This window comes from Streptomyces sp. 4F14, assembly GCF_048159485.1.
Classification (GTDB): Bacteria; Actinomycetota; Actinomycetes; order Streptomycetales; family Streptomycetaceae; genus Streptomyces.
This window is the reverse complement of record NZ_JBLRVY010000007.1, coordinates 396,255-446,197: the sequence shown is the minus strand read 5'-3', so window position 1 is coordinate 446,197 and position 49,943 is coordinate 396,255. Positions and strand designations below refer to the sequence as shown.

The 49,943-nt window shown below is 68.7% G+C and carries 24 protein-coding genes (1 of these 24 only partly in view); 14 read left to right on the top strand and 10 right to left on the bottom strand.

Annotated elements, in window-relative coordinates:
* The first annotated feature begins 149 nt into the window (after positions 1-149).
* The 10 genes from ACLZOT_RS15345 to ACLZOT_RS15300 all read left to right on the top strand — a co-directional run bounded on the left by ACLZOT_RS15345 (position 150) and on the right by ACLZOT_RS15300 (position 8,075).
* Positions 150-1,019: a hypothetical protein gene (locus ACLZOT_RS15345; protein ID WP_416969420.1), complete on the top strand. Its 870-nt coding sequence runs from the start codon at positions 150-152 to the stop codon at positions 1,017-1,019.
* Positions 1,020-1,171: 152 nt separating this feature from the next.
* On the top strand, positions 1,172-1,549 hold the full coding sequence (locus tag ACLZOT_RS15340) for a hypothetical protein (RefSeq protein WP_416969419.1): 378 nt from the start codon (positions 1,172-1,174) through the stop codon (positions 1,547-1,549).
* A gap of 231 nt (positions 1,550-1,780) precedes the next feature.
* On the top strand, positions 1,781-2,704 hold the full coding sequence (locus ACLZOT_RS15335) for a hypothetical protein (protein WP_416969418.1): 924 nt from the start codon (positions 1,781-1,783) through the stop codon (positions 2,702-2,704).
* Positions 2,705-2,829: 125 nt separating this feature from the next.
* Positions 2,830-3,258, top strand: coding sequence for a hypothetical protein (locus tag ACLZOT_RS15330; protein WP_416969417.1), 429 nt, complete (start codon positions 2,830-2,832; stop codon positions 3,256-3,258).
* Between the two features lie 156 nt (positions 3,259-3,414).
* Positions 3,415-4,305, top strand: a complete 891-nt coding sequence (locus tag ACLZOT_RS15325; protein WP_416969416.1) for a hypothetical protein — start codon at positions 3,415-3,417, stop codon at positions 4,303-4,305.
* A 398-nt stretch (positions 4,306-4,703) separates the two neighbouring features.
* Positions 4,704-4,964 carry a hypothetical protein gene (locus ACLZOT_RS15320; RefSeq protein WP_416969415.1) on the top strand — a complete coding sequence of 87 codons (261 nt, stop codon included), beginning with the start codon at positions 4,704-4,706 and terminating at the stop codon, positions 4,962-4,964.
* 69 nt (positions 4,965-5,033) lie between these two features.
* Positions 5,034-5,651 carry a hypothetical protein gene (locus tag ACLZOT_RS15315; RefSeq protein ID WP_416969414.1) on the top strand — a complete coding sequence of 206 codons (618 nt, stop codon included), beginning with the start codon at positions 5,034-5,036 and terminating at the stop codon, positions 5,649-5,651.
* 100 nt (positions 5,652-5,751) lie between these two features.
* Positions 5,752-6,840 (top strand): hypothetical protein, encoded by a 1,089-nt coding sequence (locus ACLZOT_RS15310; protein WP_416969413.1) that lies wholly within the window; start codon positions 5,752-5,754, stop codon positions 6,838-6,840.
* Positions 6,841-7,021: 181 nt separating this feature from the next.
* Complete coding sequence (locus ACLZOT_RS15305; protein WP_416969412.1) at positions 7,022-7,516, top strand: hypothetical protein; 495 nt, start codon at positions 7,022-7,024, stop codon at positions 7,514-7,516.
* Between the two features lie 37 nt (positions 7,517-7,553).
* Positions 7,554-8,075, top strand: coding sequence for a hypothetical protein (locus tag ACLZOT_RS15300; protein ID WP_416969411.1), 522 nt, complete (start codon positions 7,554-7,556; stop codon positions 8,073-8,075).
* A gap of 208 nt (positions 8,076-8,283) precedes the next feature.
* Here ACLZOT_RS15300 and ACLZOT_RS15295 read toward each other — a convergent pair whose 3' ends face one another.
* Together ACLZOT_RS15295 and ACLZOT_RS15290 are read right to left on the bottom strand one after the other, a co-directional pair.
* On the bottom strand, positions 8,284-8,661 hold the full coding sequence (locus ACLZOT_RS15295; RefSeq protein ID WP_416969410.1) for a hypothetical protein: 378 nt from the start codon (positions 8,659-8,661) through the stop codon (positions 8,284-8,286).
* Complete coding sequence (locus ACLZOT_RS15290) at positions 8,658-9,200, bottom strand: hypothetical protein (protein ID WP_416969409.1); 543 nt, start codon at positions 9,198-9,200, stop codon at positions 8,658-8,660. The genes ACLZOT_RS15295 and ACLZOT_RS15290 overlap by 4 nt, the downstream gene beginning before the upstream one ends.
* Before the next feature lie 351 nt (positions 9,201-9,551).
* Here ACLZOT_RS15290 and mobF point away from each other — a divergent pair, with 351 nt between their 5' ends.
* Both mobF and ACLZOT_RS15280 read left to right on the top strand, forming a co-directional pair.
* Positions 9,552-14,381, top strand: a complete 4,830-nt coding sequence (gene mobF, locus ACLZOT_RS15285; protein ID WP_416969408.1) for a MobF family relaxase — start codon at positions 9,552-9,554, stop codon at positions 14,379-14,381.
* A 14-nt stretch (positions 14,382-14,395) separates the two neighbouring features.
* Positions 14,396-14,692, top strand: a complete 297-nt coding sequence (locus ACLZOT_RS15280) for a hypothetical protein (RefSeq protein WP_416969407.1) — start codon at positions 14,396-14,398, stop codon at positions 14,690-14,692.
* Between the two features lie 566 nt (positions 14,693-15,258).
* On the opposite strand, the gene ACLZOT_RS15275 is transcribed toward ACLZOT_RS15280, so the two are convergent.
* The 3 genes from ACLZOT_RS15275 to ACLZOT_RS15265 form a co-directional block, all read right to left on the bottom strand.
* Positions 15,259-17,763, bottom strand: coding sequence for a DEAD/DEAH box helicase (locus ACLZOT_RS15275; protein ID WP_416969438.1), 2,505 nt, complete (start codon positions 17,761-17,763; stop codon positions 15,259-15,261).
* Positions 17,764-18,430: 667 nt separating this feature from the next.
* The gene (locus ACLZOT_RS15270) at positions 18,431-19,327 is read right to left on the bottom strand and encodes a hypothetical protein (protein WP_416969406.1); all 897 of its coding nucleotides are present in this window, start codon (positions 19,325-19,327) and stop codon (positions 18,431-18,433) included.
* Positions 19,324-23,655, bottom strand: coding sequence for a DEAD/DEAH box helicase (locus ACLZOT_RS15265; RefSeq protein ID WP_416969405.1), 4,332 nt, complete (start codon positions 23,653-23,655; stop codon positions 19,324-19,326). Before ACLZOT_RS15265 ends, ACLZOT_RS15270 begins: the two co-directional genes overlap by 4 nt.
* A gap of 516 nt (positions 23,656-24,171) precedes the next feature.
* Here ACLZOT_RS15265 and ACLZOT_RS15260 point away from each other — a divergent pair.
* Complete coding sequence (locus ACLZOT_RS15260; protein WP_416969404.1) at positions 24,172-24,909, top strand: hypothetical protein; 738 nt, start codon at positions 24,172-24,174, stop codon at positions 24,907-24,909.
* A gap of 378 nt (positions 24,910-25,287) precedes the next feature.
* Here the strand turns inward: ACLZOT_RS15260 and ACLZOT_RS15255 are convergent, their stop codons facing one another.
* Genes ACLZOT_RS15255 through ACLZOT_RS15245 form a run of 3 tightly spaced genes read right to left on the bottom strand, consistent with a single transcriptional unit; the run spans position 25,288 to position 28,222 of the window.
* Positions 25,288-26,586, bottom strand: a complete 1,299-nt coding sequence (locus ACLZOT_RS15255; protein ID WP_416969403.1) for a DUF1173 family protein — start codon at positions 26,584-26,586, stop codon at positions 25,288-25,290.
* The gene (locus ACLZOT_RS15250; RefSeq protein WP_416969402.1) at positions 26,583-27,785 is read right to left on the bottom strand and encodes a hypothetical protein; all 1,203 of its coding nucleotides are present in this window, start codon (positions 27,783-27,785) and stop codon (positions 26,583-26,585) included. Before ACLZOT_RS15250 ends, ACLZOT_RS15255 begins: the two co-directional genes overlap by 4 nt.
* Positions 27,782-28,222 (bottom strand): hypothetical protein, encoded by a 441-nt coding sequence (locus tag ACLZOT_RS15245; RefSeq protein WP_416969401.1) that lies wholly within the window; start codon positions 28,220-28,222, stop codon positions 27,782-27,784. The genes ACLZOT_RS15250 and ACLZOT_RS15245 overlap by 4 nt, the downstream gene beginning before the upstream one ends.
* 561 nt (positions 28,223-28,783) lie before the next feature.
* On the opposite strand from ACLZOT_RS15245, the gene ACLZOT_RS15240 reads away from it, so the two are divergent.
* The gene (locus ACLZOT_RS15240) at positions 28,784-29,965 is read left to right on the top strand and encodes a hypothetical protein (RefSeq protein ID WP_416969400.1); all 1,182 of its coding nucleotides are present in this window, start codon (positions 28,784-28,786) and stop codon (positions 29,963-29,965) included.
* 36 nt (positions 29,966-30,001) lie between these two features.
* On the opposite strand, the gene ACLZOT_RS15235 is transcribed toward ACLZOT_RS15240, so the two are convergent.
* A complete protein-coding gene (locus ACLZOT_RS15235) occupies positions 30,002-49,423 on the bottom strand; it encodes an AAA family ATPase (protein WP_416969399.1) in 19,422 nt (6,473 codons plus the stop codon).
* 53 nt (positions 49,424-49,476) lie between these two features.
* Positions 49,477-49,943 carry the 3' portion of a hypothetical protein gene (locus ACLZOT_RS15230; protein ID WP_416969398.1) on the bottom strand. 55 nt of this gene lie beyond the right edge of the window, so the window shows 467 of its 522 coding nt (coding positions 56-522); the start codon falls outside the window, past its right edge — the gene reads right to left on this strand; its stop codon occupies positions 49,477-49,479.

Sequence of the window (49,943 nt, the reverse complement as noted above, 5' to 3'; positions counted from 1 at the left end):
CCCCCCCCCCCCCCCCCCCCCCCCCCCCCCCCCCCCCCCCCCCCCCCCCCCCCCCCCCCCCCCCCCCCCCCCCCCCGGCGGCCTCTTCGACCGCCCCCTGCTGCCCGGGAATCCGGGCAGCCCGTACGAACGCCTTCGGAAAGGCACCCATGCCGACGAACCTCAGCCCGACCCCGCCGTGCGCAAGCGCATGCGGCGGCCAGCAACTCGAACTCTTCACCCCGCCGCCGGTGCCCGCTCTCTCCGCCGAGTTCGACTGGGAGCGCAACGACGTCGTGATCATAGGCGACAGCGGAGGGAAGGATTCCGGTGTCCTGGTGCACGAGGTGTGCGCGCAAGCCGACGCAGCGGGCCAGCTCCACAAGGTCAGGATCCTGCACTGCGACCTCGGCAGGACGCCGAACGGGCACCTGATCGAGTGGCCCGGCGCCCTCGAAGTAGCCCGCAGTCATGCCGCTCTCTACGACGTGCCGTTCACCGTCCGCCGCAGCCGACGGTGGCCGTCGCTGTGGGACCGGATCATGAGCCACGGCAACTGGCCCGGCTTTTTCGCGCGGTTCTGCACTTCCGACCTCAAGACGGCCGTGGGCCGTGACTACGTCGACGAGGTCGGCGCCGGCCTGAGGCTCGGCCGCCCCGTCCGGGCCGGATACGCGTTGGGCATGCGGGCCGAGGAGTCCCGGGCGCGCTCGAAGAAACCGGTCATCGAGCAGCACCGTATGACCGCGGTGTCCCTCCGCGACGTCACCACGTGGCTCCCCGTCCACCGCCTCACGACGGACGACGTCTGGAAAGCTCACCGCGACTACTCCATCCCCTGGCATCCAGCCTACGAGCACGTCGGACGGCTCAGCTGCCGGGCCTGCCCGCTGGCCAAGCGGGAGGACCTGATCGCGTCCGCTCGCCTCAACCCCGGGATCTTCGCGGAAATGGCCGGAGCCGAGGAACACCTCGGTGAACCGTTCAAGAAGAACCTCACTCTGAAACAGATCATCGAACTCGCCCACGACCGGCAGTGAGGATCGGCCGTGGCATCGCTGCGGCCAGCTGACCGACCGCGCCGTCCTCCCCTCCCGGCGGGCGGCGGGTCCTACCTGTTCGGCAGAACCCCCGGTGCCGACACCGGGCACACCGCCACAACGTACTCACACAGCAGCGGAAGGACCCCGTCGTGACTCCCGACTCCGCCCCCGCCTACCGCGTCCGACTCGACAAGGACGTGTCGACGTTTCTCCTGGTCGTCGACGACGAAGGCGACTACAGCCAGCTCGGCGATGACACCTACATCCCTGAGAGGCGCGTCCTGCACGTCGAACGCGTCGCAGCCCACCCCGTTGAAGCCGACCTGCAACGCGCCGCCCTGGACGACGCCGTGTTCGAGTCGCGGTACAAAATCCTCACGTACACCGCGCGCAGCGAGGCGCAGGCCGCCGGGCTCGCCGTACGCGACCACCACGACGAGTGGGCGCTGCTCATGCTCGAAGATGTTCTCCACGCCGACGAGAACGCGTTCCCCGGCATCGCCGACCGCTTCCACAACGACAACTGACACCGCACACCGGCGGAAGAAGGCGCCCGTCGACAACGCTCCGGACCGACGGAGCACCGTCGACCCCACCCCCCAAATGAGATAGATTTACCTATGTCAATTCGGGGCAAGTAATCCTGTCGGCGGCCCCTCGCGACCGGGCCGCCGACGGCAGGACCAGCCCCCCTGTCGGGGCGCCGAGGCCCCTCAGCCGCGAACCCACGCGAAAGAAAACCCATGCAGAAATCCGTCATGCACAGGTCAATCAAGGGCCTGGTTGCGACCGCACAGCAGGAGCTGGACACGACCCGGGCCGTACTGGAGCTCCACCGGAGAGCTGCGGCCAGGCACCAGCAGGAGCTGGACCGGACGGAGAGCCGCCTCGCCCGTTTCCGCTCCGAACAGCATCTCCTACCCCACCTCTTCAGCACGCGGCGGATCGGCACAGCCGACGAGCACCGGTCGGTCCGCGAACAGGTGTTCCTGGAGGAAGCCGCCCATGTGGCCGCCTACGAGGTCGTCGCCGACGTCCACCGGCTGGCCCTGGGCGCGGCCCACCGCACGGTGTACCCCGTGCCCGAGCAGGGCACGGAGATCGCTCCGGCCCATCCCGTCGCCCACGCTGTGCACTACACGGCGGCATACACCCGTTCGCACGACAGCGGGAGGACCCGCCACCCGGAGATCCTGTCAGCGGACCTGGTCGAATTCGCCCTCAGCCGCTGGCGGAGGGAAGGGTCCGCACGGATTCTCATCGACAGCTCCTGCACCTACACCGTGGCCCTGCCCGGCCGCTACATCGAACTGCGTCCCGTCGAGGAACCCGCTCCGACCGAGGGGGACGTCCTGAACGCCGCCCTCGGCGTGTACGGCGTGCCGTCGTACCCGATGGCGGAGAGCGGCATCACCTACCGGGTGATCCCGCTCGACACCGCCGCCACGGGCCAGGACGTCCACACCGGCGCCCGCCTGTTCGCGCGGTCCGGCGAGAGCGCCGACCGGGGGGTCGAGGCCCACGGCGAACCGTGGACGATCACCCTGCACGACACCGACGGCGACGAGATCCGTCCCCTGTACAGCGGTTCCCCCGCACCCGGGGGTATCGCCGAGGAGTCCGTCGACTGCGCAAAGTTCGCCGCATCGTGGATACGCGACCACGCGCACGCCTGGCTTTGACGCCCCCGCGCCGGGGCCGGTATGCGGCGCCGCGCACAGGCGCCCGCGTTCCGGCCCCGGCCCCACTCCAGAACACAGAGCTGCGGCTCTCATCGACGACATCGACACCGAGAGGCATCCTCCCCATGACCGACGCCACCTCCGTACCCGTCACCGCGGTCCTACTGCACGCCCTGGCAGTCCTTGAAATCCCTGGTTTCCTGGACATCGACGAGGACTTCGTCGCCGCCCACCCGCCGCACATTCCCCAGGACAAAGCGCTGGACAGCGAGCACATCGTGCTCACCGCCGACGGCTATCAGGGCTCCGTTGCCGACTACACGGGCGGCGTGAGCGCCTGGGCTTACGGGGCCAGCGACGGAGGAGACTTCGACACCATCGAACGGGTCTATCAGGCACCGCCCGGACTCAACCTCATGGCGCACGCCGCCGCGTGCGCGAAGGCCGTAGCCGAGTGGTTCGCCTCCCGCCAGGAAACGACCGATGCCTCCGGGGGCGCAAGCGGGGCCGACGGCACGGACGACGTCCGTACCAGCACCACCGAAGTGTGCTGACTCGGGCAAAGCCGCCGACCCCTTCCACACCGCCAGAAGGAGAACCCCCTTCGGCAGTACGCAGTCGCGAGTGTAGGTGAGCCGGGTGGTCCCGGGGGGGATTCCCCCGGGACCACCCGGCTCCGCCATCCCCTGCATGAGACAGGATGAGTCACGATGACCACGACCAGAGAACAGTTCGATCAACGCCTGGCACAGGTGCGGAGTACCATCCAGGAGCTCACCCGCAAGGACTTCGCGCACCTCGCCGGCGTCTCCGAGAAGACGGTCCGCAACTGGCTGGACGCGGACCCCGAGTTCGCGTCCACCGCCCGGACCGGGCCCCGGCGGGTACAGCTCTTCCCCCTCGATGAAGGCGCGCTGTGGGTGCGCATACAGCTCTTCGGCCCCGACGAACGAACGCCTGAGGTGGCGTCGGGTCCCCGGCTCTCGGCGGAGCCCCGTCGCATGCCCTGCACGCCCGGCGAGCGGTGGCGCTGGACCGACATCGCGCGTCTTCGCGGCGTGACGCCAGGCGCCGTGAAGAATCTCGCAGACAGCTACCGGGACCACCCCGAGCACCCGTTCCCTCCACGTGACGAATGGGACCGGATGCGCGACGCCGGCGAGGTGTCCGACTGGTTCCTGTGGTACGACACCACACGCCCCGGATACACCGGCCCCCGGCCCGCCGGGATCGCCGCAGTGTCCGGGATACAGAAGACCCGCCGCGCAGACGTGGCCGAGCGCCTGCGCACCGCGATCAGCGAGGGCGAGGACCTGCCCACCCGCATAGTGGCCCGGGATCTGGGCATCAGTGCCGACCTCGCGGGCCACTATCTGCGCCAGGCGGCCCAGGACGTTCTCCCCGGGCTCGGTCTGGTCTCCCGCAGCCAGATCGCCGAGCACCTCCCCGAGACCGCCGCCCCCCTCACACTCGAACAGCGCCGGGACCGGGTGAAGACCCTCCTCAAGCGCAAGTTCGCCCCCGCACCCGTCATCCGCGTCGCCGATACGCCGTACTACGACGCGACGGCCGTCGCCGACTTCCTCCCTCCCCCCTCCTGACCCCGCCGGCCACCTTCCCCTCCCCCCGCGGCACCCTCAGTCGGTACTCACTCCTTCGCATCCCGGCGACCGAGCGTGGGGCCCGGGCGGGAGGTGCGCAAGGCCAGGCTTCGCCGCAGCCTTGCGCACCTCCCGCCCGGGCCCCGTTATTTTTCTGCCGGGACGGCAGGGGGGGCATCCACCGGCACCACACCAGGGCACACCAGCCGCCGCGGCCGGGAGCGGCGCCACGGGCTGCCGCCTTCCTCCACTCCCGGACGCAGGGCGGAAACCGCGCGAACCCACCTCCGCCGGACGCCTGTTCAGCGTTGACCCCTCCACCCCAAAAAGATAGATTTACCTATGTTGAAACGGGGCACTTCGAGGGCCTCGAACCCCCACACACCAGGGAGTACTTCTTGTCCGAGGACGCCGATCAGACCGAGTTCTGGCTCGTGCGCGAGGACGGCGACATCGAGTCGTTCGACTCCTACGACGCCGCCTTCGAGAAGCTCACGGCCGCCGTCAAGCGTGACATCGCGGAGCACGGCGAGGAGGACGCCCGCGAATCGGGCGTGCTCCACGCCTACGGCTACTCGATCACCGTCATGCGCGGCGGCACGGACGTCACGCAGGACTGGCGGAACAACGAGCCCTGCAAGCCCCTGTCCATGGACTGAGCAGCTTCCTAGCACCGCACGGCTTCAGACCGGAATCAACCCACCAACAACGTAAGGACTTCCACCATCATGCTTACCGTCTCCGCCCCGCACGCCGCCGAAGCGCTCAGCGCGCACAGGTCCTACACCGCCTTCCCCATACGTGTCGCCCCTCTGCTCACCACGCATCTCACCGCGATGCGGGAGTACGCGGAACGCCAGAGTCACATCGCGCTCTGGGCCGACACCGCCTGCCAGGTCCACTACGCGATCTGCGCCGTCTGCTTCTCCCAGTCGGAGCTTCGGCCCAAGTACCGCCGGATCGCGGGCCGTGTCGTGCTGAACGCCATCGTGGCGTACGAGGAGGCGTACGTCGGCTCTCTCGCTCGTGACGAGGCTGGCGAGTACCACCCCGCCCCGGGAACCGAGTACACCTTCTCCATCTCCGACATCGCCCGCGCCGCCGCCGATCTCCTCGGTGAGAAGTGGTGCGCGGATTCCGGCGCGTGGGGCGTGCGCGGCTACCTCCAGGCGGACGGCGAGAGCCACGGCTACACCCTCGGTGTGGCCCTCAGCGGAGTCCTGCACGTCGAGACGTCCCCCGAGGGGGACGGCAGGGACCTCTTCGATGTGTGCTCCGCCGACCGCCTCAGCAGCCTCGCCGTCCGCGTCGCCGACGCCATCCGCGAACTACGCAAGGCCGACTGACCGACAGGTCTGACCACCGTGCCGGGGCGTGCCAGCCGCGCCCCGGCACCCCCCGCTCGCAGACAGCGGGCACCCCTCCGACGAGAGAGGACACCCTGTCATGACCACCACGGCCCGCAGCATCGTCCGAGAGACCGTCAGGCCGCACTACACCCGCTACACCCCCACCAACGGCAAGCGGCCCCAGGGCAGCGGGTACGGCGTCGACGGATGGCTGTTCACACTCCCCGGTGAGACCATCAACCGGCGGCAGTTCCCCCAGAGCACCTACGCCGCGTTCCAGGTTCCCGCGTACGGGACACTGTTCTGGATCGTGCGCGAAGTCGACGCAGAGCGACGGGAACTCGGCGAGCACAGCACCAGCCGCAAGCAGGCCGTCACTCTGGCGATCAACGCGGTCGCCACCGACCGGGAGCACGGGACGGACGCCTCGCAGGAGAGCCGGACGGACACGCACCAGGTCCCTGGCGGCCGGGCCGGAGAGCCGCCCCAGGCACGCTCGGCCGAGGCCGACACCTTTGACCGTATCCGCAAGAGCGAGGAGACCATGCGGCCCGTCACGGCTGAGATCCGGCTGGCGTACCCGGCCGCCGCGGGCGGCGCATCGCTGCGTCTGTACGACGCACGCGGCAACCAGATCGACCGCGAGCCGCTGACCGAGCGCGGCGCCGCCGGTCGGCAGAACAACCCGGAAGGCATCTACCTCGGATCGCTCACGTCCGGCGCGATGACAGCCGGTCTGCTCCTGGCCGCCCGATGGCACCTGACGCAGTACGGATTCACCTGCGCGCGCGGCGCACGGTGGACGGCCTGCCCCCTGCGGGAGAGCGAAGCTGAGCAGTGGGCGCCGTGGGCGCGGCTGCTGCCCGACGGACACGCCGCCACCCCCCTCGCCCGAGTCGCCATCGTCCCCACTCCCGAGTACCTGGCTCTGCAAGAACGCCGGTTCGGGCCGATGCCGCAGATCCCGGCCATCGTCGGGCTGACGTTCAAGCAGACCGGACGCGGCTGGTGGCGCTCCACCACCCCGGGACGGATCCTCGAACTGGTGTGGACTCCGCAGCTCGGTGGGGACCGCTGGTACGTGTGGGACGAGACCCACCGGCCCCACATCGTCGGCATCGCGCGAGGCAACGGCGCGCTGGGCGCGGCAGCGGCCCTCACGGCGGCCGGCCTGTCCCTCTCCTAACGGGACGCGCAGACGCGCCGCCCCCGGGGCAGTGCAGTGCCCCGGGGGCGGCGTTGCCCTTCGAGAACCAACCCGCCTACGACGTAAGGACCTCATGTCTTCCCCTGAGAACGAGACCGTATCCATCGCACTGCCCAGCACCGCCGTACACCGACCGCTCCGGCACGGCCAGGGATGGCGCGTGAAACTGGCTTCGCTGGTGGGGCGCGGCGCCACCGAGGCCGAGGCGAAGAAGCACTTCGCCGAGCAGATCGTGCGGATGGCCCAGGTTGCCTCCACCCCTCCCGCGTTCGCCTGGGACGACGACGGCGCCGTGATCGTGGCCCTCGAACGGCCGTGGGGCAACGCACGGTTCCGCGCCACCGACACCCACGCCCGGCAGATCGCGCGCGGCCCCCTGCACCCGGAGGGGCCCGCCGCCGGCCTGGCCCGCGCCGACCGCTACACACCACTGCCCGCGTACGCCCCCGGCGCGGGCGACGGTCAGCCCCGCCGCACCCTCTTCACCCTCTTCACCCTCGCCCAGATCGAGCATGCCCTGAGTACCGCGTACGACCGGTCACTCGGCTTCACCGCCGACCCCGCTTCTCTGTACCTATTTCGGGAGGCCGTCAAGGCGCTGCTGATCAACCCTCGCTCCGAGTACCCGAACCCCGACGACCAGGCCGACGCCTGAGACCCGGCCAGCAAGCCGGCCGCCGAACGGACCCCCCGTGCGCCTTCCCCGTTTCCATCCCCTCTCCGCCGTGCCGCTGTTCGAGTCGCAGCGGCAACTGCGCGGCCACGACTTCTACCCGCCCGCGAACCTGCTCCGTGCCCTCGCTCCCCACGACCCCCGACCCGCCCCCGGGGAAGCCGCAGAGTACGTCATCTACCACTCCCCGTGGGGCCACCTCGTCGTCACCGAGATCGATCCCGCCGACCTGAACGGCTACGGGTGGATGTGCCAGCGGAACGCCCCGCAGAGCTCCGGGTGGGGGAACCTCGGCTACCTCGGCGCCTTCGAGCGACAGCACGGCAAGCCCTGGGAGTTCTGGGAGCGCGACCTGTACGCCGACGACGCGAACGCCGCCGCCGCTGCCTCCCGCATCCTTCCCCACTACATCACTCCCGTACGGCATGCCCCGCGCAGCGAGCCGGAACCCGAAAAGCCCTCCGCCGTCACGCCCGTACCGGCGTCCACGCCCGCTGCCCGCGTTCCCCGCCGCTCCCGGGGCATCCTGGGCCACCGCTGACATCAGCCCGTACGACGCCGTCCGGCTCCGGACACCGCCCCGACTCCCTCACCAGCACAAGACCGACGAGATCATCCACGCGGCCGTCCGATCCCTGCCGCGCCCGTCCGGCGGATCACCGCCACCATGCCGCGGCCTTTGTACCGACGTCCTTCACGTCGGCACAAAGGCCGCGGCATCGCCATGTCGACGTCGGCGCTGCCGGCTCCTACGGATGCGGGTGGGGAGGCTGGGTCACCCAGGACTGGGGGCTGCGGACTGCGGGGCCTGACGGAGCCGATGCCGGGTACTGGGGTGCTGGGTGGACGGCCGGTACCGGCTGCTGCGGGTCATGGCGGGCCTGCCGTTCGGGAGGCGGCTCCGGGGGGACGCAGCGGAGCGTGGCCCCCGCGTACACGGTGACGCTCCAGGCGGGGTGGTCGCTGAAGAGCCGCCACACGGGTTTGCCGTCCACGGTCGACTTCTCGTACCGGCCGAGCCGGAAGCCGACCTTCACCCCCTGCTCGTCCTCCGCCTCCAGCCTGAGGCCGATCCACTCGGGATCCAGGTCCTCCACCGGCCGCTCCGCCATCCTGTCGCCGGTCACCTTTCCCCTTCTCCGGCCACGGCCGCCCGCTGCCCGGACGGCAAGAGCGCCGCCGGGCCAGGACCGGGAGAGGCCGTGGTCGTCATGTTCCCGGACGGGGCCGGGCCGGTAACAGGCTGGGCCGTTGCCGACGGCCGACCGGCCGACTGTGCAGTCGCCCGGCCGAGCTCCGGCTTCCCGGATTCCGTGGCACCGGCGGTGCTGGAGGCGGCCTTCCGGACGGTCTCCACTGGCTCGCCGAGCCGATCGGCGACGGAACGGGCACCGTCGAGCGCGAGCATCCGGCCGATGCTCGCGGCCTGCCTCTCCCGCAGTTCCCGCTTCGAGGTCTCCGCCTCGCCCCGCAGCCGGGCCGTGTAGGCGGCGATCCTCTCCTCGGCCGCCTCGGTGACGTCCCTGATTTCCTGCACGGTGACTTCGTAGTCGGTCGCCAGGTCCTCCAGCTGCTGCTCGCGCTGCCGGTGTGCGGCCCTGCGCGCGCGGACTTTCTCACGGGCCTCGACCTCGCGCGCGGATTTCCTCGGCCTGCGTTGAGCCATCGAACTCGCCTCCCCTGAAACATGGGTTTCGGCTCATTGTGGACGACGAACACCCCATCACCCCAGGGGAAAGAGGGGCCCTTCCGTGAATGACCCTCCCAGAGGCATCCAGAGGCAATCGAATTAAGTTGATCTTGCCTGTGGAAAACGCGAACTGCGGGTTTTCCGCAGGTCCGCTCAGGAGAGCGGACCTGCGGAAAACCGAGAGCGCTTCGCGGTCGGAGGAGAAGGGGTGTGCAGGTCGGATCGTCGGCTCGGCTCGTTCCTCGCTCGCCAACTCCCCTTCCCTGCACATCCCTTCTCCTCCGTCAAAGCTCTTGCATTCACAATGACACTAGGTAATCTGAGAGCATGATGACCATCCACAAGCTCTCGATCGGGGATGGTTACCGCTATTACATGAGTGAGACCGTCACCGGAGATGTCCACCGTTCCTTGGACCGCGACCTGGTCGATTACTACACGGCCGAGGGAAATCCTCCAGGTGTATGGGTGGGCGGCGGGATCGCAGAACTTGGCGTCTCCGGAACGGTGACCGAGACGCAGATGGAAGCCCTGTACGGCGAGGGGCTGCACCCGGACGCCGACGAGATCATCGAAGCGGCCGTGGCAGAAGGGCTCTCGCCCGCCGAGGCCACCCGCCGGGCGCGGCTGGGCCGGCGCTTCTACCGCTACGAGCAGACCGCCGGCGCTCTCACCGCGACGATCCAGGACGGGATCGAGGCTCTCGAAGCCCGCAAGGGAACCCAGGCCACCGCAGAGGAACGCAGGAAGATACGCTCCAGGGCCGGGGCCGTCGCGTTCCGCGAGGACTTCGGCCGCTCCCCCAAGGATGCCGAGGAACTCGCCCGCTACATCAGCGCCAGCACCGCCGCGAAACAGCAGGCGGTCGCCGCATACGACCTGGTCCTACGCTCTCCGGAGGAGATCGGCAAGGCACTGTTCGGCCTGGGTGACGATGACGTGTGCCGGATCGTAATGGAGTGCGACGAGGAAGCGGTGCGCGAGACGATCCGCTGGATCGAGGAGCACGCGCTCGCCACCCGCACGGGCATCAACGGAGTGGCCCAGGAGGACGTGCGCGGCGGCTTGGTCGCCACCCTCTTCAGGCACCACGACAACCGGCTGGGAGAACCTCTCCTGCACCATCACCTGGTCGTGGCGAACAAGGTCCGCAGCCCGGACGGCAAGTGGCGTTCGATCGACGGGAAACTCCTGTACGCGATGGGGGTCGCCGCCTCCGAGTTCTACAACCAGGTCGTGGTCGAGACGGTGTGCGCGCGTCTCGGGCTGGAGGCGGAGGAGCGGGAGGTCACGCCGGGCAAGCGCCCGGTGATGGGAATCCGGGGCCTCGACCGCGGCGTCCTGGAGCCGCACACGCAGCGCACGCGCGACATCGGCAGGCACCTGGAGGAGCTGCTGCGGGCCTACCGTCAGGAGCACGGAAAGGAGCCGGGGACCGCAGCCCGGATGGCGCTCATCCAGCAGGCCACGCTGGAGACCAGACCAGCCAAGAAGCAGGGACGCTCCCTGGCCCGGATGCGGGCGGCCTGGCGCAGGAGAGCCATCGCCGCAGTCGGCCGCGACCGCGTCGACGCTCTGGTGCGCACAGCGCAGGCACAGGCGTCCTCAGGCTGTGACGACGGCGGGGAGTCCGCCCCGATCGACATGGCGCAGGCCGCCGAGGACGTCCTCGCCGTGGTGTCCGAGGCACGGGCGGTGTGGGGCGAGCGGCATGTCCTTGCCGAGGCCCGGCGGCACGTCGTACGGCTCACCCGGGGCCGCAGCACGGCGGCCGACCAGCTCGCCGAGCAGATCACCCGGCGTGTCCTGGAACAGGGGTCGCTGACCATCACACCGCCCGACCTGCACCGGCCGTTCGCCCCGCTCCTGCGGGCCGACGGCACGAGCATCTACCGGCGCCGCGAGTCCGTGCTGTACACCTCCAGGGAGGTCCTCGCGGCCGAGGACCGGGTCCTGAACGCGGCGCGCACCATGGTGGTCCCCACCCTGGCCAAGGACCGGTTCGCAGAGGTCGCCGACCGTTTCCAGGGCCATGCCCTGGATGCCGGACAGCGCCGGCTCGCGCAGGCCATCGCCTGCTCCGAACGGCTCGTCGTCGGCGGCATCGGCCCCGCCGGTGCGGGCAAGACCACCGCACTCCAGCTCGCCCGCGACGCGGTGGCCGCCGCCGGTCGACGGCTCATACCGCTCGCCCCCTCCTCGCGCGCGGCGAAGGTCATCGAAGCCGACCTCGGCATCGCGGCGTACACGCTGCACGGCTGGCTCGCCCAGCGCGATCAGCTCACCGACGGCAGCATCGTCCACCGCGTGCCGAGACGGCGCGACGGCAGACGCCGCAGGACCGCCGAGGAGCCGTACGAGCTGAGCCCGGGCGATGTCATCGTGGTGGACGAGGCGGGCATGGCGGGTACCCGCAACCTCGCGCGTGTGGTCGCCGAGGCGGAGTCCGCCGGTGCCCTGGTCCGGCTCATCGGCGATCCCGCGCAGCTCGGTGCGATCGAGTCGGGAGGCGTGCTGCGGGAACTCGCGCGCACGGTCGGGGTAGTGGAGCTGGAAGAGCTGCACCGGTTCCGGACCGAGGGCGAGGGCGAGGCGACGCTCGTCCTGCGCGACGGTGACCCGGCCGACGCCTGGCACTGGCATCTGGACCAGGGGCGGATTACGGGCGGCAGCCGCGAGGAGATGCTCGACGCCGTTTTCGCCGGGTGGCAGTACGACACCGAGGCCGGTCTCGATGCGCTCATGGTGGCCGACGACGCCGAGATGGTCCGCGAACTCAACCTGCGGGCCCAGGCCCTCCAGCTCGCCTCCGGACTGCTCGACCTGAGCCGGACCGCCGGGTTGCGCGACGAACTCCACGCCGCGGTCGGCGACATCATCGTGACCCGGCGGAACCAGCGCCGGCTCTCCCTGCTCGGGGGCCGCGACTACGTGAAGAACGGCGACCGGTGGCGGGTCGAGAGGATCGACCGGCGCGGCAACGTCCACGCCCGCCACACCGGCCACGGCGGACGGATCGTCCTCGCCCACGGCTACCTGCGCCGGCACGCCGAACTCGGGTACGCGTACACCACCCACCGCGCCCAGGGTGTCACCGTCGAGGCCGCCCACGGCCTCGTCACCGCGCGTACCTCCCGCGAGGCCGCGTACGTCGGTGCGACCCGCGGCAGCCTCTCCAACCGCATCTACGCCGTCACCGACGACGCGCAGAACATGCGTGATGTGCTGGACACCGTGGCCCGCAGCAGTCAGGCATCCGTCTCCGCCCACGAGATGATCCAGACCGAGCAGGACCGCTCCTCCAATATCGGCCAGCTCGTCGCCGAATACACCGACGTCTACGCCCGCGCCACCAGCCAGCGTCTCCAGAGCCTCACCCGTCGTGTCCTGGGTCCCTCGGCGGAGATGTTCATCGCCGCGGACGCCTGGGAGGTCGTCGAGCGGTCGCTGCGTGCCGCCGAGGCAGAAGGCTGGGACCTCGGCCTGCTTCTCCACAGCGCCTTCGGCGAGCGGGACTTCGCGGACGCGGACGACCCGGCTGCCGTCCTGGCCTGGCGCCTCGACCACCGTGTCAGGGACGGACGGCAGGCAGCCGAACGCGCCGCGCTCAGGGAGAGCGAGCCGGGCAGGAGCCGCCCGCTGAAGACACTCAGCGCAGAACACCTCGCGCGCCTCCTGGAGCGCGCCGAGCAGCACCGCAAGACCGCCCTGGACGAACTGCTGCGCGCGGACGCCGCCGTCGACAGCCAGCCCCGGCCCGTCACCGTGAACGGGCTTCCCCATCCTGCCTGGCCCGACCGCGCGGGCGGTCACCTCACCCGGGCCGAACTCTCCGCGGCCATCGCCCGAGTTCGCGCCGTGATCCGCCGCGCGCAGCACGACGGCGACCACGGCACCGAACGCGCTGCTGCCGGGGAACACGCCCTGCTGCGGCGCGAACAGCGGCTGCGCAAGGAGATGCCCGCGCGCGAACGGATGCGCGAGGACTGGCAGCGCGAACCCGTCCACGGCGCCAGCCACACCGCCCGTCAGCCGGTGGACGCCACCCGCGCCGAACGCACAGCCAACCTCCACCGCCAGGACACGGCCCGGGAACGGCTCAAGCGCGCCCAGCTCATCGCCGCGAGGGTTCGGGCCGAACAGCGGCTGCGCGACGAACTCCCGCACGCACCGGCACCGGTCCCCACCTTCAACGGCCGGCTGCCCGACTGGATCGCGCCCTCCGCCGCCGTGCGGGACACCGACACCCCGGAGGGCTGGCGCCAGCATCTGGTCGAACGGCGCATCGTTCTCTCCGAACGTCTGGCACAGACAGGACGCGCCCTGTCCGAGACCCCGCCCCCGTGGGCCCGGGTCCTTGGCCCGGTCCCCCTCGCGGGAACGGAACTCCGCGAACACTGGGAACGCACGGCGGCCGTGACCGACGTGTGGCGCACCCTGCGCTCCGTGGCCGACGACGTCCCCGGTCTCGGGGAACAGCCGGCCGATCCACGTGATGCCCATGCCTGGACCGTGTTCCAGCGGCGCATCGCCGACATCGGCCGACGCGCCCGCGCGTCCGCAGCCGCACGGCGCCGCCCCGACGAGCCGTCAAGCGGGACACGAATCGCCGCCCGCACCGCCGAGAACATCCACTACCGGCTGCTCGACGCCCGGATATCCAAGCCGGACGACCAGCAAGCTGTATCGGCCGCCGCTGCGGCATTCGCCGAACTCGCCCTGCGGCAGGCGCTGGACGCTCAGGAACCCGTCGAGGAGTGGGTCGAGCACATCCCCGCACCCGACGCGGACGACGACGCCCAGCAGGAGCAGTGGCAGCAACTCGTCGCAGCGCTCACCGTCTATCGGATGCTGAACGAGATCGACTCCGGCGAGCCTTTGGGAGAGACTCCTGATGAGGCCGAAGACCGCGAACGGTGGGCCGAACTGCACGAGGCCATGACGCTCTTCCAGCGCTCCCGCATCCAGCAGCGCCTGGACGAGATCCACAGCCACCGGGACACCGAACGCGCCCGGCGCGGCCTCGCCCCCATCACACCAGGCACACCGGCGGACGACCCCGTCCTCCGTCGGAAGACCGACACCGCACACGACAACCAGAACAGCAACCGGCGCCACGGCTCTCCCCCGGGACCACGCAGGACGCCGGGAGCGTGAAGGAGGAAGAACGAATGGACGAGAACGACGAGAACACCACCGCTGGCACAGGACTCACGGACCAGCAGCAGGAACTCCTCGCGCAGTTCGCCGTCCGGCGGGCCGCCCGGCTGGCCGTGGCCGCCAGCCAGACACCTCAGGCAGAACTTGAACTCCGCCTACGCGAGATGGACGAGGCCCTCGCGGCACATCCCGACCGTGACAACCCCCTGGTCCAGGAGAATCACGAACTCAAGCGGCACACAGCCATCCTCGAAGAAGCCATACGCGCCTTCATCGCCGGTGAACTCGTCGCCAGTACAAGGCCGTAGCGCTACTCACGTCTTGAAGCAGAATCCGCCCCACACCAGTCGGCGGCCATTCAACCACTGAAGGCGACGGTCCCCGTCGCGTCCGGCCACTGGCTGCCGTTCCCGGACGGCCGACTCCATCCCCGGCAGGTCTCAGGCACACCAGCCTCGAAAAACATGGTGAAAAAGTCCGCGATGGGATCTGTCCGGGCAGACCGGTCACGTGGTGAAGACCAGCCGCTGAGCAGCCCTGGACGAACCACGAAGAAGGTTGACGCTCCCTCACCCCGATCCTTCCTGAGCACTTGCCTCCGTCCCGTCGCCGCCACGATCACCGTCCTCACCGCCATGCGCCGGGACAACCGGATCTCCATCGGGCGTACCGCACTGCTCCAGTACTGCCAGCCCGACGCATCCCCCTCCACTGTGGGTGGCCAGTCAGATCTCCCCGCTTGCGGCCATCTGATGGGGAGGTAACTGGCCACCAGATCGGTGACCTTCTCAGCTCGACCCTGACGACGTTGCGACGCAGCACTCTGCTCGGCGGGGAATCCGAGCAGACCGCTGATCACGTGCAAGGACCTCACTCAGGAAGTGGCTGTGCCGGCGGCACCGATCGGGTACTCAGTGAGGCGCTCGCGGAGTTGTGAAGGCAGGAGGCCGTAGCGCTGGAACGTCGTAGCGATCAACGGTGTGAGCCCGGCGGCGTCACGGCCTGTCCGACCCGCGAGGAGTTCCTCCCAGGCGTGTTGGACGTCTTGGCCAATCTCCCAGATGGTTTCCGGATGGACGAGGTAGGCGTGGTCTTCGGCCCCGATGGCACCTGTCGGGTCGACGGCAGGCTTTGGGGAGATGAGGGCGGTGAAACTGCCGTCCGGGATGACCTTGTGTTTGCGGTCGCTCTTGAGGATTCGGAGTTGGTCGTTGACCTGCCGGATGTCCTTGTGGGCCATTACACCGTCAGGCTCCTGGTCGGATTTTGCCTCGACGACGGCCCACAGGTGATTGCCCCAGCACCAGGTGGAGTCGCAGCGGCCCGTGCCGGACGGCTTGTTCGCTTCTGCGCCGAGAAAGAGCCCGAGCTGGGTGAGGGCGGGCTCGTAGGCCGACGCCGCGGTCTCCTTGAGCCCCTCGATCATGTTCCCCAAGCGCTTGTCGAGTTGGCCGGGGGTGATCTTCCGCAGGAGGTTCATGGCAGTAGCCACGGCCTGGTCGTCATGGGCAGGCAGGGCAGGCGCCTCCATGGCGGGCAGGAGCGGCATGTACCTCGCCCATGTGCCCTCGGCAGTTTGCTCTGCCTGACGAATCAGGGCACGAGCATTCACGAGACCACCGCTGGCAGCAGGTGCACCGTCAGAGGCAGCGCGGTAGGCCCAGATCCCGGCGAGGTAGAGCCAGAACCCGCGGTATCCCTTGGTGGTGGCGCCGCCGAAGGAGAGCGCTTGTGCGACCTGTTGGGCTTTAGCACTGGCATCCTGCCACCGACCCTGCCCGGCGAGTGCGCACGCCTGGATCTCTGTGGGAACTGCGGAGAAGAGGATCTCGCTGCCATCTGGCAGTTCGCGGACGGCCTCGGCACGTAGCTGGGCGACGAACGGCTCACCGCTCTCGCGCCAGGTGTCGTCAGTTTCCTGAGACAGGAAGGCCGACACGTTCTCCAAGATCTCGGCCTGAGTGGTATTGATGCTGTTCTCCACCCCGAAGTTGATCTCAGCCTGCAGTTCGGCCGACAGAGCTGTCAGATTCTCCTGGCGGAGCAGGTACTTGGTAAGGTCCCCGAGAACGACGACGACCGCCCAGTCCGACGAACCACGGGTACAGCGACCGACACCTTGAACGACACGGGTGCGGACCCGCTCTGACAAAGCGGCGCCAGCGCGAACCCGACTCGACAGGAACCGCTCCTGCAGATGGTCGCGATCGGGAACGTTCTCGATGACCTCCAGACGGCAGCCGTGGTCGGGCAGGTCAAGGCCGTCATAGCGGCTGGCCAGCGCACACACCGCGTTCTGCTGAGCGACGAACGGGCCCATCCCGTGAGCGACGTCGTCGATGGTGAGCAGCGGCCAAGACGGTTGACGGACGTTGTCGGCAGTACGCACAGCGGTTGTCCTGTCCGGCGCTAGCACGAGGGCTTTCCCGGCCAGCTTGACGATCTCCTTGGTCAGCTCACTGGAGTCGCCGCCGTTGAGGAGACCTGGAAAGACGAAGAACCGCCGGCCAGAACGAGGCTCAGGCGCCGTCTCGGGCAAGCCCAGCCGCTTGATGCCGGTACGCCCGAATGCACGCTCAAGCTCGCCCGCCGCGCCCAGCGTGGCCGACAGGTACAGGCGCTGGCTAGCCTCAGAGAACAAGGTGTTCTCGCGGGTGGGCGGGATAAGCGGGCGAATCTGGATGCTGCTGTGTGTGACGTAGACGAGGCACGAGGCCAGCACATCCCGGATCATGGCGTAGCGGAAATACCATGGTGAGCTGGTCTGGGACAAAGTGCGGGAAAGCCGCTCGGGCATCTGGTCGTGACGGGCGGGCACGATGAACTGGACGGCGTTGTGATGACCGGATTCGGCCTTGGGCTTGAGCAGCCGCTGGGCCACTATGCCGTCCAGGGCAGGGGTCAGAATCTCCAGAAGCTCGACGTAGAGGTCGGGATTCGGTGAGTCGCCGCCCCACCGGTCAACGGTGACGCTGTACTGGTTCGCGACGTACTGCTCCCCGTTGTGTGCGTCATCAAAGATCAGGAGCTGGGGTGGGGCAAGCTTCGGGCTGCTGTTGAACACGGTGGTGTAGGTCGTGATGGCGACTGCCTTGCCCGACACATAACGCGCATCGTCCGAAGGGTCCCATGCGGTGTGGGAGCCCGTCAGAGTCACAGCCGGAATGCCCTCCCGGCCTGCCGCTGCCGCGACCTGCTTGGTCAGCTGTTCCGTCGGACAGGCGTACACCACCCGCTCCTTGCGCGTGCGCCTTCGCCATTCCGCGATCACCAACGCCGGGATTGTCTTGCCAGTGCCGGTAGGTAGCTCCAGTGCAAGATCTGCGGTAGCGACGTGGCTGTCTGCTGCATAGCGACGCAGCAAGTCACCCTGGTGCACCAGCAAGCCTGGCACGGCACCGGATTTGCGGGGTAGATCTGGATACAACGCCTCGGGCGTCGGGTACTTCGGTGCCCCCGTTGCGCCCCCCTTGAATGCCACCACGTCCCCTTCCGCTCACACCAATGTGGCCACTGACGGTAGCGGCACTGACCGCCAACCGGGACGTTTATCCGTCAACTGCCGCGTTCAGCTGGGCGTCAGCACCTACGCCTGCAGGGGCTCATGTAACACGTCTGGACTTTGGGAAACAGTCTGCCCTTGCAACGCCGCCAAGAGAGCGCCGATCAGGCACAGCAGCAGGGGACCTCACGTACGTCACTCCGTGTGACCGTTGCTCGCGACCCGGGGAGCGTATCCGGCCGCCGGTGGGGGCCGCGAGCGAGGAACCGCTGGCCGTACGTGGGGAAAAGATCTTGGTCACTGTCACTCCACCCCGGGAACCCCGGCAGCGTGAACCCCGGCACCGGCCTCCCGGGACAGAGTCGTTCCCACCGACGGGCGCTCGCATGCCAGGTCCGCGGACCTGGCGGTGTCCGGCCCTGCGGATCTCTACTCATCGCAGTGGAGGAGAACGAGGGTGGGGCCACCGCCCTAGCCAAACGAGAGGGTATCCGCGCATGTTAGGTGGTGGCAGGGACGGCGCCCAGTTCGGCATGGAACAGGTTCATGTGCGTTTCATGGTGAGTCGTTCGCGTAGCTGCGCGATGTCGAGCCCGAGTCGATCGGCGATCTCCGGGAGCCGGGCCTGGGGGATGGTTGAGGCCAGCCGGATGGCGTCGTCGTTCCACGCGCATTCGAGTGCTGTCCCTGAGAGCAGGTGGTTTCTTGCTTGTTCGGCTGCGTCGTTGACGAGGGCGTGAAGTTGTTCCTGGCCGGGTGCGGGTGCGGGGAGTGGGGGCCATGACGGTGGTGCGGGAGTCGGGAGGTCGACGGGGTCGGAGGTGTGGTCGGGTACAGGGGGAAGCTCGGCGCATTCCCTGTACCAGCTCCAGACATGGTGTGCGGGGACCTGGCGCTTCCCTCTGGGGGCTGTGCGGGTGGTGATGGCTTCGGGGTCCGGAGCGGCATCGGCCGTTTCGGTTGTCGGCTTCTGGAGGGGAAGGCCGCGGATGACCGCGAACTCTGCGGGGTTCGTGATCAGTCGGCGGGTGACGGCGTGTGCAAGGGCTGCTGCGTGTCGGCAGGGTGATGTCCCGCAGGTGCAGGCGAAGCCGATCTCGGTGAAGGCCGGAGCGACGGGGACGTTGCCGGTGTGGGCGGGGTCGGCGAGGCAGTCGGGAAGACCGCCCGCGCGTAGTTCCTTGTGGTGGCCGCAGTGGGAGGAGGCGGCGCGGACGATGGTTGCCTGTTCGTGCGTGAGTACGGGGAGGGTGATGACGGTGTGCGCTTCCTCGTTGCTGTGTCGTGCTGTTGCCATGGCGGTGGCTTTGCCGGGAGTGATGGCCAGATGGGTGATGCCGCCCGCGACGAGGTCGTTGTGGCCGGCGAGCAGTGTGGTCTCGTCGGATACGGCAGTGCGCAGAGCTGTCTCCCAGGCATCCGCCCATGCGTTTCGGCTCATCGTTGTGCTCCCAGGGCGATCAGGTCGCAGATCTGTTCGTCGGTCAGTTCGGTCAGTGCGGAGTACCCATCGGCAAGGACGGCGTCAGCCAGCGCGCGCTTGTGCTGGAGCAGCTCGTCGACCCGGTCCTCCAAGGTGTTCTCGGTGATGAGCTGGTGGACGGTTACGGTGCGTCGTTGGCCGAGCCTGTGTGCGCGGTCGATGGCCTGGCTCTCCTTGGCGGGGTTCCAGGGGCGGTCGAACAGCACGACATGGCTGGCTTGGGTCAGGGTCAGGCCGCTGCCGCCGGCTTTGACGGTCATGACCATCGTCTTGCCGGGACTCGACTGGAAGTCGTCGATCAGCCGTTGACGGTCCCGGCCTGCTGTGATGTCTCCGCTGAAGTAGAGCGGGTCGAGGCCGTGTGCGCGCAGGTGGCGGATGAGGTGGCGGGCCATGGTCCGGTAGCGGGTGAAGATCAGGGTGGATTCGTCAGGGCTGGAGAGCACAGGAAGGAGATCGTCCAGGGCGGCGATCTTGCCGGAACGTCCTGCCGCGTGCTGCGGGTCGTAGTCGCCGTCAAGGTGTTCGTCGAGGTACTGGGCGGGTGCGTTGCAGATCTGCTGAAGATCATTGAAGAGGGTCAGCAGCAGTCCCTTGCGATGAACGCCCTCGGCCGAGCGGATTTCGCGGAGGGTGTCGTCAGCGACTTTCTGATAGAGGGCGGCCTGTTCGAGGGTGAGGCTGACGACCCGTGGGCTGACGATCTTCGGTGGGAGTTCGGGGAGGATTCCGGGGTCGGCCTTCCGGCGGCGCAGCATGAATGCTTTGAGGAGGCCCGACAGACGTGTGGTGAGGTCGGTGTCGGTGATGTTTTCCTCGATCGGCCGGGCGAACTGATCGCGGAAGGTCCGCAGAGTTCCGAACAGGTTCGGGTTGAGCCAGTCCATCACTGACCAGGCTTCGGTGAGGTTGTTCTCCACGGGTGTGCCGGTAAGCGCGATCCGGACCGTGGGCTTGAGGCGTCGCATGGCGTGAGCCGTCGCTGTCCGGTGGTTCTTGATGATCTGGGCCTCGTCGGCGACGACCATGTCGAAGGGCTGCTGGACGAGAATGTCGATGTCCCGGCGGAGTGTTTCGTAGGTCGTGATCACAACGGAGCGGGGCGTCGCTTCATCCAGGGTGCGGTCCGGCCCGTGGTAGCGCACGGTGGGCACGCTGGGAGCGAAGCGGTGCACTTCCCGCTCCCAGTTGATCACCATGGAAGCAGGGCAGACGGTCAGCGTCGGGCCTGCTGTCTGGCGGTCCTGGTCTCGCCGGTGCAGGTGCAGGGCGAGTGCGGTCAGTGACTTGCCCAGGCCCATGTCGTCGGCCAGCAGTGCCCCGAAGCCGGCGTCGGTGGTGTTGGCCAGCCAGGCCAGGCCGAGTTGCTGGTAGTCGCGCATGGAGGCTTCGAGTCCCGGAGGAGTCGCTACCGGGGCGGTACGGGAACCGTTGCGCAGGAACTCCACGAGGTCGGCCAGGGACTCTTCTGGTTCGCACGCGAACGTCTTGCCGTCGATGTTGATCTGACCGCTGAGGGAAGCGCGCAGCGCCTCGTCGGCGGGGATCGGGGGCATTTGCCGGTCGGCGGCTCGTTGGGCTGTCTCCTCGTCGACAAGCACCCATGAATCGCGGACTTTGGTCAGCGGTACGGGAGTTCGAGCGAGATCGTCCATCTCGCGGTCGGACAGGTCCTGTCCGTTCACGGACAGCTGCCACCTGCCGTCCAGCACATCATCGAAGGTGAACTTGGGCCGTGCGGCGGAAGGCGGGCACGGAGGCCGGCGTCCTACCAGAGCCCGGGTGCGCAGGAGGTCCGTCCACTGTTGTTGCCACTCCACCCTCAGCCCGAACCGTTCCAGTTGCTGTCCGGTACGTCCCAGCAGCAGGACGGCTTCTGCGGCTGTGAGGGTGAACCTGTCGGGGACCTGCCGTTCCAGCAGCCGCTCGGCGGGTGTCCACGCCGATGCCGTACGGCGGATACGGCGGCGGACAAGGGCCACAAGCTGAGCATCGGTGGCCACTTGAGCAACAGGCTGCCATGTCCTCTGCTGAGCAACCGGGGAGTCCGGCCGGCGCACCCGCAGATCGGCCCACAGCAGCTCGGTGTCGCTCGGGCTGTCGTTCTTCGGAGCGTGTACCGACAGCACCAGTTCCAGTACTTCGGCAGCCGAGCGGCCATCCTCGAAGTCGTCGGCCCACTGCACGAGGGAGGGGTTGCGTTGCTGCTGGGGCACAGCCGCGGTGAACGGACCGCTGCCCAGGACCACGGACGTGCCCGGCCCTCTGAGCATGGCTTCCGCAACCGCGTCGAGCCCCGCACGGACCATCAAGCGCGGAGCCCACATCTGGTAGGGCTTCGTGTCCGCGACAGCACCGCAGTGTGCCGGGGGCACCATGGCCTGCCTCAGATGCCGGGCACGGGTCTTCTCCTCGCCGGTGAGCGGACCCACCCTCCACGTATCCGTGGCATCCTCGGCCAGCGACGGATACACCCGGCCACAGGCCACAGCCTCCAGCCCCAGACGGAGCACCTGCCGCCATACCTGGACCGAAGGAGCCTCCTTCCCCCGGTCCTGCTCAGCCGCAAGCGCGTTCACCAGCACCCGGACCGGTACCTGCCAGCACTCCACCTGCCGGGGACCGACCGCAGCGCCTTGCCCCGGCAGGACGAGGGTGACCGTGCAGGGCCGGATCGGCTTGTGACACGTCACCTCCACAGGCAGCCCGTCCGGGCGGTAGACCAAGAACCGAGTGACCGCGCCCTGCACATCGATCGTCAGCTCCGCGCCCTGTTGCAGGAGCGCGGTCAGTGCTGCCACGGCCGCGTAGACCTCGCTGCGGACAGCGACCGGCCCCGCAGGACCGTGGCGCAGACGATCGGCTTGTTCCCCTTCCAGCGGCGTGTACGCGGCAGCTGAAGGGGGCGCGTCCACCGGGGTGGCGAGCAGTTCTACCATCTCAGCCGCCGCGCGTCGCTGTGCTGCGCGCTTGGTCGACCCTGTCCCCTCGGTTCGAAGCCGCTCGCCGCCCACCCGGCACGTGACGGCGCCGCGGAACCCTGCCGCAGGATCGAGTTGGGGGTCCTCGACGTTCAGCTTGGTGATCTTGCTGGTCTGCTTCAGTTCGTTGAGCACCATCAACGGATTTCTGCCCCGGAACGCCGGCACGACGACACGGCCGCGCCGGACGCCGTCGGCCGGATTCATCGCGCTCTTCCACGCTTTCAGCAGTTCCCTGGCCGCCTCCTGGCGGGCGCTGGACCGGCCGAGAGCGCGTCCGGTGCCAGAGACCAGTTGCCCTCGGCTCACGCAGGCCGCGACACACACGAACAAGGGCTCCAGCCCGGTGATGCTGGGCTCGCCCTTGAAGGTCAGCTCGCTGAGCACGCCAGCTCCCTCCATCGAGCGGAGCTGGTCCTCAGGGGCCGATCCGTCGCTTTCACCCGACGCACCTGGCGCGGACCCAGCACCTTCCTGGGTATGCGACGGCTGAACGGGCAGGTCGGCAAGATCGGCCAGCACCCGGTGTGCCGCCGCCCCACGCGCGTGGCGTCTGGTGGAACGCCACGGACCGAGAAGAGTGATGGTCTCCTCATCGATCAGACACTCCACCCGAGACCGGAATACTCCAGTGGCCCCCTTCTTCTCCTCCTCGGAGAAAACCGGATTGGGATAGTTACGCACCGACTGATAGATCGTCAGTACGGACACGGCAGTCCCTGTCTCCGCACAAGCCGCCTGCAACGCGGCCCTTCGCGCCGGTCCCCACGCAGGGGACACCGCCCGGAACAACACGGCGTGCAGATCGCGGGGAAGAAGCGCTCCGGCACTGATACGCGTTGTCACTTCGGCCACAACAGCAGGTGCCACATGCCGCTGCTCCAGGGCCTGCTGCAACCGAGCGGCAAACGACTGGTCGCGGGCCTGGGCAGGAGCCGAGACGGCCGAGTACCGGGCCGCGGGCACCCAGCCCTGCTCGACGTCGGACTGCTCGACCGGTTCCAGCCCACTCATATGACCGAGCAGGCTCACGGCCGCGTACTGGTGGGCCGCCTTCCTGTTCGTCCGCGTGACCGTGGCGCCATGGGCGAAGTTCCCGGAACGACGCCAGCCCGCCTGCGCGCTGAAAACCTCTGAGCCCGCAGACTGCACGTCCCGGACGACGAACGCGGTCGGACACCCGGCATCCTGCGCGTACGAGTGAAGGACCGAGGTAGCGATCTCGGGACGCGCTTTGACCGTTACCCAGGCGGAAGCCATCACCGTGTGTGCCGACGCGAACTGCGGCACCTGGAGGAGGAGCATGCGGAGTTCTTTCACTCCCAGTCGGCCGGCGCCAGCCCGGACGGCCGCCTCAGCTGCCAGCCCGGACGGCAGTAGTCGATCGGCGCACGCCTTTTCCAGCAGGCGGGAGAAGACCTGTGGCTCCAGCGTTCCAAGATCTACGCGTGAGCCAGAGGACGGACGCAGAACGCGGGTCGACTGAGTCGGAGGAGGAGTCGCCATTATGGACCTTCACGGAACGTAGGCATCATCACGCGAACCGATGTGTTCGCGATCAGCAACAGATCGTGGCGAAGAGGTCATGCGCTGACCTGCGACACGACGCATCCGCATCCCTGGAACACTCAGAAGTGGTCAAGGGAGCGCGCCTCGTTGACGAGACGACTGCATCTCGCGATCCGTCAGCCGGGTGAACTTCTTCCGAGACTCGAATTATTTTTTCGAGACATTCGTTGAGGGAGTATGGCGAAAAACCCCGCTCCCCCAGCCGCCCTCTTCACCAAGGGTGTCCCCAATAGGGTGCACATGCCGGCACAGATGGCGGCCGACATCGCACGCCTCCTCGAACTCGGAAAGGGTGCCCTCGAAGAACCGGACATCACCCAAGCCGACTCCTTCGTGGAAACCCTCCGCAGAATCCTGCGTCCTCAGTGCGGCTACGGATACCGTTTCAAGAAATACGCTGGCTGCCCGATCGAAGTGAATGCAGCCGGGGAATCCTGCACCGAACATGCCGAATGGCCGCTGCCAGACGGCAGCGATCCCGATACCGCCCGCTGCCCGGGAACTCCCCCGGAAGGCGAGGGGACGGTGACATGGGTGACCAAGGGCATGACAGTACGTCTGTTCGGAGTCTCCGTGCGGGCAAAGACATCAGGAGCAGTCATTTCAATGCGCTGCCCCTATCCGAGGCGCGCGGATGGATCGCCTTGCGCCCTGCACGATCCGCGCCCGGAAGACCGATGCGGCTGGCCCAATTCCGACGGGCAACAACATTGCCAGGAAATCACCGCCCTGTACGGCTGCCCAGAGCACTACTCCAAGAAACTGTCCGAAGAGATCAAGAGAATCCGACATGCAGCCACCTGCGCATATTGTGGAGCGCAAAAGGGATACGCCTGCACGGGGAGAACTGAAGCATACAACGACAACGTGCATTATGCCCGCAAAAAGAAAACAGACCGCCAGGTTGACGAACGCCTGAGCAGGAAGGAAAATCCACCGAATAGCAAATTCTGGGAGCTGGCCACATTCTCCACCATCCAAAGTGGCTGACTGAAAGAAATCACCTCGGCGGCACTCAGTCTCTTTCATCCTAAGCACTGACAGGTCAAGTGCGTGTGCATCGCTTCCACGCACGGCCCTACCGATGCGGTTGGTCGACCAGCGTTTCCATCAGAGCAGTCACCAGGATTTGAGGCGGGCTAAGGCGCGTTATCCCGGAGTTCGGAGTCGGGTGTGGTCACGGTTGCACTGCTGGTAGGTCGCGGTGGTGGCAGTGGGGGTGCGGACGGTGGCACCGAATCCCTGGTAAGCCGGTCCACGAGGACGGGAATCTACGGATCAGGCATGTGTCGAGGCCGACTCCCGGCCGGAGCCAAGATTGCAATAAAACTGGTGGGTGATGTCGAATACTCGATCTCGATGTTGGGTTCATCGGTGGTGAACGTCGGGAATCGCCTCCGTCACCTCCCATTCGATCAGTCCGGCATCTCGGCTTTGGTAGTGGGCCTGTTTCACGCGCTTGCGCAGGTCGTACGACTCCCTGCCTTGGATTCCGTACACCTCCACATAGGAGTGAGGACGAGTGTCAGTGAGAACGAAGTCGGGAAATACTAGATCGCTGCCGTCGTACCGTACGGGTTTGACATAGGCGCGGCCAGCTTCGGTCAGAGCGTTGGCCATGACGACTTCGTGACTGGAGTCGGCTGGAATGTAGAGATTGCTGACCAGCATGGCGGCCATATCGACCACCCGGACGTTCCCTTTGGGGCTGAGTTCGACCAGGAACAGGCCGATCCTGCGGGAGCCATGTCCATCAGCGGTCTTGGAGAAGGCCGGGCGGTAGGAGCGGCGCAGTCGTTCGTCGAGGGCCGCGGTGGCGAACAGGGAGCCGTGGTGGTGGGCCAGCGTGTACCGGATGCCGTGCGGGGTTGCTGTGATGCCTCTGATCTCACCGAGGACGAGGCCGCGGCGCTGCGTGTCTCCGCGTCGCGCCAGGCGGGTGATCCGGAATGTCTCGAACACGGCGGTGTTGCGGCGCGCGTACTCCTTCCGGAAGGGCGGCACGACGTACAGGGCCTGAGCCAGTTCTTCGTGGTTGATGAAGCATCCGGCGATCTGCTCGCTCAGCCGCGCGTGGCAGACCCACCAGGTACGTCGGCGCCAGCGCGGATGCCATGCGGTGAGCTGGGCTTCCTCCCAGAGCCAGTGGAGAAGACCGAGAAGGCCGACGGCACGGCGGGAGGGCCCGTTGTTCTGTTCGGAGGAGGCTGCGGGTTCCGGCGCGCTGAGTTTGCGTGCGAGTGCGGCGGAGAAGCGGATCGCGACGCCGTCGTCTCCTTCGTGGATGGCTTCCGTGCTGTAGGCGTCGCGGCCGGTGAGTTCCGAGGCGAGTTTGTGGAAACCGCAGCTGGGTTCGTGGAGTTCGCCTTCCCCCGGCCAGCCGGCCAGGTGATCGCGGCCTGCGCGGCTGCACCGGATCACCAGCCGCAGTGCCGGTGTCGTGCAGAGACACTGACCGTGTCCGACTTCGGCCCGCGCGCGGGCGAAGAGAGCGGAATAGTCACCGGGGTGCTCGCGAAGGGTGTCCAGCGGCAGCGACTTGTCGGCCACCCGTACGAAGTCGGTCCGGTTGCTCCTGTTCGCGCCGTCGGCCTGGGGGCTGCCCGTGCCGGGCGGGCGGGGGTGGCCCGGCCGGGCGTGTCGTGCGCCGGTTTCGGGGGCTGTCATGTCGGGGCTCCTCCGTAGCCTGGTCCGGTCGCAGGGCGGTGGTGGCGGAGTTCTTCCTCGGCCTCGGTGTGCCGGCGCCGTCGATCCGCCTGCGGCGCCCTCCGGACGTCCTCATGCTGCGGAGGATGGTTGTCGTCGATTTGTGCGGCCACGGCGCGTCGTACAACGGCTTCTTCCGCTCTCTGGCGGGCGGTGAGCCGGGTGCGCCGCTGGATTTCCAGCGTGATGAGCTGCACCTCTGCGATGAGTGCCTGGGTATGGCTCATCGCCTCGGCGCCGACCGGGAGGGCCGGAGGACCGTCGGGGAGCGGTTCAGCGGTCCGGCTGAGTCCCTCGGCTGCGGTGAGTGTCATCTCCATGGCCTGACCGCGCAGGCTGCTCAGCTGAGGGTCGGTCAGCAGAGCCAGGGAGTCCGCGCGCATCAGCCGGGCCAGGGCGTCGAGCATGTCCGCCCGCCCGGGCATCTCCAGTCCGGCTGCCAGGCGGGGCTCCAGGCGGCTCTGGTTGGCCTCGGCCGGTGCGATCCGGTCCGCCCACGCCAGGAGATCCGCGCGCAGGAGCGTCACGGTCTCCGGGTCCAGACCGTAGCGGGCGAACGCTGTGTCCGGGATGTCGGCGACCTGGGCCAGCCTCACATAGACGGCTTCCCGCACCTGTGTCTCGGGGAGTTGCCGTAGCTCCGCGATCCCGGTGGTGTAGTCGGCCAGGTAGGAGTCGAGATCGCTGCGGCTCAGGTGCCGGCTCAGGACGGACAGGTCGACGAAGTCCTTCGCGGCGAGGCGGTGTTCGATCGTTTCCAGCTTGGCGTAGAGCAGTTCCCCGATGCCCGCGACCGGCATGCCCTCGACGACGGAGGGTTCGAAGAAGCGCGGCATGCGGGCCAGTTGAACGGTTACGTCGCCGTGCTCGGAGTGAGTGAACAGCAGGTCGTTGTACTGATAGCACCGCACGAGCGGATGGAAACCGCGGGTCTGGATCTCCTGGATCCGGTAGCCCTCGGCAGCGAGCGCCTCGATGACCGCTGTCCGCAGCACGGACGTCTCCTGGACCTGCTCCGTGAACAGGTCGATGTCCTCGGCGAGCCGTGCCCCGCCGACGCCGTGGATGCCGAGGGCGAGCGAGCCGGACAGGCAGTAGCCGTCCGGGCCGCAGACGGACAGCGCGATGCGGGCGACCGCGAGCATGTGCTCCGGGTTCACGATGTCCTCAGCTCCGGGAACCGGCACTCCCACACCTGCGTGACGGCCGGCGGCGCCAGCCGGAGGGGCCACAGGCTCAGCAACGCTTCGCGGTTGATCAGCGCCGCCTGCTCCGCCGCTGTACCACGCAGCAGCACCACGCGGTACAGCGCGGCACGTTGCCTTCCGTCATCGAGGTTCACACGCTCGGGCACCTCACCGTCGGCCAGACCGCGCGGAACGTCCACGAAACCGGATGCCGGGCCTGTCAGGAGGTCGAGGTCCTCGACCGCTTCAAACCGCCGGAAGAGCAGTTGGCTGCTCACGCCAGGCGCGGTGAGCGCGCCGGCGATGTCCTCGGGGATGAGTCCTTGCCGTGCCGCTTCGTCGATCATTGCCTGTTCCGCGCCCCGCAAGCGGGCCACGCGCGCGAAATCGGGCCGGGGAGTGCTGCCCATGTAGCCGTTTCTCCTTCCGCGATATCTCAAGTACCTGGATTGACAGACCAGTTGCAGTCGCATCGTCTGCCGTCCGCGCCCGCGGTCCCTACCCTCATCGGTCAGTGGTTTCGCGCCGCGCAGAAGCCGTCCGGCTGCCGCCAACACCACGATGACATACCCCATAGGGGTATATAAGGTTGTGGGGGTGCGGTGCCGGCAGGCCGCGATACACGTCCGAGAGCGGAGGACTCGATGAACGACTGTTCTACCCCTGTGCCGTCCGGTGCCCCCGGCATGGCCCCGGCGGGCGGATCGCGCCGTGGAGGGCATCGCGTCGTGGCGATGGGAGTGGCCGGGCTCGTCCTCGGCGTGCTGGCCGGGTGCGGCGGTACCTCGGGCGGTGGAGTCGGCCCGTCCCCGTCGGCGGCGCACAGGGCCTCGGGGCCGGTCCGGCTCCCGGTTCCGGACGGATTCGACTCCGGGAGCGGATGGAGCGCACCGGCGAACCCTGAGGTCTCCGACTTCGAAGCGGGTTCGAGCGGATTCCCTCTGGTGACCGTTGCGCCCAGGAGCGGTCTCGTGGTGCAGGCATCCGCCGACGGCTCGCGCGTGCGCGCCTTCTCTCTCCCCAGTGGCAAGACCGTGTGGACCTTCACTCCTACGTCTCTCACGAGTGCCCGAGCCGGTGTCTTCGTCCAGGAGACCAGTGCCGGTGAGAAGGTGCTGGTGGCCCGTCAGGGCAGGACCGGCGGCAGCGGCCTCGGCGTGTCGCGCCGTACGGTCACGGTCGACGTCCTCGCGGCGGACTCCGTCGGCGCGGCGACCGCCGGCCGTCACCTCGACCTGACGCCCCCGGACGACACCGCGTTCTCCTTCACGGCCACCGACTCCGGTTTTCTGGTCGGCCCGGTGACCGACGGTGTGCACGATGAGGCCGTCGTGATCGACGCCGGGACGGGGGCCGAGCGCACCGTGCGGTCGAAGGAGATGACGGTTTCCGGCTGCGGCGCGGGGTCCTGTGCCGTCGGGTCCTCGCCCGCCTTCGCCACCGCCCGGGGTGTCGTGTCCGCCTTCCAGCAGCAGGACGGCTGCGGGCAGTGGGCTCCGGCCGCAGCCTCGTGCGTGTACGGGTTCCAGGTCGGTGACGCCTGGACCAGCGGCAGCGTCGCCCCCAGCGGCATGCGCGCCGGCATCCCGCTCGCGGTCACCTCGCGCTACCTGGTGGCCGCCTGGCAGACCGGTGGCACACAGGCCGACCTGCCCGCGCTCTCCCGTACGCGGACAACCACCCTGGCGGTGCACGATCTCGCGACGGGCAGGATCGAAGCGCAGGTCGGCTGCACATCTGCCGACGCGCTCACTCTTGAGCCCGGGTCCGCCCAGTCCTCCACCCGTCTCTCGCCGAACGGTGCTTTCCTTGTCTCCGGACAGGCCGGTTTCGACCTCACGACCGGCCGCGGGCACTGCTTCACCAGCAGCGCCGACGCCCGGGGCATCGACCTGACCGCCGTGGCCGACGACGGCACGGCCTACGGCATCGTGCACACCGACGACGGCACGGAAGCCGCCTCCCTGTACGGGCGGCTGCCGATCTCCCAGGACGGGACCAACGCCCCCGGACGCGTCCCGGCTCGCGTCAGCCTGCGGACCGGCACGGTGACGGCACTGCCCGCAGCGTCCGAGGTTCCGCTCTACGTGGCGGCGGACGGCCATGGCGTCTTCCGCAGCCGCGACGTGGTCGCGGTCTATCCCTCTTCCTGATCTCCCACTGCGCTGGGCCCCGGGCATCGTCACGCCCTACCTCCGGCCGACGCCGCCCGGGGCGTTCCCCGGCCCGTGCGGTCGGTGCTCGGCCTGCTCCTGTTCTGCCTGTGCCTTGCCGAACGCGCGTGGCACCGCTTTGGGAGTCGGGCGCGGTGCCCCTTTACGCGTCGGGCGCGGCACCGGCTTGGCGGTGGGGCGTGGTGCGGCGGTGGAGCCCCCGGGACGCTGGGTGGCCGCTGCGACCGCCTCGCGGGCCGCGTCCATCGCGCTGGTGAGCAGGTCGTCGGGAATCTGTGCTCCCCGGGCCTGGGCGGTGGTGCGCAGCGCCGCGAGGAACGCCTCGGCGGTCAGCCCGGTCTGCGGAGAAAGCGGCTGTCCCTGGGCGGGTGCCCCTACGGCGATCCGCTCGGAAGCGGCCCGGGACTTCGCGGCGATCGTCTGCAAGACGTCCGCGGCCCGTTCCTCCCCCGGGCTGGTCGCGGCGGCCCGGACGAAATCAGCACGCGCCTGCATCCGCTGCGCCTGATCCGCGAACGTGTTCGAGGTCACCGTCGCCTTGTTGTCTTCTTCGCGGGAAGGCTGACGCTGCCGCCCTGCCGCCGCTCTCTCGATCTTCGACGGGCCGTCCGCCGGCGTCGTGCGGCGCCGACGCGGCAGTACCAGCCCGGCAGCGGCTTCCGGTTCGCTCTCGGCCTCCGGATTCCCGCCGGCAGGCGTCGGCGAGTGCAGGGTCTCCCTGAGCGTCCAGCCTTCCCGTTTCGACTCGCCCCGGTCGTAGACGTAGCCCTCGCCCGCCAGGTGCTGCGGCACCTCGTCTCCCCGGCCCTGAAGGAAGAGATCCACGCACTCGTTCGCGCGCTGTCCGGCGGCCGTCCGGTTTCCCGGACGCGCGTTCTCCTGGTCGAGCAGGTTCATCAAGTCGCGGCGGGACAGGCCACGACCGGGCCGGACATCGCGGCGCACTGCGGTGCGGACCTCCTCGAACCAGGCCCGGGTCAGGGCGTCGCCGACCGGCTGCCATCGCGGCGCGGCGTCCTCGGCCGCCGGGCCCGCGTCGAGAAGGTCCGCAGCCTCGCCGGGCGTGACCCGGACCTGCCGGATGCCTCGTTCGTCCTGGGGCCCGACGACACCGAGTTCTTCCATGCGCGCCAGCAGTGCTTCGGCCTCGGCGAGCGGCATGCGGTGGCTGTAGCGCAGGTCCATCGCCATCGTGTATTCCTGCGCCGCCACGTCCAGCACGACAGCGCGGGACCGGTCCGCAGCTGCCGCCGGGCTTCCGTCCGACGCTGTGGGTCCGGCGCCTTCCGGGGAGCGTCCCTCCGGTGCGGGTTGCTTCGGCGCGGTCTCCTCGCCCCTTGCCGGCGTGTTTTCGGGCGCGTCATCGACAGCGGACTCGTAGGTGCCGAGGGGGGTGCTCATACCTTCGGGCAGATGACCGTGGAGGTGCGCTATGTGGTCTTCGGCGGCATGCCGCAGGACACGCAGGAGGTTCCACCGCAGGCCGCCGCGGCGGCCTTTCTCGGCCAGCCGGCCGGTCAGCGTCCGGGCGCCTGCGGAGATGATCTCCAGGGTGCGGACCCACAGGGTCCGCCCGATGCCGAGGGTCTGAAGGTCCGCCATGAAACGGCCCGTGCCGAGCTTCGCCTTGTCGGCAGCGTTGCGCGCACCGGCCCACACGGCTGAGATCCGGCGCCATACCGGATGCTCCGCCAGGTCCCCGAGCCGCTCCGAGACCGCACCGTAGAGGCGGCGGATCGACTCGACGCTGTTCGCCAGCATCACGCGCATACGGCTGTCCTGGCCGTCACCGGCCGTGCTGTCGGCCTGGTCGTGGCGCCGCGCGGTGACCCGTTCGGTGAACCAGTGCCAGGCGCGGCCCAGTTGGTCGGCCAGATCGATGCGCTGAGCGGCGGGCAGCAGTCCGGTCAGCCGGTCCGCGCGGGTCGCGGCGGCCCGGTGGAGACCCCATACCGCCCGCCAGGCACGCGAATCACGCTGTCCCGACCGTTCCAGGCGGCCCGCCAGACGCCTTGCCCCGTGGGAGACGGCCCGCGCCGTGCGGGCGTCGATCGTCCGGTTGACACCGTGCGCGCGGATATCGCGGAGGGTTGTCTCCGCGTAGGTCAGCAACGCTTCCCGGACGGCTCCCCGCAATTGCTGTCCGGCCTGGCTGATCGAGCGGATCATCGTCCATTCAGGGGTGCCCCAGTAGGAGCCCGCCTCCGTTTCGGCGTTGCTCATGGCCGCCGCAAGAGCAGCGGCGTCACCGGCCTCGACCGCCGGGTCCTCGGCCGTCGGCAGGACCGGGTCCGCGTCGATGCTGGTGAGGATCCCGGACAGTGCCCGCCGGGTGGCGGCGTACTGTTCCCGCAGCCGCAGTTCGTCCTCGGCGCTGAGCCGAGGACGCGGCGGGGGTACGGGGCCCTGCGCCATGTGTTCGGTGGCGCGCAGAAGGGCAACAATGTCCTCGAAGTGCCGGTCGAAGTCGTCCTGCCCCGGGACAGCACCCGTGCCGGATGCGGCCTCAGCCATGCGTTCCTCCTCGATCAGCGCCTCGTACTCCTGGTCGACTTCCAGCGCGGCGAGGTCTTCGGCGGACACCGGCTCGTCCTGTTCGCTGGTGCGGCTACGACCGCTCCCGTCCGGGTCGGGCTCCTGCCGGACGCCGGCGGTCATGCCGCCGTTGACGCCCATGCCGTCGCCGATGGTGTCCCCGGGGAACGTGTCGTGGTCTGCCGGCGGTTCACCGGACGAGGGCACCTCGGTCTGCGCGGTGCCGGTCGCGGGAACGGCTTCCGGGCTGTTGCCTTCCTGCGGCAGGCCGACGGACACGGTCGCTGTTTCCGGACCGGCCGGCCCGCGTCCCGTCCCCTTGCCCCCGGCGGCGGCACTCTGCGGATTCGGTACGGAGGGCGCGGGCGACGGTTGCTGGGCAGGCCGTTGTGCGGGCTCCGGCGCGGTGTCAGGCCGGTCGGTGCCTGGGGGTTGGGGCCGGCGCGTCTCTTTGAAGCGGGACAGCAGCCGGGCCCCGTCGTGTTCGCTGTCGAGCAGGGCCTGCGGGTCTGCGGTGGCCTCCAGGCGGGCCAGCAGTTCCTGCGCCCGGGTGTGGAGCGCGAGGAGCAGGCGCCGGTCTTCCTCGGAGGTGAACGCCGTGCGTGCCGCCAGCGACCGCCCGGCTTCGGCGACGGTCGTGTGCAGGTCCCGGCAGCCGTCGAGGACGGCGTCGGCGACACAGTGTGTGGCGTCGGCCGCGAGGAGGGCACGACGGGTGGCCGTCTGGATGCGGGCCGCTTCGTTGGCTTCCGTGACACCGGTCTCCTCCTGGAGTTCCCGGGCCTCCGACAGCAGCGCCCGGCCCGTGGCCGAGCCGGCCCAGGCGTCGTAGCTGTTCTCCGTGGCCCAGAGGTCGTCCAGGAAGGCTTTCTGGGTCTCGTACGGCAGACGCCTCGCCCTGGTGTCCGCGCCGGCTCCGGTCGGCGCCGGTGTCCCGGGCTGCTGCCCGCGGGTCCGGGAAGTTCCTTCGGGCGGGGCCGTGGAGTCCGCTGCGGTGGAGAGCGGTCCGGTTTCCGGCGCCGTTCCCGCGCGGGTGTTCGCCTCGGGGAGCGGGTCGCGGGCCGTCGCGGGTGCGGGAGCGAAAGCGGGAGTGCGGGGTGTGTCGGCGGGGTGGTCGATGAGGCCGGCCAGCGACTTCGGAAGCAGGAGCGGCTCGACATGATCGTCGGGGTGACCTCCGGTCTCCCACGTGTACGGCCGCAGGTCTCCCGGCCCGCCGACAAGCTCTCCCACGAGGGTCACTTCGCCGCTGTAGGTGATGACGGGTTGTTCTCGTACGAGGAACGGCAGGCGCTCGTCGGACACGTCCGTGAAGCAGTCGCCCGGTGCGACCTCGCTCAGGCGGCAGGCGCCATTGCGCCGGCCGGGCAGGACGGCCCTGAGCGCTGCCACCCGCTCCAGTGCGGCGATGTCGGCGGCGGACTCGTCCGGCCCGCCGAGGTCGAACATCAGCGTCCGGTCTCGTTCCCACTTCTCGGCGGCTTTGATGCGCGCGACGCGCTGCTCCGCCGTACCCGCGAGGTGGGCGTCCAGCGCTTCCTTGATCACCGTCGCGTGGGTGTCGCTAAGGATGCGCTGCAGTTCCTTGTCGGCCTCTTCCCAGCGGCCTGACTCACCGATGACGGAGAACCCTTGCTCGCTGCGGGACATGGCGTTCTTGGTCCGCCACGCCACCGCGAGCAGGTCACGTCGTTCCGGCGGCAGAGCCGGACGCAGCCACGCGATGATCTTGGCCAGGGTCAGCTTCCCGGCCCGGACGGCCTGTGCCGTGTCGGTGGCGGCCTTGATCTCGATCTCGACAGCGCCGCTGCTGGAGAAGGCGCTCGCGAACTCGGCGCCTGCCTCGTTGTACCCGGGTTCCGAGGGCAGGCGAAACCATGCTTCGTACAGCTGCGGGGTCTTCCTCTTCTTCTGGTCCAGCTCGAACACCAGTTGCCCGAAGTCCCATGAGCTCATTCTGCTCAGTGCAGCCCCGATGTCCCGGTCGCCCAGTGGCTCCGGCGCGTGCTCCTGTCCTTCGGCCGGAGCGCCAGGCGCTCCCGCGCTGTTTGCGGTTGCGGTTGCGGTTGCGGTTGCGGCAGCCGATACCGGGGTGTCCTCGGTCCCGTTCGGCCCCGCGGTCTTCTCGCCGTGGGAGGCGATCAGCGCGCGCAAGCGGGCGTACTCCTCGGTGAGCACTGGGTTGGACAGCTCGGCGATGCGCTCGCGGGCCTTGTCCACCTGCACCTTGACCGGGGCCAGGGCCGCGTCGATGTTCGGCCACAGCTGCTGGCCGTCGGGACTGTACGAGGTGCCGGCGAGTCCCATGACCTGGTCGAGGGCATCCCGCGCGACGCCTGCGCGGAGTTTGCGGCGGCGCGCGGCGCGCTCGATGCCGTCGACGGCCTCCAGGCACAGGATCAGGGCCTGGCGTGCCAGGGGATCGGTGAGTTCGGGCAGACGGTGCGCCTCGGCGAGCTGCGCTTCGAGTTCGGCCAGCTGGTCCACGTCGCCGGCACGGGCCTGGATCAGCGTCTCGAAGACACCGGATGCCTCGGCCGCGAGAAGGTCTATCTGCGTACGAAGCCGTTCGGCGGCCTCGGTGACCAGTGTGTTCAGGGCAGAGTCCGGCGGCGTAAGCTCGCGTTGGGTGTGCCGGAGGTTCTCCTCGAACTGGGCCCAGGGGTTGTCCCGTTCCCAGACGTCGCGGACCTGGTTGTCGCCGAGGGCCTCGCGCAGGTCCCGGGCGAGATTGGGTATCTCCTTCTCTTGTCCGCGGCGGATTCCCGCGATGCCGCGCTTTTTGATCTTCTGATCGTCCCAGGGCAGGGGCGCGGGTTGGGTGCCCTGTGCGGCGGCAGGGGCCGCCGTCGGCTCGTCGCCGGGCGTGTCGCCCTCAACTCCCGGGAAGAGGGACGGCTGGTCGGCGCCAGGCGGCGGTCCACCTGAGTTCTCGAAGGCGGGGGTGACCGGCTCCGGGCTCCCTTCCATGACGGCCTCCGTCTGTGAGGCGGGCGGAGCGTCGGTCGGCGCTGTGTCCTCGGCGCCGTCGGCCGGCGCGGGAGCCGCGGGCGAGGAGACCGGGGTGGTGGTCTTCTCGTCTGTCGACCCGGTGGCCGCGTGCTCCGGCTGTTCCCCCGGAGCTGCGGCAGGCGGCGTGACTTCGGCGGAGCGGGGCGCCTCGGGGACTGCGGGGGTCCGGGCAGCGGCGGCGGCCGGCGCGGGGGCGCTCTGTACGGGTGCCGGGACTGGTGTGTTCCCGGACTGGGGCGTGTCCGTGAGAAGGGCGAGGGACTGGTACCAGCCGAGGGAACCGATATCGAGACGCTTCTTGGCCCGGGTCGCCGCCACATAGGCCAGCCGTATCTTGTCCACCGGGGGCAGGAGGAGTTCGCCGGTCTGGCTGTCTTCCTTGGGCTGGGGGAAGTCGGTCCAGATCTGCACCTGGTCCCATTCGCGGCCCTTGGATTTGTGGGCGGTGGAGACGACGAGCTCGGGCCGGGTCTCCTCATCGCGCGCTTCCTCGGGAACCAGGTCGCGGATCATGTTGAGCAGGCCCTGGGGGGTGTAACGGTCGACGAGCCGGACGAACGTCTGAAGGGTCTGCGCGTTCTCGTCGGACTCGGCGTACTCCTTGACCTCGTTCCAGTTCTCGAAAGCCGACAGTTCCGGATGCTTGGTGCGGCGGCCCTGCTGGAGATCCCGGGCAGCCCGGGCGATGTCCTCGATGTCCTCGCCGCCGCCGACGAGCGCCACGCGCTTGCCCGCCTCGAAACCCGCGAAAACCGCGGAGACGGCGCCCACGTTGGTGTGGGTCAGGATCGCATCGGGTTCCTCGACACTGCCCAGGGTCGTGTCGAGGACAGGCGAGCCTTCCAGCCGGAGGTCGGATCCGAGGAGGCCGAGGAACGCGTTGCCCACCTCGGCGACGGCGGGGCCGAAACGCCAGCTCTGCGTCAGAGGCAGCACCACGTCGGCCGGCCAGTCCTTCAGAGCGTCGACGGCGCCCCGGAATTCGTAGATCGCCTGATTGCTGTCGCCGACGACGATGACCTGACCGTCCTGGTCCTGAATCACCTTCTTCAGCACCATGTTGATGTCCTGCGCCTCGTCGAAGAAGATCGTGTCGAACGGCAGCCTCGGGTTCGTCAGGGCCCAGATCTTGAGGTAGTCGTCATGAGTGAAGACAATCTTGTTGCTGTTCGGATCCGCGATGTCCGCCCAGGCGCTGCGGGCGTACCCCAGCAACGTGCGGCCAACGGGGCCGTGCGCCCACTTCTCTCCGAGGTGCTGGCGTCCGATCTCGGCATCGGCGCTCTGCCGGTAGCGGCGGATCGCCCCCATCACGACCTTGGCGATCTCCTCGGGACCGACGCGCTGAAGGCTTCCTTCGCCGTCGGCGACACGTATCTCGGCGGTGATGCCGAGCGCAGCCGCGACGTCCCTGGGGCGGCGGGCTCCGCTGTTGCGCGGCCCGGCGATGGATACTTTGTGCCGGTAAGGGGTGTTGCGCAGGTCTTGTATAGCGAAGGAGTGACTGGTGCGGGCGGTGACGTTCCGGCCGAACTTCCGGCCCGCTTCATCGGCGATGGCCTTGTTGAAGGCGATGTAGGCGATGCGGCGCGACGGCATCTGCGCGGCGATCATCACCAGCGTGGAGGTTTTCCCGGTACCCGCGAGCGCCTGCACAGCAACGTTCTTGCCTTCTACCGCTGCGGTGATGATCGCCTGCTGCTGAGCCGTGGGCGGGTACTTGCCGGCGGCGGCGCTCACGACCGCGCTCTCCTGCTCGTCCCTGGCCGCGAGGAAAGCCCGGATTTCCCCCAGCACTTGCTCCTTCTGCCCGCGCATGCCGTTGTAGCGCCAACGGCTCTTGTCCTTCTCGTACTTGAAGTTCCGGTCCCGCTTCAGCAGGTCCCGAAGCGCGTTCTCCTCGGGGGCGCCGGTCGTTCCGGTGACGTAGGTGCCGATGGCATCGCTGACGATCTTGATCCGGCTCGTCCAGGGTCCTTCGGACGCAGTCTCGGGCTCGGTCCCGGTCATGCTCTCCTCCTGCTGCTCGTCGGCCGGGGACGGCGGCGCAGGCGCGGGTTCCTCCGGCGCCGGGGCCGGTGCGGCTTCCTCCGCTCGCGCGGGGCCGCCGGGGCCGATGTGCCCGATGGCGACGCGGTCCCCGAAGGCACCGGCCAGCTCCCGCAGCCGTGCGGCATCATCCGTGAGTCCGGGCGGGGAGGGATCGGCGTTCCGCGGTCCTTCGGCGGCAGGCCGCCCCGGGACGGCTGCCGCCGCGGCGGAGGTCTGCTTCTGCGCAGGGCCTTCCTGATCATCGGGGACGGTGCCCGAGGGCGGAGCGGGCGCCGGCGGCTGGTGCCGGGTGCCCTCGTCCGCGCTGGTCACAGGCAGCCGCCGCAATGCCTCCTCGTACGGGAGCCCGGCCAGGTTCTCGACTTCCGTCCAGGGAATCGGGCTCGTGAGCGGCAGTACTCGGGAGTCGGGCATGGCCAGGAGGTCAGCCGGGGTGTATCGCCCGTCGAGGCTGGTGGACACCAGCTCGTTCGGTGCGACGATCTGCGCGCCTAGGACGATGGGTGCCTGCCCTGCCATCTCGCCTGGCTCGACGGACCGTAGGAGGAGCAGGGCGTCCTTGACGTGCCCGTCACGGAAGGCGAGCGTCGTAAGGACGGCCAGGCCGGCGTCGGTGGGGTGGCCGTCGTGGTGAGGCAGCCCGTCGAGCTGCTGCTGTGTCAGACGGGTGTCGGGTCCGGTCTGTTCCGGAGGGTCGGCGGTGCTGCTGTTTCGCGACGTGGCGGCCGTCCGGGGCTCGCTCACGGCGGAGGGTTCCGAGGGCTCACTCGTCGTTGTGCCGTCCTGTGGGACGACGCCTGCGTCAGTGGCGTGGCCGGGTCGCGCTGCGGTCGTGTCTGACACCTGGGCAGGTCGTTCCGCCTGCTCCGGGGACCCCGTCACGTGCTCGACCGTTGTGCTCTCGTCCGTCTGCGGTTCCCGTTCCTGGTCCCGTCGGTGCTGCTCGTTCTCCGCTTTCTCCTCTGTCACCCGGTGCGTGAGTGTGAGCCGGACGATGTGGTGTTCGGTCTCTTTCCTCAGCCGTTCCAGCAGAATCCCGGCTTCTTCGGGTACAGAGGTATTTTCCAGGATGCGTGAAAGGGCGCCGCTGGCGATGAATGCCTGCCGGTACGCGTCGATGGTCTCCGGCAGCGGCAGCTCGCCTCGACTGCTGGCATCTGCGGCTACTTCGGCGCTTTTCCACCGGTCCCAGAAGGCGCCTCGGACCGTGTAGCGGTCTTCTTCCGCTCCTGTGAGGAGCCGGGAGTCCGCGGGTACGGCGACGACTTCCCCTGGGTGAACACGTGTGCCCGGTGCGGCCCTGTAATAACCGTCGCCCGGATCCCGGTCACCGGTGATCCTGACGGTCTTGTACGACAGCTTCTTGGATTCCAGCCTTCTCCGGTATCCCTTGCGGATGACGTCACCGGTCTTGAGGACAGCTCCGTCATCCGCGTACGGAACGAACCCCTCCGGAATTTCGATACGGCCGGGACCCCGGTACCACGCTTCCTCGTCACCGGACGATTCTGGGGGTACATCGGGCCGGTGCCAGTCGGGAAGTATGTGGACTGCTTGCTGGTAGAGGTGCTGGAGGCGGTCGACGGCTGCCCGCAGTTCCTCATCGCCGTAGTGGCCCGCGACGAGAGGATCGATCGCGTCCCCGGGGCCGTTCAGGTCTGCGGCCCCCCGAGCCCCGGAGGGGTCAGCGGACTCTGGTGCTTTCTCCTCCGCTGCTGCGGCGGGTCCGGTGCCGGGAACAGCCGTGCCGGCTCCTCCATCACGGCCCGGCGTGGCCGCTGGTGTGGCGAAGACTTCTTCCCACAGCCCGTCCTGCGCCGCGGTGGCGGTGACGCGCGAGGCCAGGAGCGTGGCGTACTGCGTCATGGTCCGGAAGTGCGGCAGGGCGACAGGGGCGCGGTAGCGCTCCTCTTCGAGGTTCCGGGCAAGGGTCAGGGCAGCCCGGGCGAGTTCGGTGCTGCGGCTGACGATGTCGTCCTTCGGGTGCACGAAGGGGTCGGCGTTGCTGCCGACCGGGCCTTGTCGCAGTTCCTCCATGGCAATCCACACCGCAGCACCGTCCGGGCGGGCGTCCTGGCCTCTGGTGATCAGCCGTCGCCCGGCGGGGGTGTCCTGCATCCGCCACAGGGCCCCGAAGATCTCTTCGAAGTCCTGGCTGGCCTCCTCCTTGGATGTGTACGGTTCACCGGCGGGAATGGTGATCTCAGGCTGTTCCTGGTCCGGCGACGCGTCGGCCATCCGATGCGGACGGCCCAGACGGCTCAGGTTGTCGATCAGCTTCCGGACATGGACGTCTCGGTGGGTCAGCGCCATGCGCCGGGGCAGGTGCCAGAAGGTTCCGTCCTTGGAGAGGACGAAGTCGTGGCGCTGTAGTGCCGAGCGCACCGAGACATCGCCCGCGTCGTCACTCACGCCTCGAACGAAGGTTCCACGGTAGTCGTGTTCGATCTCCAGGGCCGCGGTGCCGGAAGGCTGCGCCGCCGGCGGCTCCGTCTGGGAAGCTCCGGGTGTGATGTCTGGCCACGCGGCCTTCAGCCGATCCTGGCGTTTGCTCAGCTGAACGCGCACGGCGAAGACCGACTCCGGGCGACCGGCGGTGACGCGGCAGGCCGCGGCGTGCTCGTAACAGGTCCGCACCAGCCGGGTGAGGACACCGGCATCGCCGCGGTCCCGGTAGCTGTTCTCCCCGAGGCTGAGCACGAGCGCGTACGCAGTGTGAGCTGCTTTCGTCGCGCGCCGGGTGACCTCGTCGAGACTGCCGTCGTCCGTCTGCGCCCAGTCGGCCGCGTAGAGGGCCTCGCGTATTTCTTCCTGTGCGCTGAGCTGGTGGGCCTGCGGGGCGTCCAGCGACGTGTCTGTTTTCTCTCGCCGCACGAGGTACGTGGCGGTGGGCGTGGCCGTCCAGGCGTCCCAGGCGTCTGATACCGCGTCCGCGCCGTCCGTGTAGGACCGTTCGTTGTCGTACGGCTGTGCTTGCTCGGCAGCGAGTTGGAAGGACGCGAGGCTCTGGTGGTGCTGGTAGGAACGCTGCGCGACATCACGCAGGACGCTGCGGCTCGCCGGTTCGTCGGCTTCCGCCACCGCCGCCAGCGCGAAGGAGACCACGTTCATCCAGTCCGGCAGCGCGGTGCCGACTGCCCGGTCGCTGGTCTGGCGGATCTCCCACATGGCGCCGCGCAGCCGGTCGCTGAATTCCCCGCCGGCACTGCTGTACACCTGGGGCCAGCGGTCGTACGTCTCGAAGATGATCTGGCGCGCGAAGTTCAGGTGCGAGCTGTCGGTGTACGGGGCAGGACGTTCTTTCAGGGGGTCGTTCCGGGCGATCACGGCCAACGAACCGGTGTCGAGCGCGGATGCGTCGAGGAGCACGTCGAAGAGGTCTTGCCCCGTCGCGTGCAGGCGTCCGAGGTGCCGCTCGGCACGCTGGACGAGAGCGTGGGCCTTCTGAGCAAGGTCGCCGTCGGTGCCGTCGGCGAGACGGGAAGCGGCCAGGGCCAGACGGTCGTAGAGCGGGAATATCTCGGCAGGAGAGACCTGCGGCGCGGCTGCGAGGGCATCGCCGGCTTCAGACACGTCCTTGACAAGGCTCGCGACGCCTTTCCCCTTGACGGTGTCCGTCTGCTGATGTGCCGCTTCCAGGAGCTGCACGACCGTTTCCCGCACGAGTTCACGGCCGGCGACGAGTTCACCGGGGTCGGTATACAGGCCGAGCAGCACCGCAAGGTTCTGCGCCGCAACACGGCTGGTGCCAGGTGTGTCCTGAACGACCTGCTTCGAGCTCATCTCCGGTCCTGCGGACGTATGCAGTGGCGTGTCCGACTCCTCCAGGACCGTTGGAGACGGAGTTTCCTCGTCCTCGGCGGAGGTTTCGATGCCCGCACCGGGCTGCTGCGCTGTTTGCGTCTCGGCCGAAACAGCGGCATGGCCCTGTGCGTCGGTGACAAGAAGAGCTTGAATCTCAGCCAGCTCCCGGTCACGGATGGCGCCCAGAGCATCGAGGGACAGCCTGCCCTCGATACGGTCCATCAGGTCAGACGGCGTCAAGGCTTCCAACTCGGCGGCGGTGAACGCGTCCTGTTCCAGCAAGGACAGCTGATCGAACCCCAGCACCGCCTGGGCCTGGGGACTGCCGAGGCTGTGCCAGCCGACATAGAGAGGGATGCCCCGGATATGCCCATACAGGACACGCGCGTCGGCGTCGAGGTTCTGTTTCTCCGGCGGAAGTTCGGCCAACTTGCGGAAGCCGTCCAGCAGTTCTCCTCGTATGAGGGCACCGACGGCTTCGCGATCGGTGTACGAGCTGCGGCCCTTGCCCATGTGGAAGGCGGCGCCCTGGTCGGCGAGGTACTCCATGGCGCTCTCCAGCGCCCGCACCTCGTGCATGCGTGCTGCGGTCGGGGTGTCCTGGGCGCGCTGCTCGGCAAGAAAGTCCAGGGTGGCCGCCAGGCGCTGCGCGTACCGGGCGGCGAGGTGCGCCAGTTGGAGCAGGAGTGCCCGGTCCGACTCGGAGGCGTACGAACCCTCTTCGGCCAGATGGGAGTCCGCGCGGCGAGCGGCCTGCGCCAGGCCCTCGAACTGTTCGACGACCATGCGCCCGCCCGTGGGACCCGCGGTACTGAATGCCAAGCGGCTGCGGTGATGCCACGACGCGACGTAGCCAGCGGGGTTGGTGACTCCGGACTCTTCACCCGCCAGTTCTTCCTGGGCGTCGACCACCATCGGCAGGGCCGTCTGGGTGGCGGCCCACCTCTCGTAGGCGCTCTCTACTCGGTGCCGCTCGTCAGTGGCCTCCTGCTGGCTCCCGAAGTGCGGCACCACCTCCGTCCAGCCGCCACCGGCCATCGCCGCCATGTCGTGGGCGATGAGCTGCGCCAGTACGGGATCTTCTTCGCCCGGCAGGGTTTCCGGTCCGTCGGCGCCGCCTTGCTCCACGACGGGTTCCGCACTGGGCGAGATGTCGAAGCGCAGGCCGTTGGGGGCAATCAGCGTGAGACCGCCGTCGGTCTCCTCCACCGCGACGTTGTCGGCGATGAGTTGAGCGATGCCTGCCGCCAGGTCCGCTCCGCTCGCGGGTTCGGTCCTCATGCCGTCCGGGCCCGTCACTGTGTACTCGCCGAACAGTGACAGGCCCGGAACGAACTCCAGCGCCTCGGTATCAGTACTGACCGGCTCCTGGGTTCTGGCCCATTGAAGGAACGTGGCGCTCTGCGGGTCCTCCGTGGTGGCCCGGTAGCGGGCGAAATGGTCGCGGACAGCCGCGTGCATCTCCGAGGTACGGCTCACTGCCTGATGACCGCGCTGCTCGCGGTCCCACTGATCGCCGACCGCGCGGGCCGCCTCGGCAAGGGCCTGCCCGGTTTCCCACTTCACGAATGTCCTGAAGCCCAGGAGCCGGCTGTGCCGGCTCTGAAGGCTTTCGGAGAGCACCTGCTGCGCCGCACGGGCGAGGGCCTGTTCCTGGATGCTGCCGTCATCGAGACGGGAGCCGAACGCCTCGGCCCATGAGCGGTACGTGTCCAGGGTGCTCTGTTCGGCGCTCCAGTAGTCGGCCCGGTCAGCGTACGGCTCCGCGATCCGGCGGTGAGGACCCGCCCCGACCGTGGCCGGACTGCCGGCCGCCGGCTGCGGCTCCTGTCCCGGACGGGTCTGCGCGGGCATCGGCTCAGCGCTCGGCGCACTGTCTTCCGCCGCGCCGGGGTGATCCGGCCCGGCGGGCACGTGGTCGGCCGCATCCGTGAGATAGGCCCTGATGCCGTGGATGAGTTCCCGGGTCGCTTCCTGGGCCTTGTCGCGAAGGTCGTCATCGGACACGGTGGCCAGTACGTTGAGGTAGGCGGTCGCCGCGTCCAGCAGTGCCTGGCTCTGCGGAAGTCCGTAAAAGCCTGGCGTGTCTCCTTCCTGGGCTGTTTGCCGCCGCTGTCTGATCTCCTGGATGAGTGCGTCGCCGGCCGCTTCGACGAGGCGGCGCTGGGCGTCCTCGGCGGAGCCGCCGGGCCGGTCCGGCACCAGACGCCACGTGGCGATGATCGATGTGCCGCTCCAGTCATGGAACGCCTGGAGGAGTTCGTCGGCTTCGGCAGCCCCGTTGTCCTGCTGCCGGGAGCCTGCGGAGCTGTCGTCCGCGGGCTCTTCTCCTGGCCTGCTGCCGGCCTGGACAGCGATCTCCGCTTCGAGCTGGGCCAGGTCCGCGCGCGCCCTGCGCAGTTTGTCGGCCTTGGTGAAGGGCTGGCCCACGAGTCTCTGAGCGCGGTCGATCTCCTGTTTGAGCTCGTCGACGACGGCGAGCAGCGTTGTGTGCAGACCGTCGAGTTTCTCGGCCTGGTTCTCCATCCGGGTGACCAGTCCGAGGGGCGGCTTGCCGTCGCTGAGAACGGCGTTGACGTCGGACACCGTGAACGTGCTCTGGGGAATGTCCCCCAGACCGCGGATGGTGACGTGGAGGTAGTCGTGGAAGGCGTTGATCCGGGCGTGGAACTCCTGGCCGCCGAGCGTCGCCACGTGCTCCCACGCGCTGGTGTCAGCGCCCTGCATCTGCCGCTGCATCAGAGCCAGTCGGGTACGAAGAGCGACGGCGGCGTTCTGCCGCTTCGTGACGGTCTTCCCGTTGGGCAGTTCCATCCGGAAGGAGTCGCCCTTGGTCTCCGTGCGGGCCTGTACCGCCCGCCCGACGAGGTCGGCGTTCTCCTGGGCCTTCGCCAGGGTCTCGTCCCCGGTCTCGACGACGTTGCGCAGGTGCTGGTGCGTCCGCTTCCAGTTCGTGAAAGCCGCATCCAGCTGACGGACTTCCTCCTCGGCCTGCATCTTCTTCAGCAGCAGAGGGTTGCCCGTGGCGATGGCCTTGATCTCACCGAATTCGAGATAGTCCTTGCCCAGGTCGCCGTCCAGGGCCTGGTCCTGTTCCTCCAGGTCCCGGCCGGTGCGGACCTGGTCGATGAACCGGGCCTTCCTCTCCACCGTCTGCCACATGAAAGAGTCGAAGGACCCCTCCTTCACCCAGCGGAGAATCTGGACCGGAACGTTCTGTCCGAAGTGCTGGTTGAACTGGCGGACGATCCGGCCCTCGCGCTGGGTGACGTCGCTGGGGCGCCAGGGGCAGTCCAGATGGTGCAGCGCGATGGCCCTGTCCTGGATGTTGACGCCGACGCCCATGGTGTCGGTGGATCCGATGACGACTGCGACCTGGCCCCGGCGGCAGGCGGCCCACAGCGCCTCCTTCTCCTCGGCGTTCCTGGCCTCCTGGGCGAAGCGGATCTGGTCTGCGGGGATGCCCCGCTCGACGAGCAGGTCCTTCAGGTAGTCGTAGGCGATGAACTTCCCGGCTTTGCGATTCTCGTCGGACGGGGTGCCGCGGTCCGCGAAGACCATCTGGAGCGCCCCCGGAAGCGCGCTGGGGACACCTTCACGATCGGTGTACGCACGGTCCTTGTACGCCTGGTGGATCTGGAAGATCCTGTCGGCGGCGGCGTCGATCTTCCCCGGGCCGTCGGGTGTCCGGCCGACCATCCGTAGATCCATGGCGGCGAGCCGACCGTCGTTGGAGATCTTCAGCAGGTTGTCCAGCGCCGCATCGATCTCACCGCCCCGCACGACTTCCGCACGGTCGGCGATTTCTTCCATGTACTCACGGTCGGCGTGGGTCGCGTCAACGACCTCGGTCGTGCTGATGCGTTTCGGGACAGGCAGCTGTATCTCGGCCGACGTCTTGACATCGGCCATCGCTTTCCACAGCATGTGAAACGAACGCGCATTGCGGAAAGCTCCTATCCTCTCCTTCATCCGAGGAATTCCCTCCGGAGATATCTCCGGGGAAATACGGTCCATGAGGTACTGGGCCTGGAAGGAGGAAAACGCTTCTATCTCAGCGGCTACGAGGAGATCCCTGCGGAAGTAGTCGAACATGACGAATGATTGCGGCATGGCGTTCGGGAATGGGGTTCCCGTGGACCCCAGAGCCACCTTGGGACCATAGGCTTTTTCCATGGTCCGTATCTTGACTTTCAGGTCTTTCGCCTGGGCCGATACGGCCAGCGCGAGTTCGCTGTTGTTGGCGCCGACCTCGCCGTTGGCGAAGTCCTGCACCTCGTCGACAGCGATGAAATCGATACCGGTCTGTTCCCAGCTGATCCCGGTCGCGGTCTGCTTCACCAGGTTTTTCTCAGCCCGCTGGGTATGGCGCTTGAGGTCACCCTGAAGTTTCTTCACGGTGTCCCTGGAGGGAGAAGCGCCGCTCACTCCGCTGATCGCGGCAACCGTGCCCAGGGCTTCCGCGACAAGCGGGTCCCCACCGGGGTTGTTCCCCGGCGGCAGGACTTCCTCCTTGCCGGTCAGCACCTGGTGGATCCGTGCGCGGTATTCGGCCGTCTGGTCGGCGACGAACTGCTCCTGCCCCCGTCCTGACATCGGTATCCGCTTGAACAGGGACTGCGGCAGGATGACCGCGTCCCAGTCGCCGTTGGCGATCTGGGCGACGTAGGCGGCTGCGGTCTCCTTCGTGAACTCGCTGCTGTCGATCGCGAGGACCCTGGCGCCCGGGTACGCCTTGAGGAAGTCGTTGCGGAAGTCGTTGACCGTGGCGTTCTTCACCACGACGCACGGCTTGTTGACCATCCGCAGGCGCTTCATCTCCATCAGCGTCATGGCGATGGTCAGCGTCTTGCCGAAGCCGACTTCGTAGTCGAAGAAACTCCCTCCGGGCTCGGACAGAGCCCGGGCCACGCCGGCGCGCTGGTGCGGGCGAGGTGTGATCACGTCCGACAGACCGGGGAAGGTCAGGTGGCTGCCGTCGCCCTCGTACGGGACGTAGGAGTTGTAGAGGCGGTTGTAGTCGGCGAGGCACTCCGCCGACCGCTCGGGATCCTGCCAGAGCCAGTCGGCGAACAGGCGGCTCATCTCGTCCGCCTTGGCGATGGTCTGCTCGGTCTGCTCGGCCGCCCAGCGCTTGGCGTCAACGATGCTCTCTGCCGAGGCGTCCTCACCGAGCTTGGGCGGATGCACGACCAGGGAGGCCCGGCGCAGCAGGCGCTCCGCGAGCTCGACCGCGTTGCGCCGCGCGGTGCCGTAGACCTTGGTCGCCGCGCGGGACTTGCGCACGCTCGGGCGTGTCTGTATCTCCCAGTCCGCTCCCGAGGTACGGATCACCGACAGGTACCTGGTCTGGAGGAGCTGGCGCAGGAACAGTTCGTAGAACTTGGGCTGGACCCAGGTGGCACCGAACTGGATATCCTCAATGTCCCCGGGCTGCTTGTCCGGCGGAAGGACCCGGCGCAGCGCGGCAAGGTTCGCCTGGAAGGGGTGCCGGCTGCGGGACTCGTCCGAAACCATCCGCAGGATCATCTCGACCTGCTCGATCTTCTGGCGGACATTGCCGCTCAGGTACTCCGCCGCGGGGACGAGACGTTGGGAGCCAGGTTCGTTGTAGACGAGTTCGCCCAGGACGTCCCGTGTCTCGTCGAGGGAGTCGATGCCGAGCAGGCGGGAGATCTCGTGGAGGCGGATCTCCCCGTAGGTGTTGAGGCTGATGGCCAGCGCGTCGTGCGGGGTGTCGGCAGAATGCTGTTCGGGCGTGGGGGTGCTGACCGCGCGTGTGAAGATCTGGCTCTTCTTCGCGGTGTCCGCTTCCCTGTCGTAGATTTCCAGCGCGTAGACGCCTGCCGCGTACGGATCGGTACGGAAACAGCCGTGGGCCGACCGGCGGTCACGGCGGGGGTCGCGCCGGTTGAGGAAGCCGTACTGCCCGGCATGCGCGTCGTAGCGTTCGTTGAGCTGCTGGCGCAGCGTCGTGGCCCGTTCGTCGTCGCCCGACGACTCGGCGCTGAGCAGTTCGACGTAGGTGTCACGGAGGCCGAGGAGGGAACGCAGTTCCTCCACGGAGTTCCTGAAGACGGGCCGATCGGTGAGTTCACCACCGACCAGCTGGAGGAACGTTCCGTCGTTCTGGTCCAGGAGAGTGCCCTCGAAGCGGCTCAGTTCCTCGCCGAACATCTCCTCGGCCCCGCGCATCCGCTCGGCACGGCGCTCGACCTCGGCTCGCTGGAGTGCGTCGGGCGAGGCGCTCATGGCCAGACCGGATTCGCGGGCCTGCCGGGTGATCGTCGCCAGAACGTCGCTCAGGGCTTCGGCAAGGGGGGTGCCGGTGTCCGGACGGACGGTGATGTCCTCGCGGCCGTACTGGGTGCTGGTCACGCTGAGCGTGCCGAGCACGCGTTCGGGATGCTTGGCGAAATACCTGTTGACCAGAACCTTGGTCTCCGCGTCGACCTGCACGGGGGCGAGGCCCAGCCACTCCGGGAGGGTGTCGGCGGCCTGGCCGTCGCGTCGCCGCAGGATGAGCAGGTCGCTCACGGCATTGGTGCCGGCCGCTCTGCGGTGGGCACCGGCGGGCAGCCGGACCGCGCCGACCAGGTCCGCCCGGTCGGAGATCTCCAACCGGGAGGTCTTGCCCATCGAGTCCAGGGTGAAGCGGCTGGTCACCACAGCCACGAGGCCACCCGGCCGGACCATCTCCAGTGCCTTGACGATGAAGTGGTTGTGTGTGGGCAACCGGAGCGGGTTGTGGACCGGGTCGGTGAGCGCGACCTCGTCGAACGGGACGTTCCCGATGGCCCCGTCGAAGTAGCCCTCGGGGTAACGCGTATCGACGAAGGACTCCGCCCGGACCTCCGCGTCCGGGTAGAGCGCTGCGGCTATCTCGGCGGTGACCGGGTCGAGTTCGACGCCGGTCATCTGTGCCGTCTCCGGGGCGAAGGCCAGGAAGTTGCCGCTGCCGCAGCCCGGTTCCAGGAGCCGGCCCTCCTCGAACCCGAGGTCTTTCAGCGCCTGCCAGATCGGCTCTACCAGCGCGGCGTCCGTGAAGTGCGCGTTGCGGGTGGTCGCCTCGGCCGCGTACCACTCCTGTTCGGTCAGGAGGCTGCGCAGTTCGCTTCGGAGGCCGGCGAACTCGCGCTTGCGCGGGTCGAAGATCTCCGGAACGGCGCCCCAGGAACTCCAGCGGGCGAGCACCGCCTGTTCGGCGGGTGTCGCCGGCCGCTGTTCGTCCCGGAGGGTGTGAAGGGCGCGCAGTGCCGAGATGTTCGCACGGATGCGGGTGACACGGCCCGACGGGGCGAGGTCGTCCTGGCCGCGCGGTCGGAAGCGGACCGCTTCCGGGGCCTGTGGGGCCGTGGGGCGTTCGCGCGCGACGACCATGTCCAGGCGGATGAGGTAAGGCTCGTCGTCTGCGTCCGTGTCCTGGACCAGGAGGGCATCCGGGCTCTCGTCGGACGGCCGGACGAAGACCGCCTCCAGCGGCTCTTCCTCGCCGTCCTGGACGGAGTCCTCGTCGAGGTGCCAGACGATGTCACCTGGTGCGAAGTCCCCCGTGCTTCGCGGCACATCGCTCACGGAGCGTTCTGGATCGTCCGCCGGGTTGTCCGGCGAATCCGGCGCGGCGGTCCTGACCGGGCGTGTTGTCTGCTCCTGCGTGGGTTCCGGACCGCTGACGGCTTCGCCGACGATGCGCTGCTCGACTGCTGCAAGCGCCTCAATATCGATGTCGGTGTCCTCGACGGGGAGTTCGCCGTTGTCCAGTGCCTCCCACAGGCGGTCGAGCAGTTGCTCTCCCCACTGCTGGTGACGGAGCGTCCGGGGGCCGGCCACCTCGTGGACAGCCTCGTTCTCGTCGATCCGGACCAGCAGGAACTTTCCGCGCTCGGTGGCTGCCGCCTCGGGACCGTCCGGGCCGATGGCGTACAGGCGGTACTGCCAGGGGCCGGCGTCCAGAGGCGTCGAGGCGCGGTAGATGAGCGCTTCGTCTGCCGTTTGTGCGTCGAGTTCGGGGAGTTGACGGGGCGTTCGGTACACGGCTGTCACCACCACTGCGTCAGGACGTCGGGTGTTCGGGGCGAGGTGGTCCGCTACACGTCGCGCCCCCGGGTGCGCAGGTCCTCGACGGAGGTGCCGAACAGGCGCAGGAAGGACGGCGTCATGTAGTCCAGGACCTGTCGCAGTTGCTCGTCGTCGAGGTCGTGGAGCGTGGTGGTGCCGTCGATGAGCGCGTCAGCGGTGGCGCTCAGCCACTCGGTGCGTGCCTCGGTGCGGCGCTTGCGGGCCTGGAACTGCGCGTCGCTCTCCAGTCCCTCGTCCTCGTCGGCGTGGTTGGTACCGGACTCGGGGGTCAGCCGCACGACCTCGGAGAGGACCTCGTGCTCCGCCTGGGCTTTGAGAAGGCCCAGCCGCCCGACACGCTGCTCGTGCGATTCGCCGTCGGGGGCTTCGTCCTTGAGCACGAGCTGGTCCCACAGGTCGCCCACCTGTTGCTCGACCTGCTCGCCGAGGTGGGTGAAGAAGGCGACCGGGTCGGGCAGTGCGGTGTAGCGCTTCG

Bases quoted from the DNA above. Each gene is read 5' to 3' on its own strand.
- ACLZOT_RS15345 (WP_416969420.1), top strand. From the start codon at position 150: ATGCCGACGAACCTCAGCCCGACCCCGCCGTGCGCAAGCGCATGCGGC.
- ACLZOT_RS15335 (WP_416969418.1), top strand. From the start codon at position 1,781: ATGCACAGGTCAATCAAGGGCCTGGTTGCGACCGCACAGCAGGAGCTG.
- ACLZOT_RS15330 (WP_416969417.1), top strand. From the start codon at position 2,830: ATGACCGACGCCACCTCCGTACCCGTCACCGCGGTCCTACTGCACGCC.
- ACLZOT_RS15325 (WP_416969416.1), top strand. From the start codon at position 3,415: ATGACCACGACCAGAGAACAGTTCGATCAACGCCTGGCACAGGTGCGG.
- ACLZOT_RS15315 (WP_416969414.1), top strand. From the start codon at position 5,034: ATGCTTACCGTCTCCGCCCCGCACGCCGCCGAAGCGCTCAGCGCGCAC.
- ACLZOT_RS15310 (WP_416969413.1), top strand. From the start codon at position 5,752: ATGACCACCACGGCCCGCAGCATCGTCCGAGAGACCGTCAGGCCGCAC.
- ACLZOT_RS15290 (WP_416969409.1), bottom strand. From the start codon at position 9,200: ATGGCTCAACGCAGGCCGAGGAAATCCGCGCGCGAGGTCGAGGCCCGT.
- mobF (WP_416969408.1), top strand. From the start codon at position 9,552: ATGATGACCATCCACAAGCTCTCGATCGGGGATGGTTACCGCTATTAC.
- ACLZOT_RS15280 (WP_416969407.1), top strand. From the start codon at position 14,396: ATGGACGAGAACGACGAGAACACCACCGCTGGCACAGGACTCACGGAC.
- ACLZOT_RS15270 (WP_416969406.1), bottom strand. From the start codon at position 19,327: ATGAGCCGAAACGCATGGGCGGATGCCTGGGAGACAGCTCTGCGCACT.
- ACLZOT_RS15265 (WP_416969405.1), bottom strand. From the start codon at position 23,655: ATGCTCCTCCTCCAGGTGCCGCAGTTCGCGTCGGCACACACGGTGATG.
- ACLZOT_RS15260 (WP_416969404.1), top strand. From the start codon at position 24,172: ATGGCGGCCGACATCGCACGCCTCCTCGAACTCGGAAAGGGTGCCCTC.
- ACLZOT_RS15255 (WP_416969403.1), bottom strand. From the start codon at position 26,586: ATGACAGCCCCCGAAACCGGCGCACGACACGCCCGGCCGGGCCACCCC.
- ACLZOT_RS15245 (WP_416969401.1), bottom strand. From the start codon at position 28,222: ATGGGCAGCACTCCCCGGCCCGATTTCGCGCGCGTGGCCCGCTTGCGG.